This window comes from Plesiocystis pacifica SIR-1, assembly GCF_000170895.1.
GTDB classification, from domain to species: Bacteria; Myxococcota_A; Polyangia; order Nannocystales; family Nannocystaceae; genus Plesiocystis; species Plesiocystis pacifica.
This window is the reverse complement of record NZ_ABCS01000005.1, coordinates 114,929-172,599: the sequence shown is the minus strand read 5'-3', so window position 1 is coordinate 172,599 and position 57,671 is coordinate 114,929. Positions and strand designations below refer to the sequence as shown.

At 73.2% G+C, this 57,671-nt stretch carries 36 protein-coding genes and 1 tRNA gene (2 of these 37 running past the window's edge); 32 read left to right on the top strand and 5 right to left on the bottom strand.

What is annotated here, in order from left to right; genetic code table 11:
- The 5 genes in view from PPSIR1_RS50695 to fabD are tightly spaced (at most 14 nt apart) and all read left to right on the top strand, a layout consistent with a single transcriptional unit that may run on beyond the window.
- Nucleotides 1-3,861, top strand: the final stretch of a protein-coding gene (locus tag PPSIR1_RS50695) for an SDR family NAD(P)-dependent oxidoreductase (RefSeq protein ID WP_269744684.1). 8,334 nt of this gene lie to the left of the window's left edge; only the last 3,861 of its 12,195 coding nucleotides appear in the window; its start codon lies off the left edge, out of view; it ends in the stop codon at nucleotides 3,859-3,861.
- Complete coding sequence (locus PPSIR1_RS04295; protein ID WP_006969761.1) at nucleotides 3,858-11,102, top strand: SDR family NAD(P)-dependent oxidoreductase; 7,245 nt, start codon at nucleotides 3,858-3,860, stop codon at nucleotides 11,100-11,102. The genes PPSIR1_RS50695 and PPSIR1_RS04295 overlap by 4 nt, the downstream gene beginning before the upstream one ends.
- A 14-nt stretch (nucleotides 11,103-11,116) precedes the next feature.
- Complete coding sequence (locus PPSIR1_RS04290) at nucleotides 11,117-11,941, top strand: thioesterase II family protein (RefSeq protein ID WP_045115338.1); 825 nt, start codon at nucleotides 11,117-11,119, stop codon at nucleotides 11,939-11,941.
- A gap of 4 nt (nucleotides 11,942-11,945) precedes the next feature.
- The gene (locus PPSIR1_RS04285; protein ID WP_006969759.1) at nucleotides 11,946-13,169 is read left to right on the top strand and encodes an acyl-CoA dehydrogenase family protein; all 1,224 of its coding nucleotides are present in this window, start codon (nucleotides 11,946-11,948) and stop codon (nucleotides 13,167-13,169) included.
- Nucleotides 13,166-15,694 carry an ACP S-malonyltransferase gene (gene fabD / locus PPSIR1_RS49965; RefSeq protein WP_006969758.1) on the top strand — a complete coding sequence of 843 codons (2,529 nt, stop codon included), beginning with the start codon at nucleotides 13,166-13,168 and terminating at the stop codon, nucleotides 15,692-15,694. Before PPSIR1_RS04285 ends, fabD begins: the two co-directional genes overlap by 4 nt.
- Nucleotides 15,695-15,732: 38 nt before the next feature.
- Here the strand turns inward: fabD and PPSIR1_RS04275 are convergent.
- Both PPSIR1_RS04275 and PPSIR1_RS04270 read right to left on the bottom strand, forming a co-directional pair.
- A tRNA-Lys gene (locus PPSIR1_RS04275) sits at nucleotides 15,733-15,805 on the bottom strand.
- 86 nt (nucleotides 15,806-15,891) lie between these two features.
- Nucleotides 15,892-16,530, bottom strand: a complete 639-nt coding sequence (locus PPSIR1_RS04270) for a 3-oxoacid CoA-transferase subunit B (protein WP_006969757.1) — start codon at nucleotides 16,528-16,530, stop codon at nucleotides 15,892-15,894.
- Nucleotides 16,531-16,551: 21 nt separating this feature from the next.
- On the opposite strand from PPSIR1_RS04270, the gene PPSIR1_RS04265 reads away from it, so the two are divergent.
- Both PPSIR1_RS04265 and PPSIR1_RS04260 read left to right on the top strand, forming a co-directional pair.
- A complete protein-coding gene (locus PPSIR1_RS04265) occupies nucleotides 16,552-18,234 on the top strand; it encodes an alpha/beta hydrolase family protein (RefSeq protein WP_086000995.1) in 1,683 nt (560 codons plus the stop codon).
- Complete coding sequence (locus PPSIR1_RS04260) at nucleotides 18,234-18,794, top strand: GNAT family N-acetyltransferase (RefSeq protein WP_006969755.1); 561 nt, start codon at nucleotides 18,234-18,236, stop codon at nucleotides 18,792-18,794. The genes PPSIR1_RS04265 and PPSIR1_RS04260 overlap by 1 nt, the downstream gene beginning before the upstream one ends.
- A 13-nt stretch (nucleotides 18,795-18,807) precedes the next feature.
- Here PPSIR1_RS04260 and PPSIR1_RS04255 read toward each other — a convergent pair whose 3' ends face one another.
- Entirely contained in the window at nucleotides 18,808-19,482 is a 675-nt protein-coding gene (locus PPSIR1_RS04255; protein ID WP_006969754.1) for a 2-hydroxychromene-2-carboxylate isomerase, read from the bottom strand.
- A gap of 142 nt (nucleotides 19,483-19,624) precedes the next feature.
- Here PPSIR1_RS04255 and hpt point away from each other — a divergent pair, with 142 nt between their 5' ends.
- The 5 genes from hpt to PPSIR1_RS04230 all read left to right on the top strand — a co-directional run bounded on the left by hpt (nucleotide 19,625) and on the right by PPSIR1_RS04230 (nucleotide 26,617).
- A complete protein-coding gene (gene hpt, locus PPSIR1_RS04250; RefSeq protein WP_006969753.1) occupies nucleotides 19,625-20,212 on the top strand; it encodes a hypoxanthine phosphoribosyltransferase in 588 nt (195 codons plus the stop codon).
- 222 nt (nucleotides 20,213-20,434) lie between these two features.
- Entirely contained in the window at nucleotides 20,435-21,871 is a 1,437-nt protein-coding gene (locus PPSIR1_RS04245; protein WP_006969752.1) for a sodium/glutamate symporter family protein, read from the top strand.
- Between the two features lie 55 nt (nucleotides 21,872-21,926).
- Nucleotides 21,927-23,795: a DUF885 domain-containing protein gene (locus tag PPSIR1_RS41775; RefSeq protein WP_006969751.1), complete on the top strand. Its 1,869-nt coding sequence runs from the start codon at nucleotides 21,927-21,929 to the stop codon at nucleotides 23,793-23,795.
- Complete coding sequence (locus PPSIR1_RS04235; protein WP_006969750.1) at nucleotides 23,792-25,552, top strand: hypothetical protein; 1,761 nt, start codon at nucleotides 23,792-23,794, stop codon at nucleotides 25,550-25,552. Before PPSIR1_RS41775 ends, PPSIR1_RS04235 begins: the two co-directional genes overlap by 4 nt.
- Before the next feature lie 102 nt (nucleotides 25,553-25,654).
- Nucleotides 25,655-26,617 (top strand): isopenicillin N synthase family dioxygenase, encoded by a 963-nt coding sequence (locus PPSIR1_RS04230; protein ID WP_045115362.1) that lies wholly within the window; start codon nucleotides 25,655-25,657, stop codon nucleotides 26,615-26,617.
- 229 nt (nucleotides 26,618-26,846) lie between these two features.
- Here the strand turns inward: PPSIR1_RS04230 and PPSIR1_RS04225 are convergent, their stop codons facing one another.
- Nucleotides 26,847-28,067 carry a hypothetical protein gene (locus PPSIR1_RS04225; RefSeq protein WP_006969748.1) on the bottom strand — a complete coding sequence of 407 codons (1,221 nt, stop codon included), beginning with the start codon at nucleotides 28,065-28,067 and terminating at the stop codon, nucleotides 26,847-26,849.
- Between the two features lie 121 nt (nucleotides 28,068-28,188).
- On the opposite strand from PPSIR1_RS04225, the gene PPSIR1_RS04220 reads away from it, so the two are divergent.
- The gene (locus tag PPSIR1_RS04220) at nucleotides 28,189-29,091 is read left to right on the top strand and encodes an AraC family transcriptional regulator (RefSeq protein ID WP_006969747.1); all 903 of its coding nucleotides are present in this window, start codon (nucleotides 28,189-28,191) and stop codon (nucleotides 29,089-29,091) included.
- Nucleotides 29,092-29,095: 4 nt separating this feature from the next.
- Here PPSIR1_RS04220 and PPSIR1_RS04215 read toward each other — a convergent pair whose 3' ends face one another.
- On the bottom strand, nucleotides 29,096-29,713 hold the full coding sequence (locus PPSIR1_RS04215) for a DUF4328 domain-containing protein (protein ID WP_006969746.1): 618 nt from the start codon (nucleotides 29,711-29,713) through the stop codon (nucleotides 29,096-29,098).
- Nucleotides 29,714-30,150: 437 nt separating this feature from the next.
- On the opposite strand from PPSIR1_RS04215, the gene PPSIR1_RS49960 reads away from it, so the two are divergent.
- The 19 genes in view from PPSIR1_RS49960 to PPSIR1_RS04120 are tightly spaced (at most 31 nt apart) and all read left to right on the top strand, a layout consistent with a single transcriptional unit that may run on beyond the window.
- Nucleotides 30,151-32,403, top strand: coding sequence for a phage tail sheath C-terminal domain-containing protein (locus PPSIR1_RS49960; protein WP_006969745.1), 2,253 nt, complete (start codon nucleotides 30,151-30,153; stop codon nucleotides 32,401-32,403).
- 10 nt (nucleotides 32,404-32,413) lie between these two features.
- Entirely contained in the window at nucleotides 32,414-32,815 is a 402-nt protein-coding gene (locus tag PPSIR1_RS04205; protein WP_006969744.1) for a hypothetical protein, read from the top strand.
- Between the two features lie 31 nt (nucleotides 32,816-32,846).
- Nucleotides 32,847-33,371 (top strand): hypothetical protein, encoded by a 525-nt coding sequence (locus PPSIR1_RS41765; RefSeq protein WP_006969743.1) that lies wholly within the window; start codon nucleotides 32,847-32,849, stop codon nucleotides 33,369-33,371.
- On the top strand, nucleotides 33,364-34,350 hold the full coding sequence (locus PPSIR1_RS47350; protein ID WP_006969742.1) for a hypothetical protein: 987 nt from the start codon (nucleotides 33,364-33,366) through the stop codon (nucleotides 34,348-34,350). The genes PPSIR1_RS41765 and PPSIR1_RS47350 overlap by 8 nt, the downstream gene beginning before the upstream one ends.
- Complete coding sequence (locus tag PPSIR1_RS04190; RefSeq protein ID WP_006969741.1) at nucleotides 34,347-35,003, top strand: DUF6046 domain-containing protein; 657 nt, start codon at nucleotides 34,347-34,349, stop codon at nucleotides 35,001-35,003. The genes PPSIR1_RS47350 and PPSIR1_RS04190 overlap by 4 nt, the downstream gene beginning before the upstream one ends.
- Nucleotides 35,003-36,025, top strand: coding sequence for a hypothetical protein (locus PPSIR1_RS04185; protein ID WP_006969740.1), 1,023 nt, complete (start codon nucleotides 35,003-35,005; stop codon nucleotides 36,023-36,025). The genes PPSIR1_RS04190 and PPSIR1_RS04185 overlap by 1 nt, the downstream gene beginning before the upstream one ends.
- On the top strand, nucleotides 36,022-36,705 hold the full coding sequence (locus PPSIR1_RS04180) for a hypothetical protein (protein ID WP_006969739.1): 684 nt from the start codon (nucleotides 36,022-36,024) through the stop codon (nucleotides 36,703-36,705). Before PPSIR1_RS04185 ends, PPSIR1_RS04180 begins: the two co-directional genes overlap by 4 nt.
- Entirely contained in the window at nucleotides 36,705-37,106 is a 402-nt protein-coding gene (locus PPSIR1_RS04175) for a PAAR domain-containing protein (protein WP_006969738.1), read from the top strand. The genes PPSIR1_RS04180 and PPSIR1_RS04175 overlap by 1 nt, the downstream gene beginning before the upstream one ends.
- Before the next feature lie 8 nt (nucleotides 37,107-37,114).
- The gene (locus PPSIR1_RS04170; RefSeq protein ID WP_006969737.1) at nucleotides 37,115-37,579 is read left to right on the top strand and encodes a hypothetical protein; all 465 of its coding nucleotides are present in this window, start codon (nucleotides 37,115-37,117) and stop codon (nucleotides 37,577-37,579) included.
- Nucleotides 37,576-39,315 (top strand): baseplate J/gp47 family protein, encoded by a 1,740-nt coding sequence (locus tag PPSIR1_RS04165; protein WP_006969736.1) that lies wholly within the window; start codon nucleotides 37,576-37,578, stop codon nucleotides 39,313-39,315. The genes PPSIR1_RS04170 and PPSIR1_RS04165 overlap by 4 nt, the downstream gene beginning before the upstream one ends.
- A complete protein-coding gene (locus PPSIR1_RS04160; RefSeq protein WP_006969735.1) occupies nucleotides 39,312-40,631 on the top strand; it encodes a hypothetical protein in 1,320 nt (439 codons plus the stop codon). Before PPSIR1_RS04165 ends, PPSIR1_RS04160 begins: the two co-directional genes overlap by 4 nt.
- A 7-nt stretch (nucleotides 40,632-40,638) precedes the next feature.
- Complete coding sequence (locus PPSIR1_RS04155) at nucleotides 40,639-41,208, top strand: hypothetical protein (RefSeq protein WP_006969734.1); 570 nt, start codon at nucleotides 40,639-40,641, stop codon at nucleotides 41,206-41,208.
- 11 nt (nucleotides 41,209-41,219) lie between these two features.
- Complete coding sequence (locus PPSIR1_RS04150) at nucleotides 41,220-42,161, top strand: hypothetical protein (RefSeq protein ID WP_006969733.1); 942 nt, start codon at nucleotides 41,220-41,222, stop codon at nucleotides 42,159-42,161.
- 7 nt (nucleotides 42,162-42,168) lie between these two features.
- Nucleotides 42,169-44,523, top strand: a complete 2,355-nt coding sequence (locus PPSIR1_RS04145) for a hypothetical protein (protein WP_006969732.1) — start codon at nucleotides 42,169-42,171, stop codon at nucleotides 44,521-44,523.
- An 18-nt stretch (nucleotides 44,524-44,541) separates the two neighbouring features.
- On the top strand, nucleotides 44,542-45,462 hold the full coding sequence (locus PPSIR1_RS04140; protein ID WP_006969731.1) for a hypothetical protein: 921 nt from the start codon (nucleotides 44,542-44,544) through the stop codon (nucleotides 45,460-45,462).
- Nucleotides 45,459-47,501 carry a hypothetical protein gene (locus PPSIR1_RS04135; protein WP_006969730.1) on the top strand — a complete coding sequence of 681 codons (2,043 nt, stop codon included), beginning with the start codon at nucleotides 45,459-45,461 and terminating at the stop codon, nucleotides 47,499-47,501. Before PPSIR1_RS04140 ends, PPSIR1_RS04135 begins: the two co-directional genes overlap by 4 nt.
- Nucleotides 47,498-50,905 carry a hypothetical protein gene (locus tag PPSIR1_RS04130; RefSeq protein ID WP_006969729.1) on the top strand — a complete coding sequence of 1,136 codons (3,408 nt, stop codon included), beginning with the start codon at nucleotides 47,498-47,500 and terminating at the stop codon, nucleotides 50,903-50,905. The genes PPSIR1_RS04135 and PPSIR1_RS04130 overlap by 4 nt, the downstream gene beginning before the upstream one ends.
- 11 nt (nucleotides 50,906-50,916) lie before the next feature.
- Complete coding sequence (locus PPSIR1_RS04125) at nucleotides 50,917-54,816, top strand: LysM peptidoglycan-binding domain-containing protein (protein WP_006969728.1); 3,900 nt, start codon at nucleotides 50,917-50,919, stop codon at nucleotides 54,814-54,816.
- Nucleotides 54,735-57,671, top strand: the 5' portion of a protein-coding gene (locus tag PPSIR1_RS04120) for a hypothetical protein (protein WP_006969727.1). It continues 186 nt past the right edge of the window; only the first 2,937 of its 3,123 coding nucleotides appear in the window; it begins with the start codon at nucleotides 54,735-54,737; the stop codon falls past the right edge of the window. The genes PPSIR1_RS04125 and PPSIR1_RS04120 overlap by 82 nt, the downstream gene beginning before the upstream one ends.

The following is a 57,671-nucleotide window of genomic DNA, read 5'->3' as shown; positions in this document are numbered from 1 at the left end:
GAGGGTACGCCCCTGGACATCGTGGATCGGCCGCGTCCGTGGCCGCGCTCGCGCGACGCCCAGGGCCGCGCGCAGCCGCGTCGGGCCGGGGTCAGCTCCTTTGGCTTTGGTGGCGCGAACGCCCACGTGGTGCTCGAGGAGTATGTGCCCGCGGCGGACGGGCGCCCGGCCTGCGCGGGCCCGCAGCTCGTCGTGCTCTCGGCGCGCAGCGAGGCCGCGCTCCAGCGCCAGGCCCAGGCTTTGCTCGGGCACCTCGAGGGCGACGGGCAGCCGCGCCTCGACGACCTCGCCTTCACCCTGGCGGACGGGCGCGAGGCCTTCGCCGATCGCCTGGCGATCGTCGCGTCGAGCGTCGGCGAGCTCCTGGGCGAGCTCGACGCGTGGCTGCGCGGGGACTCGCGCTCCCGGGCGCTGCAAGGAAGCGTGGATGCCCTGCGCCGGCGCCTGGTCGGCGGTCGCGGGGGGCAGCCGGGCGTCGTCGACACGACGAGCGCCGCGGCCCTCGAAGGTGTGGGTCGGCGCTGGGTCGCCGGTGAGCTCCACGAGCTCGGCGAGCTCTTCGTCGGCGCGCGGCGGGTGTCGCTGCCGGGCTACGCCTTCGCGCGGGAGCGCCACTGGATCAGCGGGGGCCCCGCGCCCACGCCGAGCGTCGCGAAGCCTGTCGCGCCGAAGCCAGCCGAGCCCGCGCCGAGGCCGGTGAGCGCCGAGGAGGGCGAGCCCTTCTTCTTTTGCCCGCGCTGGCGTCGGGTCCCGGCGCCGAAGCCAGTCGAGCTCGAGGCCCGCGGCCCGCTGTGGGTGGTGTGCGTCGAGGATGACCCGCAGCTGGTCGACGCCGTCGCCGAGTCCCTGGGCGTGGACGAGGTCTCGGTGCTCAGCGCCGAGGTCCTCGCCCGACCAGACCTGCGCGAGTGCGTCGCCGGCTTGCCCCTGCCCGAACACCTGGTGTTCCTGGGCGGCGGACCGACGGCCCGCGCGGGCGAGGAGGGCCTCGAGCTCGCCGAGCTCGCGACCGGGCGCGCGCTGACCTTGCTGCGCTTGATCAAACTGCTGCTCGACCTGGACCTGCGTCGGAGGGCGCTGCGCGTGAGCGCGTTCAGCTTTGGGGTCCACGACGGCCACGCCGAGCTCGCGCCGCTGTCCGGACAGGGCGCGGCCGCTCCGGCGGACGCCTGCCTCCACGGCATGCTGGGCTCCCTGGCCCGGGAGTACCCGAGCTGGACCGTGGAGCTCGTCGACCTCGACGGAGACCTCGACGGGCCCGCGGCCGCCGAGGCCCTGAGCGCGTGCCTTTGTCGGGGCGGCGTCCCGGGGACCTGGGCCGTGCGCGGCGGGGCCTGGTACGCCCGCGGCCTCGAGACCCTGCGCCCCTCGGCCGACGCTCGCGCTACCGCAGGCCTGCGCCGCGGCGGGGCCTACCTCATCCTCGGCGGCTCCGGCGGCTTGGGCCTGACCTTGGGTCGACACCTCGCGGGCCTCGGCGCGCGCGTGGCCCTGGTCGGTCGTCGCCCCCTCGACGCCGAGCTGCGCCAGACCCTGGCGAGCTTCGAGGCCGAGGCGCCCGGCGCTCGGGCGATCTACCTGCGCGCCGACGCGAACGCGCCGGGCAGCATCGCCGCGGCGGTGCGCGAGGCCGCGGACGCCTTCGGCGGCCTCGACGGGGTGGTGCACTCGGCCATGGATCTGTGCGACGTGGCCTACGAGGCCATGGACGAGGGCCTGCTCCGGCGGGCGCTGACGCCCAAGGTCCACGGCTGCGTCGAGCTCATCGAGGCCTGCGCCGGTCTCGGGCTCGACTGGATCGCGCTGTTCTCCTCGGGCCAGTCCCTGTCCACGGACGCGGGCCAGGGCAACTACGCGGCGGCCTGCACCTTCGAGGACGCCTACGGTCGGGCCGTGGCCGCGGCCGGCTCGGTGCCGGTGCGGGTGATCAACTGGGGCTACTGGGGCAGCGTCGGCGCGGTCAAGGACGAGCGCTACCGCCGTCGCCTGGCCGCCCGGGGCATCCGCGCCATCGAGCCCGCGCGCGGGCTGGCGGCCTTCGAGGCCGTGCTCGCCGCTCCGTCGCCGCAGCTGCTGGCCTTCGCCGCGGAGCCCTGGCTGCGCGAGCGCATGGGCATCGACGACGACGCCGCGCTCTCGGTCTTGGGCGTCGCCCCGAGCCGCGAGGGCGCGCTGGTGGTCGAGCCGCCGCCCCTCGACCTCGCCGTGCTCGAGCGGGCCCGGGGCAGCGCCGCCGCGCTCACGCGTCAATCCGCGGCGCTCTTGGTCGGAGCGCTGAGCCGGGAGGGGGCGCTGCCCGAGCGCGGTCGCAGCTTCGAGCCCGAGGCCGCCGCGGCGCGCCTGGGCGTGGACGGAGCGCACCGCGGCGTGTGGGCAGCTTTTGTCCATTTGCTCCGTGACGCCGGCGCGCTCGAGCGCAGCAGCGAGGGGACGTGGACGGTCTCCGCCGAGGCCGAGGCCCTGCGCCGCGAGGCCGCGAACACCGAGGCCCTGGCGGCGCGCTACCCCGAGCTGGGTCCGCACCTGCGCCTGCTTCAGGCCTGCGTGCCGGCGAGCCCGGCGATCTTGCGCGGGACGACGACGGCCCCCGAGGTGCTCTTCCCCGGCGGCTCCATGGAGCTCGTCGAGGGCATCTACGCCGGCGACGCGATCACCGACTACCACAACCAGCTCGCGGCCGCGGCCGTCGAGGCGGCGCTGCGCGAGCGCTTGCGCGAGGATCCAAACGCTCGCCTGCGGGTGCTGGAGATCGGCGCGGGCACGGGGGGCACGAGCGCCTCGGTGCTCGCGCGCCTGGCCAAGCTCGGCTGGGCGGATAGGCTCGAGTACGCCTACACGGACCTCTCGGCCGGCTTCGTGCGCCACGGCGAGCGCAGCTTCGGCGCCCACGCCTTCGCCCGCTTCTTCGAGCTCGACCTCGAGCGGCCCTTCCCCGAGCAGGGCGTGGCGCTGGGCAGCGTGGACGTGGTCCTGGCCGCCAACGTGGTCCACGCGACCCGCGACGTCGCGGCCTCGGTCGCGCGCATCAAGACGGCGCTGCGCCCCGGCGGCGCGATCGTGCTGCTGGAGACCGTGGCCACCCAGGCCTTTGCGACCTTGACCTTCGGGATGACGCCGGGGTGGTGGCTGTTCGAAGATCCGCACTGGCGCCTGGACCACGCCCCGCTGCTGGGGCCGGCCCTGTGGCGGCGCTTGCTGGCGCAGGAGGGCTTTGGCGCCGTGGCGATCCACGGCCTGCCCGGGGTGGCCGAGGGCGAGCTCGTGCAGGGCGTCGTCGTCGGACACAGCGACGGCGTGGTCGGGACGCGGGCGCAGGCTGCCGTCGTCGAAGCGGCTGCGCCCGCGCCTGCGACTCGCTCCGTCGAGCCGAGCGGCCATGTCGAGGGGGTCGAGGGTGAGGCCGTGCTCGACTGGCTGCGCGAACGCTTCGCCAGGGTCCTCAAGCTCGACCCCGCCGACTTCGACCCGCGGGCGACCTTCGAGATCTACGGGGTCGACAGCCTCGTGGGCATGGAGCTGGTCCGCGAGCTCGAGACTGAGCTGGGGCCGCTGCCGGCGACCTTGCTGTTCGAGAACCCGACCCTGGAGGCGCTGGCCGACACCCTGAAGTCCAGCGCCGCCGAGGGCCTGGCCAAGGCCTTGCCGACCGTCGAGGCCCCGCGCCCACGGGCGCCGCAACCCGAGCCCGCGCGCGCTCAAGCGTCGCGGCCCGAGCCCGCCGCGGACACCCCCGCGTCCGACCTGTCCGACGCCGTCGTCGATGGCCTGTCCGACGACGCCCTCGACAGCCTGCTCGCGCGCCTCGACCGGGCCCTGGCCACGCCGCAGGCGCTGCGCACGAACTCGAGGGATCGACGATGACCACGACCGACAAGCGCGCGCGCAAGCGCCAGATCCTGCGCACCTTGCTGCGCTCGACCCTCGCCGACCTCCCGGCGGACGCCGTGGCGATCGTCGGCGTCGCCGGCCGCTACCCCGAGGCGCCGACCCTCGACGCGCTGTGGGCCAACCTCCTCGCCGGCCGCGAGTCCATCTCCGAGCTGCCCACGGATCGCTTTGACTGGCGGCGATGGTTGGGCGAGCGGGGCGAGCCCGGGGCCCTCTACACGGCGCGCTGCGGCGTGCTCGAGGACGCCGAGTGCTTCGACCCGATGTTCTTCGGCATCCCCCCGCGGGAGGCCTGGACCATGGACCCCCAAGAGCGGGTGTTCCTCGAGGTCGCGTGGGCGGCCTTCGAGGACGCGGGCCTGGTGCCCTCGCGCCTCGCCGCCAGCGAGGCTCGGGTGGGCGTGTTCGTGGGCGCGATGAACAACGGCTACACGGGCCTGGGCGCCAACGCCTGGGGGCGGGCGCAGGCCGGCCACGCCGACGCGGGCCGGGGCGTGGGCGCGCGCAGCTCGTTTTGGTCCATCGCCAACCGCCTGTCCTACCTGTGCAATTTCACGGGCCCCAGCCTCGCCGTGGACACGGCCTGCAGCGCCTCGTTGACGGCGATCCACCTGGCCTGCGAGAGCCTGCGCCGGGGCGAGTGCGAGCTCGCGGTCGCGGGCGGGGTCAACCTGATCACCCACCCGCTGCAGCTCATCGGCCTGTGCGGCATGGGCATGCTCTCGCCCTCGGGGCGCTGCAGCAGCTTCGGCGCGGCGGCGGACGGCTTCGTCGACGGCGAGGGTGCCGGCGCCGTCGTGCTCCGCCCCCTGGCCCAGGCGATCGCCGCCCGGGATCCGATCTGGGGCGTGATCCGGGGCAGCTCGATCAACGCTGGCGGCAAGACCTCGGGCTACACCGTGCCCAACCCCCGGGCCCAGGCCGCGTGCGTGCGCGGGGCCCTCGAGCGGGCCGAGGTCGACCCGCGCAGCATCTCCTACGTCGAGGCCCACGGCACCGGCACGACCCTGGGCGACCCCATCGAGCTCGCTGGGTTGAACGCGGCCTTTGGGCGCGACGCGGACGGCGAGCAGCCGCGCCGGGCCCTCGCGTCGATCAAGGCCAACCTCGGTCACCTCGAGTCGGCGGCGGGGGTCTGCGGGCTCACGCGCATCCTCTTGCAGCTGCGCCACGAGACCCTGGCGCCGGCCATCCACGGCGATCCGCCGAATCCGCGGGTCGCCTTCGAGGGCTCGAGCTTCGAGCTGGTGCGGACGGCCCAGGCGTGGACCCGGCCGGTGCTCGACGGCGTCGAGCAGCCCCTGCGCGCGGGGCTGAGCTCCTTTGGCGCGGGCGGAGCCAACGCGCACCTGATCGTCGAGGAGCTCGCCGATCCCCTGGCCGCCCTCGAGCCCGAGCTGCGTCCGCCTCATCTGCTCTTGCTCAGCGCCCGCGAGCCCGAGCGTCTGCGGGTCTACGCCGCGCGCATGGCCGACGCCCTCGCGCAGGGAGGCGAGGCCGCGCGCGAGCTGGGTCGGGCCTGCCACACCCTCGCCGTGGGTCGTGAGGCCATGGCCGAGCGCCTGGTCGTGGTCGGCGAGGACGCGGACGCGATGGTCGCGGGGCTGCGCGCCTACGCGGACGGGCGCGAGCACCCGGGGCTGTCCGTGGGGCGCAGCCTGCCGACCCGCGAGCGCGGTCCGGCTCCGAATCGGGCGCTGCACCCCGAGGCCGAGCTCGAGCTGCGCCTGGTCTGGGCGCGGTGGTGGCTGGTCGGGGGTGAGGTCGACTGGGCTCGGGGGGCGAGCACGCCGGGGCCACGGCGGATGTCCTTGCCGACCTATCCCTTCGCGCGCGAGCGCTACTGGATCGGCGAGGAGGCGCTGGGGAAAGCGGAGGCCTCGTCGTGGATGCTGGGCGCGGACGATTGGCGCACGCAGGAGCATCGGATCCAGGGGCGGGCGCTGTTGCCCGCGGCCGGGTTGATCGCGCTCTTGCTCGAAGGCGGCGGCCAGCTCGAAGAGCTCGAGCTGCTCGCGCCGATGGTGGCCGGGGCCGATGGCCTCGCCCTGGCGCTGAACCGAGGGGCGGACGGCCGCGTCGAGATCCGCAGCGACGACTCGAGCTGCGCGACGGTCCATGTGCGGCCCGAGCTCGAAGGCGAGGCGGGGCGCGTGGACCTGCAGGCGATCGCGGCACGTTGCGGCGCGCCCACCCACGACGACCCCTACGCGGCCTTCGCCGCCGCGGGCATCGAGTACGGGCCGCGCTTTCGCCTGCTCCAGAGCCTCGCCCTGGGCGAGGGCGAGTGCCTCGTCGACCTCGACGGCGCGGGCGAGGCGAGCTGGACGGCGCTGTTCGACGCCGCGTTCCAGTCCGTGTTCGCGCTGACCCAGGCGGAGCAGCTGTGCGTCCCTCGACGGGTCGAGGCCGCTCGCTGCTTCGCGCCTGCGAAATTCCCGGCGCGGGCCCACGTGCGCGCTCGGGCGGGGCGCGAGCTGTGCTTCGATCTCACGGTCTGCGACGGCGGCGGTCGGGTGCTCGGGGAGGTTCGCGGGCTCGAGCTCGCGGTGCTCGGAGCGACTCGATCGCGCGAAGGACGGCTCACCTTGGGCTCGACCCACGCCGCCGTCGAGCTGCCGCAGCCGGCGCTCGGAGAGGCTCCGCGACGGATCCTCGTCCTGTGTCCCCAGGCCGAGATGGACGACCTGGGCGAGGCGCTGCGGGCTACGGGTCCGGACCGCGAGTGGGTCGTCGAGGCGGCGGAGCCTTGCCTCGCCGATGCACCGGAGGCCCTCGACGCTCGGGTCGCAGCCTGGCTCGCCGACGGATGGTGGCCAGAGCTGATCCTCGACGGCACCGGGGCGCTCCCCAAGGTCGAGGCCGGTCGCGCCGGCGTGGCGCTCTTGCGCGTGCTCGGCTGCCTGCACGCTCGGGCCGCGGGCGCCTCGCTGCGTTGTCTGTCGTGGTCTCGGGCCGCGGGTGACGTCCGGGGTCTGCGGGCGCTGGCGCCGGCCTTCGTCTCGCTGCGCGGGGAGTGGAGCGGTTTTGTGGGCGGGGCCGTGGTGGTCCACGACGCCCTCGAGCCGAGGGCGCTCGCCGAGCGTCTGTGGGCCGAGGCCCGCGCGCTCGGAGGTCGCGACGCGGCGCCTTTGGTGGAGCTCGTCGAAGGGCACCGCATGGGCCCCGCGCTCGCCGAGATCGAGGACAAGACGCAGCCCGCAGAGCCGGTCCACAGCTGGCTGATCACCGGCGGCCTGGGCGGCCTGGGCCAGACCTTGGCCCGCCACCTCGCCGCGACGACCCCGGGCGTGCGCCTGCACCTGTGTGGTCGCTCCGACCTGGACGCAGCCGGGCAGGCCAAGCTCGACGCCCTGCGCGAGGCCGGGGCCGAGGTCGACTACCGCGCTTGCGACCTGCGCGACGCCGCGGCCGTGGCCGAGTGGGTCGCCCACGCCCAAGCTCGGGGCGGAGTCGAGGGCGTGCTGCACTGCGCGGGGGTGTTGGCCGACGGGCGCCTCGCGGACCAGCGCGCGTCCCTGGAGACCGTCGTCGACGTCAAGCGCCTGGGCGCGCTGAACCTCGACCGCGCCACGGCACAGCTGCCCGTGCGCCGCTTCGTGCTGTGCGCTTCGATCGCTGGCGTGTTCGGGAGCCCGGGGCAGGTGGCCTACGCCTACGCCAACGCTTTCCTCGACGCCTTCGCCCACCACCGGGAAGTCCTTCGAGTCCAGGGCGCGCGCTCGGGGAGCTGTTGCGCCATCGACTGGCCGGCCCTGCGCGAGGGCGGCATGCAGCCCAGCGCGGCGAGCCGCGATCGCATGCGCAAGGCCCTGGGCCTTGGCGAGCTCGACGCGGCCGGTGTGGCCGCGGCGTTCGATGCGGCGCTGGCAGGGTCGCACGCTCAGCGCGTCGCCCTGGTTGGGGATCGAGAGCGGCTGCGGGCGCGGCTCGCCAGCCCCAAGGTCGAGCCCTCGCCGACGCCGACGCCGACGCCTTCCAAGGCCGGAGCCCTCGACGCGGCGCGCGAACTGGTCCTCGGGGTCATGGAGGAGGTCCTCGAGGTCCCCGCGGCGCGCGTGCGGTTGAGCGATCGCTTCGACCAGTACGGCGTCGACTCGATCTCCGCCGTCGCCATGGCCCGCGCCCTCGGGCGCAGCCTGGGCGCCGTGCCCGAGACCCTGTTCCTCGAGTACCCCGTCATCGACGAGCTCGCCGGCGCCCTGGTCGAGGACTTCCCCGAGGCCTTCGAGGCTGGAGTTGAGGCTGAGGCGAAGGTCGAGCCCGAGCCCGAAGTCTTCGTGCCTGCGCCGACGCCCTCGGTGACGGTCGAGCGCCCGCGGGACGAGGACGACGACGCCGTCGCAATCATCGGCATGGCCGGCCGCTTCCCCGGCGCGCCGGACATCGCCGCCTACTGGTCGCTGCTGCGCGAGGGCAACGCGAGCATCACCGAGGTCCCCGCGGATCGCTGGGACTGGCGCGAGCACGGCGAGGGCAGCCGCTACGGGGCCTTCCTCGACGGCGTCGATCGCTTCGACCACGCCCTGTTCGGCATGGGCCGGGTCGAGGCCGCAGCCCTCGACCCCAGCGAGCGGCTCATGCTCGAGCTGGCCTGGGAGGCCTTCGAGGCCGCCGGCTACCCCCGGGCGCGGCGCGAGGCCCTGGGCCGTCGCGTGGGCGTCTACACCGGCTGCATGTACCGGCAGTACGCCGAGCTGGCCGGGGACGCGCGGACCCGCGGGCTGCTGTCGGCGGGCTCGAACTGGTCCATGGCCAACCGCGTGTCGTGGTCCTTCGACCTGCGCGGGCCGAGCCTGGCCCTCGACAACGCCTGCGCCTCCGGGCTGACGGCGCTGGACCTGGCCTGCCAGGCCCTCGCGCGCCGGGACTGCGCCCTGGCCCTGGTCGGCGCCGTGAACCTGAGCCTGAGCCCGCACAAGCACGCGGCGCTGCAGCTCATGGGGCTGAGCGCGTCCGGGCCGACGCCGCGGCTGTTCGGCGGCGGCGACGGCTTCGTCGCGGGCGAGGGCGCAGCGGCCCTGGTGCTCGCGCCGTTGAAGGACGCTCGGTCGCGAGGAGACGCGATCCTGGCGATCGTTCGAGGCAGCGCGAGCAGCCACGGCGGGCGCACGGCGGGCTTTAGCGTGCCCGATACGGCGGAGCTCGCCGAGGTCGCGCGCCGAGCCCTGGACCGAGCCGGGCTCGAGCCCGAAGGCCTCGACTACCTCGAGCTCGCCGCCAACGGCTCGGCGATCGCCGACGCCGTGGAGCAGCGCGCCCTCGGGCGGGTGTTCGGCGGGCGCGAGCGGGGATTGCCGGTCGGCTCGACCAAGGCCAGCATCGGCCACCTCGAGGCGGCCTCGGGCCTGGCGCAGGTCATCAAGGTCGTCGAGCAGCTGCGCCGTCGAACCCTGGCGCCCTCCTTGCCCGCGGGCGCGGCCGAAGCTGGTTCGCGCCTGACTCGGGGCTTCGAGCTCGTCGACGCGGCCCGGCCCTGGGCCCCGAGCACGGACGCGCCGCTGCGCGCTGGCGTGCAGTCTCTGGGCGCGGGGGGCTCGAACGCCTTCGTGATCCTCGAGGCCGGGGAGGCGCCCACCGACGCTGCCGCGGACGAGGCGGACCGGCCGCAGCTGTTGCTGTTCTCGGCCCACGACGACGAGCGCTTGCGGGCCCTCGTCGCGGCCACGTGCGCGCGCATCGATGCCGAGCCGCCGCGCCTGTCCGACCTGGCCCACACCCTGCGCAGCGCTCGTGAGCGCCTGCCCGAGCGCCTGGCCGTGGTCGCTCGCGGGGTCGACGAGCTGCTCGCGGGGTTGCGCGCGTGGCTGGCCGAACCCGACGCGCGCGGGGGCCTGCCCGCCCTCGCCCGTGGCCGAGCCGAGGCCGTCGATCCCGTGTTCGAGGGCCCCGAGGGCGAGGACTTCGTGCGCGCCCTGGTCCGCAACGGTCGCCTCGCCGAGCTCGCGCGCCTGTGGGTGCGGGGCGTCGAGGCGCCGGTGGCCGCGGACCCGAGCGCGCGCCTGGTCGCGCTCCCGGCTTACCCCTTCGCGCCCACGGTGTGCTGGCTCGAGCCGGCGACGCCGAGGGCGGAGAAGCTCGCGCCCGTGGAGCTCGGCGCGGTCGAGCGCGGCGTGTCCGAGCTGCTCGCCGAGCTGCTCGAGCTCGAGGTCGGCCGCGTGGGCCCCGAGCGACCCTTCGCCGAGCTGGGCCTGGACTCCATGCTGGGCTCTTTCCTGCTCGCGGGCATCGGCCAGCGCTTCGGCGTGCGCCTGCCCCTGGCGAGCCTGCGCGAGCTCGAGACCGTCGGCGCCCTCGTCGAGCGGGTCCGCGGGGGCCTGAGCTACGTCGAGCTCGAGGCGCCGCCCAAGGGCCTCGTCGAGCTGCGGGCCGCCGGTTCGCAGGGCTCGAGCTTGTGGATCCACGGGGCGCCGGGCTTCGCCTTCGTGTTCCGCGACATGCCCAGCCTCGTGCCCGAGGGATTGTCCGTGCACGCCGTCGAGGCCCGCGGTCTCGACGGGGCCGAGGCGCCCTTCGCCAACTTCGACGCCCAGGCCGATCACTACCTCGAGCTGCTGCGCAGCGCCCGGCCGCGGGGGCCCTACCTCGTCGGCGGCTACTCCCTGGGCGGCGTGCTTGCCATCGAGGTCGCCAGCCGGCTGCAGGCGCTGGGCGAGGTCGTCCGCGGCGTGGTGCTGTTCGACACCCTGCCCGTGGACGACGCGAGCCTGGGCACGGGCGAGCTCGAGGGGCGGCAGTGGAAGCGCATGGTCGCCGACATGTTCCTCGCCGAGGGCCGCCTGCCCGAGACCGTCCTCGACGGCGTCCCGCCCTCGCTGCACGCCTCGACCCTGGCGACCGCTCTGAGGGCGGCGGGGCGGACCATCGTGCCCAAGGCCCAGCTCTACGCCCACCTGCGCGGCGCGCTGTCGGTGTGCGAGCACCACGGCGAGGGCCTGCGCCGCTGGGCCGAGGGCGAGGCCCCGCGCCTGCGCGGCGTCGAGCTGCTCTACTTCCGCGCCGGCCTCACCACCCGCGGCGAGCCCGTGGACCCCGACGCCGCCGAGGCCCGCGTGGCCCCGTGGCGCGCCTGCGTCGACGGGCCCGCGCGCGTCGTCGATCTGCCCGCCGATCACTTCGAGCTCCTCGCGCCCGGAAACCACGACCGAATCCAGGCCGAGCTCGACGCGCTGCTGCGCCCGCAGGGCTCCGGCGCCCTCTCTCTTCTCTCCTGACCGCTGCTCCGACCATGTCCGACCCCTCTCAAAGCCCCTGGCTCGTCCGCCATCGCCCGCGCCCGCACGCTCGCGTGCGCCTGATCTGTATCCCCTTCGCCGGGGGCGCGGCCTCGGTGTTTCGGCCGTGGAGCGACGCGCTGCCCGAGTCCATCGAGGTCTGCGCCGTGCAGCTCCCCGGCCGGGAGCGACGGCTGCGCGAGCCGCTCTACGACGCCATGGATCCGCTGATGCGCGAGCTCGTGGCGGCGATCGGTCCGAGCCTCCAGTCCGGCCCCAACCCCGACCAGCCCTTTGCGATCTTTGGCCACAGCCTGGGCGCGTGCGTGGGCTTCGAGCTGGCCCGGCAGCTGCGGCGCCTCTACGGCCGCGAGCCCGTGCACCTGTTCGCCTCGGCCCGCCGCGCGCCTCACTTGCCCGACCCCGCGCCCTTGCACGCCTTGCCCGAGGACGAGCTGGCCGCGGCGCTGCGGCGCATGGGCGGCACGCCGGAGACGGTGCTCGCGGACCCCGAGCTCATGCGCATCTTCGTGCCGATCCTGCGCGCGGACCTCTCGGTGGCCGAGAACTACCTGTGCCCGCCGGGCCCGCGCCTGCGCTGCCCCATGACCATGCTGCGCGGCGACGCGGATCCCATGGTCACCAAGGCCGAGGCCCTCGGCTGGCGCGAGCACACCCGCGGCCCCTTCACCATGCGCACCTTCGCCGCCGGGCACCTGTTCCTGGGCACCCACCAGGGCCAGGTGCTCGAGCTGATCACCACCGCCCTGGCGCCGGTCCTGCGCGCCGGGGCCACCCCTGCTTCCCCCCTCGACCCCACCCCCACTCACCGAGGCTGAGTCCATGCACTTATCCCACGACCTCTCTTTGGAGCCGCGCGCCGAGACCTTGACCGATCCGGTCGAGGCCTTCGTCCGCGAGCGCGTGCTCGGCCGCGAGCTGCGGCTGGACGATCGACCCAAGGCGCCCTCGCGCCAGTACCAAGAGTTCGTCGAGCGCGGCCTCGACAACTGGTGGGTGCCCAAGGCCCAGGGCGGCCGGGGCCTGAGCTTGAGCGAGAGCGTGGACATCGTCGACGCCCTCGCCTACGGCGACGCCGGCCTGGCCCTGTCCCTGTTCATCGCCGTGATCGGCTCCACGGTCATCGACCTCTACGGCAGCGAGGCCCACAAGCGGCGCTGCCTCGGCGCCCTGGCCAGGGGCGGGGTGACCTCGGCGACCCTCGGCAGCGAGCGCCTGGCCGGCTCGGAGCTCCTGCGCATGGCCACGGCCGCCCGGCGCGAGGGCGACGAGTGGGTCCTCGACGGCGAGAAGTACTTCTCGACCAACGCCGGCATCGCCGACCACTGGCTGGTCATCGCCCGCGACGTCGCCCGCGACGAGCTGCGCGGCTTCGTGGTCGAGGACCCGCTGACGCGTCCCGGCGTCGAGGTGCTGCGGCGCTGGCCGATGATCGGCGTGCGCAGCTCGGCGACCTACGAGCTGCGCCTGCGCGGCTGCCGGGTCCCCGCCGACGCGGCCCTCGAGGGCAACGGCGTGCGCTTGCTGGAGATCGGCCTCAACCCCAGCCGCACGCTCATCGCCGCGTGCGCCCTGGGCATCGCCCGGCGGATCCGCGACCTGTGCCTCGACTACGCCCAGGACAAGCGGGTCAAGGGCGAGGCGCTCATCGACAACGCCGTGTTCGCGGCCAAGCTCGGCCAGGTGCAGATGGACATCGACACCATGCGCTGCGTGTGCAAGGCCGCGGCCCGAGACTTCGACGCGCTGCGCGGGCGCAGCGACGCCGCGGCGGTGTTCATGGCCGCCGGCTCGCTGGCGTCGACGGTCACGGCCAAGGTCGTGTGCGGGCAGATCGGCTGGCGCGTGGCCAGCGTGGGCTCGGAGATGTTCGGCGGCCTCGGCTACACCGAGGACTCGCTGATCGGCAAGCTCGTCCGGGACATGCGCTACGTGTCCGTGGTCGAGGGCGGCGAGGACGTGCTCCGCGACTACGTCTACAACCGCTCGGTGCTGCCGGCGGACATGCGCCGGCGCGCCCTCGAGGGCCGCGGAGGTGCGCGATGAGCCTCGCCGTCGTGTTCCCCGGTCAGGGCGCCCAGCGCCGCGGCATGGGCAAGGGCCTGTTCGAGCGCCACCGCGAGCTCGTGCGCACGGCCGACGCCGTGCTCGGCTACTCCATCGAGGAGCTGTGCCTGCGCGACCCCAGGCGCGAGCTCAGCCGGACCCTGTTCACCCAGCCGGCGCTGTTCGTGGTCAACGCCCTGCACTGGCTCGAGGTCCGGGGCGAGCACGGCAACGGCCGCGCGCCCGCTTTGTTCGCCGGGCACAGCCTGGGCGAGTACAACGCGCTGTGGGCCGCCGGGGCCTTCGACTTCGAGACGGGGGTGCGCCTGGTCCAGCGCCGGGCGCAGCTCATGGATCAGGCCGCCGATGGAGGCATGGCCGCGGTCCTGGGCATCGACGCCGACGCGGTCCGGGCCGTGCTCGCGCGCAGCGGGGCGCAGACCGTGGACGTCGCCAACCTCAACGGGCCGACGCAGACCGTGATCTCCGGACCCACGGCCGAGATCGCCCGGCTCAAGCCGATCTTCGAGGCCGAGCCGATCCGCGCCTACGCGGTCCTCAACGTCTCGGCGGCCTTCCACTCCCGCGCCATGCGCCCGGCCCAGGACGCCTTCGCGCGCTTCCTCGAGGGCTTCGAGCTGCGCGCCCCGGCCAGCCCGGTGATCGCCAACGTCAGCGCCCAGCCCTACACGGAGGCGACGGTCGCGGCCTGGCTCAGCGAGCAGATCGCCGGCGCGGTGCGCTGGGTGGAGTCGGTGCACCACATGCTCGACGTCGGGGTCACGGAGTTTCTCGAGTGCGGGCCCGGGGACGTGCTGACCAAGATGATCCGGCGCATCCAGGAGGCCCCGCGGCCGAAGGTCGTTGCGGCGCCGAAGGTCGAGCCGACGCCGAAGGTCGAGGTGGCTCCGGAGGTCGAGGCGACCCCGAAGGTCGAGCCTCGCCCCGTTCGCCGCCCCTCGACCAAGCTGCCGCGGGTGCGGGTGTTGCCCGTGGGCGGTCGCGCCAAGCCACGCACGCCCGAGCGGGAGACTCCGCGCGGACGCATGACCCCGAAGATCCGCAGCCTCGGCTCCGGACGCCCTGCGCCTGCGCCTGCTCCCGCGCCCGCGCCCGCGAAGCTCGACGCCGCCGCCCTGGGCGATCCCGCCTTCCAGGCCGCGCACCGCGTGCGCCTGGCCTACGCCAGCGGCTCGATGTACCGCGCCATCGCCTCGCCGGCCCTGGTCGCGCGCATGGGCAAGGCGCGGCTGCTGAGCTTCCTGGGCACGGGCGGCCTGTCCCTCGCCGAGATCGACGGAGCCGTGGACGCGGTCCAGGCCGAGCTCGGCACAGACGGGATCTACGGCTGCAACCTCCTCGCCCACCCCGACGACGCCGCCCGCGAGCTCGCCGAGGTCGAGCTCTTCCTGCGCAAGGGCGTCCACACCCTCGAGGCCTCGGCCTTCATGCAGGTCAGCCCGGCGCTGGTCTGCTTCCGCCTGCGGGGCGCTCGGCGGGGCGCCCAGGGCGAGGTCGTGGCCGCGCGCCGCGTCGTCGCCAAGGTCTCGCGCCCCGAGGTCGCCGCGCAGCTCATGGCCCCCGCGCCCGCCGAGCTCCTCGACGCCCTGGTCCGGGAGGGCAAGCTCAGCGCCACAGAGGCCGCCCTCGGCCGCGAGCTGCCCCTGTGCCACGACCTCACCGTCGAGGCCGACTCGGGCGGGCACACGGACATGGGCTCGCTGCCGACCTTGCTCCCGGCCATCGCCAGTTTGCGCGACGCGGCCATGGCCGCGCGCCCGCACCCCGAGCGCGTCCGCGTGGGCGCGGCGGGGGGCATCGGCACGCCCAGCGCCGCGTTCGCGGCCTTCATGCTCGGGGCCGACTACGTGCTCACCGGCTCGATCAACCAGTGCACCCCCGAGGCCGGGACCAGCGACGCCGTCAAGGACATCCTCGCGACCCTCGACGTCGCCGACACCGACTACGCCCCGGCCGGCGACATGTTCGAGCTCGGCTCTCGGGTCCAGGTCGCGCGCAAGGGCCTGCTCTTCCCCGTCCGCGCCAACAAGCTCTACGACCTCTACCGCCTCCACGAGCGCATCGAGGACATCGCCCCGGCGACCTTGCGCCGGATCGAGCGCAATTACTTCAAGCGCAGCGTCGACGAGGTCTGGGCCGAGTGCGAGCGCTGGTACGGCGAGCACCGCCCCGAGCTCCTGGCCCGGGCCGCGGCGAGCCCCAAGCAGCGCATGGCGATGATCTTCAAGTGGTACTTCGCCCACACCAGCCGCCTGGCGCTGACCGGCGCGGCGGAGCAGCGCTCCGACTATCAGGTCCACTGCGGGCCCTCGATGGGCGCCTTCAACCAGTGGGTGCGCGGCACGGCCCTCGAGCCGTGGCGTGCGCGGCACGTCGACCAGATCGCCGACGCGCTCATGGAAGGCGCCGCGGCGCTGTTGCGCGAGCGCCTGGGGCCGTGGTTGGGCCGGGCGTCGACCTCCGAGGGCGGGAGCCTGCCCGCGGTGCCGCGGCTCGGATCCTGAACCAAAAACGAGACCGCCGAAGTCGGCGGTCTCGGGAGTGAGCCTGGTAGGAATCGAACCTACAACCCGCGGATTAAGAGTCCGCTGCTCTGCCAATTGAGCTACAAGCCCGGTGGGACGCGAAACCTACACGAACCGTCGGCAGACGCCAGCCCCCCAGCGTTGTGCTTGCTCACAATTCTCGGCGAAGCTGGAGCTCAGGCGCGCACGACCGGGGCCTGGGTGGCTTCGCGGATCGCGGCCTCGTCGACGCCCTCGGCGAGCTCCACGAGCTCGAAGCCCAAGCCTGCGCCAATGGGGCGCAGGACGCCGAGGTCGGTGATCACCAGGTCGACGCAGCGCATGGCGGTGAGCGGGAGGGTGCAGGCCTCGAGGACCTTGCTGGCGCCGTCCCGGGAGCGGTGGCGCATGACGGCGATGACCTTGCGGGCGCCGGTGGCCAGATCCATGGCGCCGCCGATGCCGGCGACCTTCTTGCCGGGGACCATCCAGTTGGCGAGATCGCCGGCGGCGCTGACCTGCATGGCGCCGAGGATGGCGACGTCGACGTGGCCGCCGCGGATCATCGAGAAGCTCAGGGCGCTGTCGAAGGTGCTGCCGCCGGGGAGCACGGTGACGGTCTGCTTGCCGGCGTTGATGACCTGGGCGTCGACCTCGTCGTCGTGGGGGAAGGGGCCCATGCCGAGCAGGCCGTTCTCCGAGTGCAAGAAGATGTTCTGCTCGGGGCCGATGTGGTTGGCGACGAGGGTCGGGATGCCGATGCCGAGGTTGACGACGCTGTTGGGCTCCAGCTCTCGGGCTGCGCGGGTGGCGATCTGGTCTCGGTCCCAGGGCATGGCGCCTGTATAGTCCGACGGATGCATCGGCCTTGGCCAGGGATTGCCCTCACCGCTCTGCTCACGGCCACGGCTGGGAGCGCGACGGCCTGCCTGACGCCGCCGCCTCCGGGGGAGGGGAGCGCGAGCCCGGGGGAGGGCGCCGCGGCCGAGGTGGACACGGTGGTCGACCCGGCCCGGGCGATCGGGGAGCTCTACGAGGTCGGGGAGATCCGGGCGTTTGAATTCACCCAGCTGGGCACGACGATCGGGCGCTCTTGGGGGCGCTACGGCGGCACCGTGGTCCAGGCCGGCGAGACCCTGCACCGCATCGAGACCCGCGTCGAGCTGTTGCCGCCGGGGTCCAAGCCGGTGCGCTGGGCCTCGGAGCTGCTCGTCGACGGCGAGGGCAACCTCGTCGGCGGGTGGGAGCGCTCGATGGCCGCGCAGCTGAGCTTCGCCGTGGACCCGGGCGACGCCATGCTGCGCATCGAGGCCGACGCCGGGCTGCCGCAGATCGAGCGCGAAGAGCTGGCCTACGACCCCGGCACGGCCTTCATGGGCTACATGTCGACGATCCACGAGGAGCTGATGTTCGGCGCCCGCGAGCTGGTCCTCGGCGAGAACGAGTGGCGCTTGATCAGCCTGTCGGCGGGCAGGGCCGATCCGTGGTCGGCGACCGTCGAGAAGAAGGGCACGACGGTGGTCCTCGACACCAGCCTCGGCGAGGAGATCTGGTTCGAGGACGGCCGCATCAACCGCATCGAGGTGCGCGAGGACGAGCTCGTGGTCACGACCATGGCCCACCCGCGCTGGCCGGAGTGGGAGGTGATCGGGCCCAAGGGGCTGAAGTACCAAAAACCGGCGGACGCGAGCTTCTCGATCCGCCCCGTCGAGCTCCCGGGGCAGCCGGGCGAGGCGGGCCTGGCCGGCGAGGTCCTCGTGCCCGACCCGGACACCCACGGCCCCGGGCCGTACCCCGGCGTGGTGTTCTTGAACGGCAGCGTCTCGGCCGATCGCTACGGCTTCGCCGGGCCGCCCGCGGTGGACCTGGGCTACCACGAGATGACCGACGCCCTCGCCAACGCGGGCTTCGTGGTCATCCGCTACGACGAGCGCGGCATCGGGGAGAGCGAGCAGGCGCCGATGAGCTGGGCGGGGCAGCGCGGCGACGCCCAGCGGGCCTTCCGCACCCTCTTGGTCCAGGCCGAGGTCGACCCCGACCACATCCTGGCGATCGGCCACGCCGAGGGCGGCTGGCGGGCGCTCGCGCTCGCGGCCATGCGCCCCCGGGAGATCGTCGGCGTGGCCATGCTCGCGACCCCAGGCCGGGGCTACCGCGAGCTCTTCGCCGCCCAGCCCGACGTGCTCGCGGCCCTCGAGAGCGGCGAGGGCCTCCCGCCCAACCTCGAGCCCATGGCCCAGTGGTACGGCGAGATCCTCCAGGAGGACCCCGACGCGCTGATCTTCCGGGCCCGCGTGCCGATGTGGCTGGCCCAGGGCGGCCAGGACTTCGAGGTCGATCCGGTCAAGGACGTCTCCGCCCTCGAGGCCTCGGCGACCAAGCACAAGCGGAAATTGACCGTCGCCCGCTTCGAGCACCTCGACCACCACTTCAAGGCCACCGACGGGACCTCGAACCACGCCAGCTACCTCGAAGAGCGCCCCGTGGATCGGCGCTTTTTGAAGGCCCTGGTCGCCTGGGCCGAGAACGCGGCGAAGTGATGGCCGCCCTCGACGGCGAGCGCCTGCCGACCCTCGAGAGCGAGCGGGCGCGGCTGCGGTGGTTGACCCTCGCCGACGCCCCGAGCTTGTTTGCGATCTTCTCGGACCCCGAGGTGATGCGCTTTTGGAGCACGCTGCCGCTGGCGAAGCTCGACGAGGCCGAGGCCATGGTCGAGCAGATCCAGGCGGGCTTTCACGCCCACCGCTTTTACCAGTGGGGCATCGCCCGCAAGGTCGACGACGCCGTGATCGGGACCGTGAGCCTCTACCAGGTCAACCAGGCCAACCGCCGGGCGGAGCTCGGCTTCGCCCTGGCGCGGGCGCACTGGGGGCAGGGCTGGGCCCGGGAGGCCGTCGGGGCGGCGATCGCCTTCGCGTTCTCGGAGCCCCTCGATCTCGCGCGCCTCGAGGCCGACGTCGACCCCGACAACCACGCCTCGCTGCGCCTGCTCGAGCGCTGGGGCTTTCAGCGCGAGGGCTACATGCGCGAGCGCTGGCGCGTGGGCGGCGGGGTTCAAGACTCGGTCATGCTCGGCCTGCTGCGCCGCGAGTGGCCGTAGCCGAGCTGGGCCGCTAGCGCTGGCGCTGGGCGTCGGCGCGCAGGCCCTCCCAGGCCGAGAGCGCCGCGAGGTCGATGAGGTCCTCGCCGCGCAGGTAGGCGTCGAGGTCCTCGAAGCTGTCGTCGCCCCAAAACAGCTCGTCGCCGACGAGCATGGTCGGGACCCCGAACACCCCGCGCTCGATGGCCTCCTGGGCGTTGGCGAGCAGGCGCTGCTTGACCTCGGGCTCGCGGGCGCGCGCGCGCATGGCGGGGGCGTCGAAGCCCGCGGCGCTCAGGGTGGCCGCCAGGGCCTCGGCGTCGTGGACCCCCGGGCCGCCGCCCCAGGTCGCGTCGAACAGGGCGTCGATCAGTCGGCGCTGGTCCTCGAGCTGATCGTGCAGGGCGCAGACCAGGCGCAAGCTGGCGATGGGGTTGAAGGGGTGGCCGGGCGGGGGCTGCAGGGGCACGCCCAGGCGGGCCGCCCGGCGGCAGACCTGCTTGAAGGTCCACAGGCGCTTGGGCGCGATCTCGGCGGGGCCGAGCTGACCCCAGTGGTTGAGCAGGCCGGCGAACACCACGGGGCGATGGACGACCGCGCGGCCGCTGGCCTCGGCCACGGCGTGGACGCGCTGCCAGGCGAGGTAGGCGTAGGGGGAGATGAAGTCGAACCAGAACTCCACGGGCGTGTCGGGCGACGGCGCGGCCATGGCCCCACGCTGACACGTCGCGGGCGCGGGGGTCGAGATCTCCCGGGGAAAAATCGTGAGCTTCTCCAAAGGCCCGAGAACGGCCGCTCGCGGCCGCTCACCGGCGTTTCGCGCCCACCTCCAGGGGTGGTAGCGTCCGGCCATGAGCACCTCGGAGCGCTACGCGAAGATCTGGGAGGGTGGCCTGCGCGGGGACCTGCGCGAGATCCTCTACGACGTGGACACCCTGCAGTCGACGATCCTCGACATGGGGGAGCAGATCACCCGGGACTACGCGGGCAAGGAGCCGCTCCTCGTGGCCATCCTCAAGGGCTCCTACCCCTTCCTCGCCGACCTGGCCCGGGCCATCAACCTGCCCCTGACCGTCGACTTCATGGCCGTGTCCTCCTACAAGGGCACCAAGTCCACGGGCGTGGTCCGCATCCTCAAGGACCTCGACCGGAGCATCAGCGGCCGCGACGTGATCATCGTCGAGGACATCATCGACTCGGGGCTGACCTTGCAGTACCTGCGCGAGAACCTGCGCGGGCGGGGCCCGGCGAGCGTGGAGATCGCGGCGCTGCTCGACAAGAAGGTCGTGCGCGCGGGCAAGCCCAACGAGGACATGGGGGCCAAGTACGTGGGCTTCGAGTGCCCCAACGAGTTCGTGGTCGGCTACGGCCTCGACTACAACGGCCGCTACCGCAACCTGCCCTTCATCGGCGTGCTTCGAGAAGAAGTGTACAGCTAGGAGCCCGCACCAGGACTTCCTACCGGAAGCCCTTCCACGGCCCCCTAGCCCCTAATCTCGATGGAGGGGCTTCGCGGTCCCTCCCCCGCGCCGGCAAAGCCGTCACGGGGCCTCCTCCCCGGCGGTCGGGCTTCCGCCCTCCTGTGCCCCGGACCTGTGACAGGAGTCTCTGTTTGGGGGACTGGGGCCCACGCAGGCTAGTCCGGTGGCACACTAGCCGCCGTGCAGTACTGGGCCGGAGGCTACGTACAAGACCTGCTGATCATCGTGGCGTTGATCGCCGCGGCGGTCGGCCTGCGCCGCTTGCTCCCGCCCCTGCAGCGCCTGGGCATGCCCGACGCGCTCATCGCTGGGGTGCTGGGCATGGCCCTGGGCCCGGCGGGCGCGGACCTGCTGCCCTTCTCGAGCGAGCGCCTCGAGCTGATCATCTACCACGCGCTGGCGCTGGTGTTCATCTCGGTCAGCCTGCAGGCGCCGCAGAAGAACTCGCGCTCGGGGGCGACGCGCTCGATCACCTTTGCGATCCCGGCGCTGGCGGCCATGCAGGGGGTCATCGGCCTGCTCGCGGTGCTGATCTGGAACGCGGCCGCGGGCGAGAAGGCGCTGCACTCGGGCTTCTCGATGCTGCTGCCCCTGGGCTTCAACCAGGGCCCGGGGCCGGCGATGACCCTGGGCGGGAGCTGGGCGAAGGACTACGGCTTCGCCGACGGGGCGCAGCTGGGGCTGATCGTCGCGGCCATGGGCTACGCGTGGTGCTGCGTCGGGGGCGTGGCCCTGGTCGCCTATGGCCGGCGCCGCGGCTGGCACGAGCAGGCTGGGCTGTCGCTGCTCGGCGGCGGGGCCGAGGGCGAGGGCGCGGACGCGGACGCAGCCCCGTGCGAGCGCCCGCCCGCGCGCCGGGCCGAGCTCGGCGGCCTCGAGCCGCTCACGGGCCAGCTCGTGGCGATCGCCATCGTCTACCTGGGGACCTGGCTGTTCCTGTCCAAGGTCGCCCCGCTCGTGCCCGAGGATCGGCAGTCGACGATCTACGGCTTCCACTTTTTGATCGCCACGGGCTTCGCTTTGGCCCTGCGCCCCCTGGCCGCGAAGCTCCCCGGCGGCACGCCCCTGGACGACGACCTGCTCGCGCGCATCTCCAGCGCGATCGTCGACGTGGCGACCTGCGCCGCCCTGGCGGCGGTGCGCATCGAGGTCTTCCTCGAGTACCTCGCGCCGGTGCTGTTCATCACCACCATGGGCGGGCTGAGCACGCTCTTGGCCTGCGTGTGGCTGGCGCGGCGTGCCTTCCCCGACCAGCCCTTCCACCACGCGATCATCACCTACGGCGCGCTCACGGGCACGGCGACCACGGGCCTGGCGCTGCTGCGCATGCTCGACCCCCAGCTCCAGGGCCCGACGGCGCGCAACTACGTCCTCGCGGTCACGCCCTCGGCCCTGCTGGCCCTGCCCCTGTTTGCGATGATGCCGTGGCCGGTGCGGACCTTCGCCGACGGCTATCCGGGGCAGCAGCTCACGGTGCTCGGGGTGCTGCTGGTGTACTCGCTGGTCCTGCTCGCGTTCTGGCGCATGGTCGGTCCGCTCAAATTCGCGGGGCCGCTGGCGTCGCTGTGGCCCAAAGAGCGCAGCGCAGAGGTCCAGCCCGGGGGCGAGGACGGATAGCTCCAGGGGCCGGCTTGCGCGGATTGCCCGGGCCTGAAATCCTTCCGTCGCGTCCATGCCCCGCCCGTCCTCGCTCTCCCGTCTCGCGCTCTTCGCCTCTTTCGTCGCCCTCACGGCTTGCCGCCCGGGGCCCGACGCGGACCCGACGGACGCGGTGACGCCGACGGAGACCGAGGACACCGACGCGGGCCGGGCCGAGGCGATCGCGGACGCGGTCGTCGGCGTCGACGACCCGCAGCTCCGGGAGCTGCTCGCCGAGCACTGGGGCAGCACCCTCGACCACAGCCCCTACTACGGCGCGCCGGGCTGGGGCGAGTACGGCCCGGCTGGGCGCGAGGCGGGTCGGGAGCGGCGCGAGCGGTGGCTGGCGGCCCTCGACACCATCGAGGCCAACGCGAGCCTGAGCGAGCGCGACGCGATCACGGCGGCGACCTTCCGGGCCCAGCTCGAGAGCAGCCGCGCGGCGGAGGTGTGCGAGTACTGGTCGTGGTCGATCTCCCTCAACACCAACCCCGTCGAGGTGATCAACGGCGCCTTTGGCCGGGCCTACCTCGTCGACGCCGCCGCCGGTGAGGCGGAGCTCGAGCGCCTGCGCGCCTACGGGCCCGTGGTCGACGCGTGGATCGCCGACTTGCGCGACGGCCTGAGCCGCGGCCGGGTCGCCGACCGCGAGACCCTCGAGCGCGTCGCCGAGCTGCTCGACTCGCAGCTGGGCACCGAGGCCCAGGGCTGGGGCTTGTTCATCGAGGCCGGGGACAAGCTCGAGGCTCAACGAGCGGGCTGGACCGCCGAGCAGCGGGCGGCCTTCGAGGCCGATCTCGAAGCGGTGATCGACGGCGAGCTCCGCCCCGGGGTGGACCGCTTCGCCGCCCTGGTCCGCGACGAGCTGCTCGGGGCCGCGCGCGGCCCCGAGGCCGTGGGCATCGGCGCCCTGCCCGAGGGCGCGGCCTGCTACGAGGCGATGATCCTCCGGCACCTCAGCGAGCCGCGCACGGCCGAGGACATCCACGCTTTGGGCCTGCAGGAGATCGCGCGCATCGACGCGGAGTTCGAGCGCCTGGGCGCGTCCGTATTCGGCGAGGCGCTCGTCAAAGAGGGCGGGCGCGCGGCGGTGCTCGAGCGCCTGCGCACCGATCCGGCCCTGTACTTCGACAGCCCGGAGGCCGTCGAGGCCTTCGCCCAGGACAGCCTCGCGGCCGCCACCGCCGAGCTGCCCAAGTGGTTCAACGCGCTGCCCGAGGCCCCCTGCGAGGTCAAGCGCATCCCCGACTACCAGGCGCCCTTCACCTACGTCGGCTACTACGGCCCGCCGACCCCCGACGAGGCCATCGGCTACTACTACGTCAACACCTCCAAGCCGACGACGCGGCCGCGCTTTCAGGCCCGGGCGCTCGCGGTCCACGAGGCCGTGCCGGGGCACCACCTGCAGATCGCCCTGAGCCTCGAGCTCGACGAGCTGCCCATGGTCCGGCGGACCGCCGGGGTGACCGTGTTCGTCGAGGGCTGGGCGCTGTACACCGAGCGCCTCGCCGACGAGATGGGCCTGTACCGCGACGACCTCGACCGCCTCGGGGCGCTGAGCTACGAGGCCTGGCGGGCGTCTCGGCTGGTCGTCGACGCGGGCATGCACAGCAAGGGCTGGACCCGCGAGCAGGCCCGGGCCTTCATGCGCGAGCACACCGCCCTGGCCGAGACCAACATCGTCAACGAGGTCGACCGCTACGTCGGTTGGCCGGGGCAGGCGCTCGGCTACAAGTACGGCCAGCTCGAGATCTTGAAGCTGCGCGCCGAGGCCGAGGCCGCGCTCGGAGACCGCTTTGACATCGCCGCCTTCCACGACCAGGTGCTCGGGGCCGGGGCCGTGAGCTTGCCGGTGCTCCGCCGTCGGGTGCGGGCCTGGGTCGCGGCGCAGGGGCGCGGATGATCGGGCTGGCGCTGCGCGCTTGCCTGGCGTCGGCGCTGGCGCTGGCGCTGACCGAGGCTCCGGACGAGGCCGAGGCGCCAGCGCCGGGGACCAGCGTGGTCGACTCGGGCGATCCGGGCCGGGCGATCGAGCTCCCCCAGGACGCGCAGGGCGGAGACGAGCGGGTCCGCTCGCTCTACTTCGACGGCGAAGAGCGCGTGGTCGCGGGCGGCAAGGGCAGCCTGTTCGTCGTCGACCGCGACGGCCAGGCGCTGCGCGAGGCCCTCGAGGGGGCCCAGGGCGAGTCGGTGTTCATCGACGCCGACGGCAGCCGGGGCCTGGGCGGGGATCTGGCCGTGTTTGTGGCCGCCGACGGCGGGGTCGTGCGCTGGAGCCCGGGCAGCGTCGCCGAGGATCGGGTCCCGCTGCTCGAGGGCGACGAGCTCGTGGCCGTGGCCGTGGACTCCGGCGGCTTCATCTACGCCATCGGCAAGACCCGGGCGCTCTACGAGCGCGGCAACCTGCGCTGGCGGGTCTACCCCTACCCCGAGACCCTGCGCCCCCTCGACGCCGCCGCGACCCCGGGCGGGACCATCCACCTCGTCGGCCGCGACGGCATGCTGGTCCGCTTCCGCGACGGCGAGTGGGATCGGCCGCTGCTCCCGGGGCTCTCGCCCGAGTCCATCGAGGCGCCGTGGACCGACGCCTGGTACAGCGACGTGACGCAGACCCTGTGGGTCCGGGCCGGGCGCGACCGCCTGCTCGAGCTGCGCGTGGGCGAGCTGCGCGTGAGCCTGAGCGAGGCGGCCGAGCCGACTGAGCCAAAGGCGGAGGCGGAGGCCGAAGCCGAAGCTGAAGCGGAGGCTGCCGCCGAAGGCCCGCGCCCCAACCCGCTGCGCGTGCTCGGCACGGTCCCCGTCCGCGAGCACCCCATCCCCCTCGGCCCGCCCCGCGCCGACGAGCCACCGCCGAGCTTCGCGGGCCTCGCCGGGATCTCGGCGGCCACCGGCGATCGGGTGGTCGCGACCGCCGGCGGGCAGCTGTGGCTGTTCGAGCGCGACCGCTTCGTGCTCATCGACGGCGAGGTCGGCCTGGTCCACGCGCTGACCGTCGACGAGGCCGAAGACCGGGCCTGGATCGCCAGCCAGGCCGGGCTCAGCGTGCACCAGCTGCGCGCCGTGGGCGAGGCGCCGGCGGACGATCCCCTGCCCATCGAAGATCAGCGCCTGCTCGATCGCCTCGCCCGGCGCGAGGCTCGCGAGGCCCAGAGCGACGCCCTGCCCGAGATCTTCTGGATGCCGACGCTGCGCATCGACAACGGGGTGACCTTCCCCCTCGGCGCGCGCCCGCCCTCGGCCTACTCCCTCGAGGTCGGCGCCGGGGCCATGCTCGCGCCCCTGGACCGCGACCGCGGCCCGACGCTGTGGGTGTGGCCCGAGCTCGCCTACCGGCTCGAGCGCCACGAGAGCCGCGGCGGCCACCTGTTCGACGTCGGCGTGGGCCTGGGCTTCGGCACCCACGTGATCGCGGCCTACTACCGCCCGCGCCTGGTGCTGGGCGGCATCGACGTGGGCAACGACGGCGAGCCCGGGGTCTACGGCCTGCGCCACGGCCTCGCCCTCGAGGCGCTGTGGGGCGTGCTCGGCCTCGAGTTCAGCCACCAGTACCTGGGCAGCAACGAAGGCTCGCTCACCGACCTGCGCCTGGGCGTGAGCGTGAACCTCGTGCCCCTGGTCTGGGGGGCGATCTTGTGGGCCACGCTGCCCACCAACCGCTGAATCCGCAGAGCCCGCGAGGGGCGCAAGTTCGTCGCGCGGGCGGTCTTTTGCGGCCGCAGCCGCCGTGATATCGAGGCCCCGATGACCGAGGCCTCCCCCGACATCGTCGCGAAGATTCCCCAGCTGGACATCCGCCGCTTCGACCGTGGTGACGACGCGGACCGCAGCGCCTTCGTCGCGGATCTGGGCGACTCCCTGCGGACCTGGGGCTTCGTCGGCATCCGCGGCCACGAGCTCGACGAGGCCCTGATCGCCCGGGCCTACGCGGTCCTCGAGGGCTTCTTCTCCCTGCCCACGGACGACAAGATGGCCCTGCACGTCGAGGGCGGCGCGGGCCAGCGGGGCTACACGGCCTTCGGCGTCGAGCAGGCCAAGGACGCGAGCGTGCCGGACCTCAAGGAGTTCTGGCACGTCGGCCGCGACGTGCCCGAGGGCAGCGACTGGGGCGACTCCATGGCGCCCAACGTGTGGCCCGATGACGACCTGGTGCCCGGCTTCCGCGACACCCTCAGCGAGCTCTACGCGGCCCTGGACGATCTCAGCCGCCGGGTGCTCCGGGCCATCGCGCTGCACCTGGGCCTGCCCGGCGACTACTTCGAGACCGTCGTCGACCACGGCAACTCGATCCTGCGGCCGATCCACTACCCGGCCCTGGGCGGCGAGCAGGGGGCCGACGGGGCCGTGCGCGCGGCGGCCCACGGCGACATCAACTTGATCACCTTGCTGGTCGGCTCGGGCGAGCCGGGCCTGCAGCTGCTCGCCCGCAGCGGCGAGTGGATCCCCGTGTCGACCATCGAGGGCGTGGTCGTGTGCAACGTCGGGGACATGCTCGAGCGCCTGACCAACGACGTGCTGCCCTCGACCATCCACCGCGTGGTCAACCCGCCCGAGCCGTGGCGCAGCAAGCCGCGCTACTCGGTCCCCTTCTTCGTCCACCCCAACTCGGAGTTCTCCATCGAGACCCTCAGCGGGTGCGTCAGCGACGAGCGGCCCAACGCCTACCCCGAGCCGATCAACGCCGACGCGTTCCTGCGGCAGCGCCTGCGCGAGATCGGGCTGGGCTAGGCGGCGGCGAGGCCACGCACGAAGCGGCCTCGGCGGGGGTTGCTAGACTGGAGAGCGAGGGTGTTGTCGCGGGTCGTGTTCTCTCTCCTGTGCGGGTTGAAGGCCTCGTGTTCGAGGCCCACCAAAGGGATAGAGAGCCCTCGACGTCGACGCCGCGCCCTATCCACGAGGCCAATCACCTCCCCGTCCAAGACCGGGCCGGGCCGGGCCCGAGCCGGCCGCGCTCGAGTCAGTAATCCCAGCAGTTGCCCACGGAGCACGACCCGATACACCACTCGTGGCCGTTGCCCGTGGGTCCCTCCTCCATGTCCAGTCGCTTTTGGGCGTCGGTGCAGAAGATCCCGTGATCCCCAGGGGCGGCGTTGCTCGTGATCGAGAAGTTCGAGGACTTATAGCTCGCCCCAGACTGCCCGATTCCGTCCGCCCACGAGCCCAAGCTGACGATGTTGATCGCCTTCGCGCGCCCCGGGAGCATGGGGCTACCCAGGATGGTCACGCCCACGTAGTAGCCGCTGGCGAGGTTCCAGTCCCAGTCGTCGGAGCCGTAGTCCATGTGGACCTGCACGGGGTTGTCTCCGTGGCACTCGTAGGCGAAGCCCCGGATGCGGTGGCTGGGGGTCGAAAAGGAGTGATTGTTCCAGGCGTTGACGCGCATGGTCACCGCGGTCAGGTCGCCGACGATCGCGGCGCCACCGGTCACTGTCGGCATGCAGGCGCCCGTGGCGATGTCCGTGAGCGCGAGATCGTAGTCGCAGTCCCCGGCGTTGCAGTACCAGTAGTCGCGATGGGTCGTGTGGAGGCCCGTGTTGTTGCCACAGGTCGCCGCGCTGGTGTAGCCCTTACCGTAGACCGATCGGGCCGTGGCGACCTGGCTCGCGGTGCAGGTCCCCCAGGCGTGGGGCTCGTGCTCGGCCGCAGCGCCGTCGTAGCCAAGCTCGAGGGCCTGCGCGACCTTTTCGTGGACCTCGGCGCGGAGGCTGTCGATGCGCGCGGGGCTGTCGAGGAGCTCGAGATCCGCCTCGGTGGCCCGGGCCAGGAGGCGCTCGGGGACCGCCCGCGGGGCGTCCGCGATGGCGACCCATGCCTCGACGGGGCTCAGGGTCTCGGCGGTGTCCATGTCGATGATCGGGGTGTCCGCCTCGGTCCCCGAGATCATCAGCATGACTTCGCCGCGGCTATCGTCCGGGGCTCGCCACTCGACCGCGGAGGTCCCCCGCTGCACCCGGGCGAGGAGCGGCGGGAGCCGTTCGGGCTCCCTCGCCCCGAGCTCGTCGTCGGGTGTCGCGTCGACCTCGTAGATCCCGTCCTCGGTGACCGTCGTGATGATCGTTCGGTCTTCGTCGTCGTCCTGCTCAGGCTCGAGGTCACAGGCGACAATGGCCGTTAGTGACAACATGGCGAGGTACAAGGGTGCCTTGGATCGGCCGTTGGTGGTGTGCTGGTTAGCCATCACTGGCGTAATACCGACGGCGAGTGAGTGGATTAACTGCGCCTCGAAAAACCTCCTCAGCGATGCCGAGCAAGATCGGTCAGGCTTTTTCGACCCAGATGGGCCATGGTCGGTGGGCCCGATGCGCCCGACCGAGACCGCCAGCAGCTTCTACGCCCGCCGCGTCGAGCGGACCCTGGCGTTCATCGAGGCCCACCTCGACGAAGCCCTGCCGGTGGCGCGCCTGGCCGAGGTCGCGGGGCTGTCGAAGTTTCACTTTCACCGCCAGTTCCGCGCCCACGTCGGCGTGCCGGTGGCCCGCTTCGTCGCGCGCTTGCGCCTGCGCCGGGCCGCCCAGCAGCTCGCCTTCAGCCCCGAGCTGAGGGTGCTCGACGTCGCCCTGAGCGCGGGCTTCGACAGCCCCGAGGCCTTCGCCCGGGCCTTCCGCGCGGTCCAGGGTCAGTCGCCCACGGCCTTTCGCCGCGCGCCAGACTGGCCGCGCTGGCACGCGCAGTTCGAGCTGCCCCGAGCCCTCCACCACAGCCACGCCGCCATGTCCGACGCCGCCACCCCGATCCTCCGCACCCTCGACCCCATCCCCGTCGCCGCCCTCGAGCACCGCGGCCCCCCGGCGACCTTGATGGCCTCGGTCCAGCGCTTCATCGCCTGGCGCCGGGGCAGCCAGGCCGCGCCCGAGCCGAGCACGCGCACCCTCGGGGTGCTCTACGACGACCCCGAGAGCGTCGCGCCCGAGGACTTTCGCTTCGACGTGTGCGCCGAGCTGGCGCGATCGCTGGACGGCGACGCGCGGGCGCGCGAGGCCGGCGTGGTCGCCAAGACCATCGCCGGGGGTCGCTACGCCGTCGCCCGCCACCGCGGGTCCACGGACGCCATCGGCGAGACCGTGATGGGCCTGTACCGCGACTGGCTCCCAGGCAGCGGCGAGCGGGTCCGCGACGCGCCGCTGGTGTTCCACTACATCGAGCGCGTGCCCCGGGTGGCCGAGCACGAGCAGGTCACGGACGTCTACCTGCCGCTCGTTTGATGGACTACTTGGTCACGGCCTCGCGGACCTTGTAGACGATCAGCACGAGCATCGCCCAGGCCGCGGTGTCGATCAGGAAGTAGGGCCAAAAGGTCGCCTCCATGGCCATGAGCTGGTCCGCGGAGAGCATGTCGTAGATCTCGTCGGGCATGCGCGACATCTGCCGTCCGAGGTTCTGGGCGCCGTTGAGGGGCATGTTGATCAGCCACAGGATCCACCAGATCCCCGCGAGCATCTTCTTTTCGCCGAGCTTGTCGAGGATGTCGCGGACGCCCAGCCACGGCAGCACGACGTTGGCGAAGGGGATGAACCAGCCCAGCGAGGCCAGGCCCGGGCCGAGCTTGGTGTCCTTGCCGCTGGCGCGGATCGCCTTGGTCGCGCGGAAGGTCCAGATGATGAACAGGATCATGCCGACGAAGGCGGCGAGGTTCTCGACGCCGAGCAAGGCGGCGTCGATGCTCTGCATGCGATCGAACTGCTCGGCGGTGATCTCTCCGGGCGGCGGGTCCGTCAGGCGGAAGACCAGGAAGCTGATCACGCGCATGCTGGCGCGCGCGCCCAAGAAGATCAGCAGCGCGCCGCTGATGCCTCGGACCTTGGCGTAGGGATCGTTGGTGGTCATCGGCGGGACCATACACGGAAGTGGCGTGAAGGGCGCGAAGGGAATTGTGGGTCGTTTTGGTCCGCCGGGGTGACAACAGTAGAGGGCCGAGAGTCGAGTGAATTAAATGCAGTCATCATGGATTTTTGGAGAGTCATTTTTGAATACACTTTAAACAGTCACTGTGTGTTGCACCCGACGTGGAGGTTGGGAGGGGAGGATGGGAAAGCCACGATATCGTGACCTGAGAGCGTTAGCGGAGCGTTATTAACCCGTTGTCCGCGACTTGCGCAGCATGCTAGGGTGCGCAGCACCTCGCTGTTGGGGAATCGAGATATCGATATTCGTCGAGTCTAGGAGCTCGGATGCCGCAAGCACTAGTCGTTCCAGGAGTCAGCGTCGCTACGCGCTTCGAAGTCAGGCCACCTCTGCCGTCGCGCACGGGGATCCTCGGCGCCGTGGGGATCGTCGATCTCGACCCCGGCGAGGGGCCCGTCGCCGTCACCACGAGCCAGGAGTTGCTGGCGCTGTTCGGCCCGGCGACCCGCTATAGCTTCCCAGAGGCGCTCTCAGCCCTCGCAAACGGGGTCTCTCAGCTGATCGTATCCCCGGTCGACGAGAGCGCCGGGGTCCCGGCCGCGCTCGAGCTGTTCGACGACGAGCTGCCCAGCCCCGACAAGGTCGCGCTGCTGCGGGCCCGGGCCGTGGGCCCGTGGGGCAACCGGCTCTCGGTCCGGGTGACCCGGGCCTTCGCCGCCGACGGGGTGACCGTCAGCCGGGTGCACCTCGATCTTCTATACGACGGCGCGGTGATCGAGCGTCACCGCAACCTGGTCTTCCGGGCCGGCGACGACAACGACTTCTTCCGGCGCATCAACGCCGAGAGCCAGACCATCGTCGCCCTCGATCCGGTGTTCATGACCGACCTGCCGGCGCTGCTGGCCACGGCCACGCCCATCGCCCACGCGCCGGCTCAGGCCGCGATCGGGACGATCGTCGGCTCGGGCGGTCCGCTCATCGATCTCGAGGCCACGGACTCGGGCGAGGCCGGCAACGGCGTGGCCTTCTCCGTCGCGCCGGGTCGGGCCAGCCGCAGCTTCCCCGACGCCGAGGGCAACGCCGCGCTGACCGTCCGCGCGGCCGATGCCGGGTCCGCGGGCACGAGCATCTCCGTCGAGATCGTGGCGGCACCGGGCGGCGGCATCTCGCTGACCGTCGGGGGCATGGCCGGCGGGCCGGCGGTGCACGTGGCCGAGACCCTGACCGCGCTCGTCGACGCCCTCGCGGCCCACGGGCAGATCGTCGCGGAGGCCACCGGCGCGGTGCTGCCCGTGGCGACCGGCGGCGCCCTGAACCTCGAGGCCACGGTCAGCGTGACCGTCGAGCGCGTGGGCGTCAGCACCTCGGTACTGAGCGATCTGGCCAGCGCCCAGGCCATCGTCGACGCCCTCAACGACGACGGCCACGTCCAGGCCGCGCTGCGGGACGCCGGCGACGCCGACTTGCTGCCCCTGGCCACTTCGGACAACGCCGGCCGGCTCCACGGGGGCCGGGACGCCGGGCGGGCCCTGGGCCTGCGCGGGCGGACCAACACCGACGACGACGTCGCCGTGCTCGTGCCGGCGCCGAGCGCTGGGGCCGACGCGACCCGACTGCGGGTCCGCGTGCTCACGGGGTCTCGCGCCGGGACCGTGCGCCTGGTCGTCGGGGTCCAGACCGACGACGGCTTCGCGCCCCGCGAGGACTTCGACGGCCTGACCATGGACCCGGACCCCAAGGCCGGCCGCTACCTGGTCACCGCCCTGGCCGAGGACAGCACCCTCGTCCGGGCCATCGACCGCTTCCGCCCCGCCGGGGCCAAGAGCTGGCCGCGGGCCCTGAGCGACGCCAAGTCCTTCGCCGGGGGGGCCTCGCCGGGTACGGGGGCGTGGACCGACGCCGTCGACGCGCTCGCGGCCGAGGAGGCCGTCGACATGCTGCTCGCCGGGCTCCAGGGCTGGGCCGACGCCGACCTCGACCACCTCGCCGTCCAGCGCCACATGCTCGGGCACGCCCGGGCCCAGGCCGACAAGGCCCGGCCGCGCATCGTGATCGGCTCGATCGCGCCGAGCGAGGAGGGCGACGTCAAGGCCATCGTCGCCCACGCCGGCGAGGTCGGGGACCGCCGCTTCGTGCTGTGCACCCCCGCAGGCAGCGAGGGGGCCGTCGCCGGCTTGCTCGGCCACCTCGAGTACTTCCAGTCGCCCACCTTCAAGGGCATCGCCGCCCTCGGGGTGCCGCTGCACCGCTACCGCGACGGCGAGCTCGACAAGCTCGTCGGCGAGCAGGGCAACCTGTGCGTGGTCCAAAAGCGCCGCGGCCGGGGCACGATCTGCCTCAAGGGCATCTCGACCACCGGCGACCAGATCTCGGTCACGCGCACCGCCGACGTGTGCGTGCGCCGGGTCCAGGCCATCGCCGACCGCTTCATCGGCGAGCTCAACAACGCCGACGCCCGCAACGCGCTCAAGCAGATGATCGTTGCGACCTTCACCCAGATGGAGCGCGACGGGGCGCTGGTGCCCTCCGTCGACGGCGAGAGCCCGGCCTTCCAGGTCGACGTCTACTCGTCGCAGACCGACTTCGCCGCGGGCATCGTCCGCATCGACGTCGCGGTCCGCCCGGTCCGCGCCATCGATTACGTCTACGCCACGATCACCGTCAAGAACTGAGGAAGCCGCCATGTCGACCGTCTTCACCGCCAACAGCTCCGGCGTCCTGGTGGACAACACCAGCATCGCCGGGGTGCAGTCGATCGATTACCGGCAAGAGCGCGAGCAGGCCGAGGTCCATGGCCTCGGCAGCGACGAGCGCCTCGCCGTGTACTACGGAGCCCGACGGGTCGTCGGCCGCGTGCGCGTGGCCTCGACCAGCCCCGAGCTCGACGCGCTCTCGGCCAGCGGGGCCGCGTTCCAGATCGTCGCCAACCTCCGCCACGGCGAGGGCGGCCGCTCCGTCGCCTTCGACGAGTGCCACATGCGCAACAAGGAGTTCCGCATGGCAAGCGGCGGCCACGGCGAGACGATCTACGAGTTCACCGCGGTCCGCGTGCGCGAAGAGGACGCGGGCGGAGCGGAGGCCTGAGCCGAGCTGAAGCGCTCGGGCCGAGGTGAGCATGGGCGAGGCGAGCCACAGCCGCGAGGTGGAGATCGAGCTGCCCTGCCGGCACGAGGGTCTGCGCCTGCGCCGAGAGCTGGTCTCGGGGCGGTGGGTCCTCGACGGCTGGGGGCGGCGCGTGGTCGCTCGCGAGTGGCGCTGGGGCGAGCGTCGGCGCTTGCTCGAAGCCTGCGTCGAAGACGGGCGCCTCGACGCCGAGCGCTTCGTCAGCGGGCTCGTCGCGCTGCTGTGCGAGCCGGTCCCGCCCGTCGAGCTCCACCCGCTCTATGCCCACCTGCTCCTGGAGCTGCTCGGGGTCGACGGCCAGCGGGGCCTCCCGCGCCTCGACGCCGTCGAGCTGGCTCTGGCCCGTGACTTCGGCTGGACGGCGGGGCAGCTCGCCCGAGAGGGCGCGGTCGGCCTCGATCGTCTGGCGCGCTCGCTCGAGCCTGGGACCGCGAGGCCGCCCGCGCCCGCGGTCGCGCCACCGGAGCTCGAGGGTCCGCCCCCGGGCTGGAAGCGGATCGTGATCCAGGATGACTGAGCTCGAGTCCGCCCTGGCGGCGCAGGTCGCCGTCCTCGACTCGCTCGAGCGCCAGCTCGCCGCGCTGGCGGGGAGCGTCGGGGCGGCGCCGCCGGTCGGTGTCGCGCCGGTGGTCGAGGGTCAGGCTGGAGACGCGCGCGCGCTCGCTGCTCCGCCCGAGCGCAGCGGCGACGCTCCAGAGCGTGCGGGCGCCGACGAAGGTACGCGGGACTGGCCTAGCCAGCGCGCGGTCGAGCGCTCGTCGGATGTGGGCTCGTCCAGGGACGCCGCAACGGGCCCTGGCGATCGCAACGCCAATGAAGCGAAGCGCGGACGGGGGGAGAGCCCCTGGGCCGCGCCTTTGCGCGTGGGTCCAGCGCAGCGTGCTCCCGCTGGGGACGAAGGCTCGGCGAGCGCGGCCGAGGCTCGCTCGCCCTGGGCCGGCGGCCGCTTGGTCCTTGGAGGTCGTCGGCGAGCGGTGCGGCCGGAGCCCACCCCCGAGCAGCGGACCCCGACCTCGACCCGCGAGGCGCCCGTGGAGCTTCACCAGTCTGCGCCCGCGCCGACGGAGCCGCTGGCTTCCAACTCACCTCGTCACACAGTCGAGGCGTCCACCCTCGACGCGCCTCGCCGCGTCGCTCGAGAGCTCGCCGAGCCCCTCCCCGTGTCGAGCCGAGCCGCGCGAAGTGAAGCCGCCCTCGACACGGCAGCGCGCCCTTCGAGGCCCGCGCGCGAGCCCCTGCGCGCGAACGAGAACGCGGCCGCCTTCGACCTGCCGCCGCCCCTGCGCGCCCACGCCGTGGCCGAGACCCCCTTCGGACCCCGCGCGGGCGCGCTCGGATCGAGCGAAGACCTCCGCTTTCATCCTGCCGCTTCCGGGCACCCCGAGCCCAGCCCCGAGCCCGACCTCGACGATGAGCTCGACGCCCTCGACCAGCTCGAGGAGCGCCTCGCCGACGTGCTCGAGCGCGCGCTCTTCGAGCAGGGGGTGGAGCCGTGAGCGGGGCGGTGCCGATGATCGACGACCTGCTCTTGGAGCTGGTGTCCTCGGCCCGCCAGCGCACCCGGGCGCGCCTGGCCTCGACCCCCGTCGCCGGCCTCGCGGGCGACGTCCAGCAGCGCCTGGGCCGGGCCTCCCACGAGGTCGAGCTGCGCGGCCTGCTGGTCGGCGAGGACGCCCTCGACGAGCTCGACGCCCTCCAGGACAAGGTCGTCGAGGGCGGAGAGGTCGACTTCACGGCCGACATCACCACGGCCCTCGAGATCGAGAAGATGGTGATCGTCGAGGCGCAGTTCGAGGAGCAGGGCGGGCGGCCCAACCGCTTCGCCTACCGCATCGTGCTGCGCGAGTCGCCGCCGCTCCCCGAGCCGGCCTCGCTCTCGCCCTTCGGCGGCCTCGACGGCTTCGGCGATCTGGGCTTCGACACCGACCTGCTCGGCGACATCATGGACCAAGCCGGCGCCCTCCAGGACGTGATGGAGATGGCCGGGGACGTGCTCGCGGGCCTCGAGGCCCTCGGCGGCCTCGCCAGCCTCGACGCCGGCAACCCCCTCGAGCCGATGCAGCGCGAGGCGGGGTCCATGGAGGGCGTGGGCGGCGGAGCCAGCGACGCGGGGGCGGCCCTGCGCGAGCTCTCGGGAGGGGGCGAGTGATGCTGACGCCCGCGCTGACCCTGGACATCGGCGAGCTCCGCTACGCGCACGTCGGCCGCCTCGAGCTGCGCCGGGGCCTGCTGCCCATCGTCGATCGCCTGGTCTGCACCTTGCCCGCCGGGACGACCTTCGAGGCCGAGCCCGGGGACCCCGTCAGCCTCGAGCTCGACGGCGGGGAGGGCTCGAGCGCGGTGTTCAGCGGGACCCTCAGCGCGGTGCGTCGGGGCCTGCGGAGCCTGACCGTCACCGCCCACGGCCCAGCCCTGCAGCTCGCCCGGACCCGGCCCGCGGCCAGCCTGGAGAAGGTGACCCTGTCCGAGATCCTCGAGCGCCTGTGCGAGGAGGCCGAGGTCGAGGTCGAGATCGAGGGCGGCGACGCCCAGACGGCGCTGTTCGTGTGCGAGGGGCGCTCGACGGCCCTGGACCTGATCGGCCGGGTCTGCGCCGCGGGCGGGCTGCAGGCGGGCTTCGACGGCGAGGGCACGTTGGTCGTCGGCGAGCACGGCCCGGCGGGGGAGCACGCCCTGCGCTACGGTCGCGAGCTCGTCGACCTCGCCCACACCAGCCGCCACGCAGACCCCAACGAGGCCTACGTCGCGGGCGAGGGCGGGGGCGCGCCGGACAGCGGCGAGAGCTTGTGGGTCGCGGCCGACTTCGCGGCAGGCGGCGGGAGCCCGGCGGGCGCGGGGGTCCGCTGGCGGGCCGAGCCGCTGGCGCGCACCGTCGACGACGCCCGCTCGGCCGCCGCGAGCTGGACCGGGCGCATGCGTCGACGGGCGGCCCCGGTGCGCATGCGCTGTTGGCTGCTCCCGCAGATCGATCCCGGCGCCCGCGTCGAGCTCCACGACGCCCCCGAGCACGCTTCTTTGGCCGAGTGCCGCGTGCGTCAGGTCGTCCACCGCCTGCGTCCCGGCGCCGGGGCAGGGCGCGCGACCCAGAGCGAGCTGTGGGCCAGCGCCGAGACCGGCGGGCTGTCGGACTTCGCCGGGGCCCTCGGGGCCGCGATCGGAGGCTTGCCGTGAGCCGCGTGGGCGAGGCGATCCGCGCCCTGGCGCGCCACGAGCTCGAGCAGCGCAGCTTTTGCGAGCTCGCCGTGGTCACCTCGAGCTTCCCCGGCAGCGAGGAGCCCGACGGCCAGACCGTCAGCATCCAGCTCAAGGACTCGGGCCTGGCGATCCCGCGGGTGGCCGTGGCCGTGGGCGCGACGGGCTTCGGCGGCCTGCCCCGGGAGGGCGACGTGGTCGTGGTGCTGTTCGCCCGCGGCGACCTGGGCTCGCCCATCGTCGTCGGCCAGGTCTACTCGGACCAGCGCCGGCCCCCGAGCTTCGAGCGCGACGAGCTCAAGCTGGTCTGGCCGGGGGAGGTCGAAGACCCCGAGGCCGACGCCCTGCAGCTGTCGATCGCGCTGACGGACGAGGGCCGGGCCTTCCGCCTCGCCCTGGGCGGGGACAAGGACGCGGCCGTGCACGTGCGCGAAGGCGAGATCGAGCTGGTCGCCGGAGGCGTCAGCGTCAAGCTCAGCCACGCCAGCGACTCCGACGGCCGGGTCGAGGTGGTCGGCGGGGCCGCGAAGATCACCCTGGACCAGGACGGCGACCTGGCCCTCGAGACCGGCGGCACGCTCTCGCTGCGCGGCAAGGAGATCACCATCGAGGGCGACACCACGGTCAAGGTCAACGGCCAGAAAGTCGAGCTCAACTGATGGGCGCGCCGCTGGCCAAGCAAGACGACCAGGTGATCGCCGTGGACACCCACATCGTGATGGTGCCGAGCGCCGCGGGGCCCGTGCCCACGCCGCTGCCGCACCCCTTCACGGGCAAGCTGGCGAGCGCGCTGGCGACCACGGTCGAGGTCGGCGGCAAGCCGGCGGCCACCGTCGACTCGATCGCCGACAATTCGCCGGCCCACGTCGCGACCCCGCCGGGGACCTCGTTCCAGAGCCCGCCCGCGGACCAGGGCACGGTCACCGTCGGGAGCGGGACGGTGATGATCGCCGGCAAGGCGGCCGCCCGCGCGGGCGACACCGTCGAGACCTGCAACGACCCCGCGGACGCCCCGGTGGGCACGATCGTCGCGGGGGGAAGCGTGCTGGTGGGAGGCTGAGCAGGACCATGGCGGAGCTCGAACACCTCGGACGCGACCTCTTGGTGGCCCCCTTCTTCGCTGGCGACAGCTGGTCGACCTTCGACCTCGAGCTGCGCCCGCGCGAGGACGATCGCGGCCGTGAGCTCGGCTTGGATCTCGGCGCGGCCGGGGGCATCGACGCCCTGCGCCAGGCCCTGGTCCTGCGCCTGCTGACTCCGCGCGGCAGCCTCGAGGCCCTGGGTCACGCGGGCTACGGCAGCCGCATCCACGAGCTCATCGGTCGGGAGAACAACCGCCGCAACCGCCTGCTGTTGCGCGCGCGGGTGCTCGAGACCCTGCTCCAAGAGCCCCGGGTCGCCGAGGTCCTGGCCGTGGAGGTCAGCCCCGACGCCCTCGACGCTGGCATCGTCCACGTCCACGCCGAGGTCCGGCCCGTCGGGGCTGAAGATGAGCCGGCGGTCGCCCTCGATCTGGAGGTCGCACTACAATGAAGTTCGACGATCGCAGCTACGAGGACATCGTCCGTGACCTGTTGACCCAGCTGACCGGCGGGGTCGCCAACGAGGTCCACGTCGCCGGCGCGGACATGGACCGGCTCACCTTCCACGCCGGGCCGGTGCGTCGGGTCAGCTACCTCGCGGGCAAGGTCGAGGGCAAGCACGGCCCCGCGGACTACCGCTGGACCGAGCGGGAGTTCGCCCTGGTCGCCGCGGACGACGACCCCGACGCCTACGTCGGCGTGCAGCTGCGGCCCCGGGCGCCGCGCCCCATCGCGGGCAGCTCGGTCACGGTCAACTACTACCCGCGGCGCATGGGGCCGACGCCGATCACCGACGTCCAGGTCGGCAGCGTCGCCCGGACCATGCTCGAGACCATCGCCCGGGAGATGGCCACGCAGTACGTCCAGCTCCAGCGCGTCTACGAGTCGGCCTTCGTCGAGACCTCGACGGGGCGCAGCCTGGACCGGGTGTCCGCGCTCGTCGACACCCGGCGGATCGAAAAGGGGCACCCCGTGGGCAAGGTCCGCTTTACCCGGCGCCAGGGCGCGGCGGGGGCGATCTTCATCCCCGCCGGGACCGCCGTCACCGACGGCGGGGGGGCCCGCTACCTGACCACCGACGACGCGCGCATGCAGCCGACCCAGTCGACCGTCGAGGTCTGGGTCCACGGCGAGTCCAAGGGCACGGCGCTGGCCGAGCCGGGCGCCCTAGTGGTCATCGAGCGGGCCATCGCCGGGGTCGACCGGGTCAGCAACGAGGCCGGGACCAGCCGCGCGAGCGAGGCCGAGGGCGACGACCAGCTCGCGTCGCGGGCTCGGCGGGCGATCCACGCCGCCGGCAAGGGCACCCTCGACGCGCTGCGCTCGGGCCTCGAGGGCCTGCCCTTCGTCTCGGGCGTGTCCTTTGGCGAGTACCGCGAGGGCCCCGACTCGCCGGTCCCGATGCCCGGGATGCTGCGCGTGGACGTGGCCCTGAGCGAGGACACGCCGCGCAACCGGGCCGTGGTCGCGCGGACCATCGACGGCCTGCGCCCGGCGGGCATCCACGTCAGCCACGGCTACGCCCAGCCCCTGAACCTCGACCTGGGCGCGCGCCTGACCCTCGCGGGCAGCAAGCTCGAGTACGGCAGCCTCGACGAGCTCGAGGCCGAGGTCCGCCGGCGCCTCGAGAGCCTGGTCGGCCGCCTCGGGCCGGGCTCGACGCTCCGGCGCAGCGCGCTGATCACCGCGACGCTCGAGGACCCGCGCATCGTCGACGCCGAGCTCGACATCGTCGCCGACGGCCAGGCCGTGGCGGGCGCGAGCTTCTCCGTGCCCGGGGATCGCAGCCCCAAGGCGGCGGTCCAGTTCGCCCAGCACGCCTTCGAAGCACTCGCCGACGCGTCCGCGGCCTCCGTGATCTCGGTCCACGCCCACGTGTCCGTCGCGCCCCTGCCCCCGGGCGGGCAGTCCTCGACCGTCGAGGCCGAGCTGCGCGCGCGCCTCGAGGCCATGCTCGCGGGCCTCGGCCCCGGCGAGACCCTGGCCTTCCTCGACGTCCTCGACGCCCTGCGCGACACCGAGGGCGAGAGCCACCCGCGCTGGGTCCTGGTCAGCGAGGCCACGGTCTTGCAGCTCGACAGCGAGAGCGGCGTCTCGACCCGGCTGGTCGCGGGCGGCAGCACCGTGGTGCCCGGCGACGCCAGCTTCTCCCTCGACGCGCTCACGCTGGAGGTGCTGACCCAGTGAGCCGCCTCGACGCCATGCTCGAGCGCCTGCCGCCGCCGTGGCGCATCGAGTCCGGGAGCCGGCTGCACGAGCTGCTCTCGCTGACCTCGCTGTGGCTCGAGACCTTTGACGAGGACATGGACCGGGTCCAGCGCTCGCACTGGATCGACACGGCCTTCGACCGCCGCGACCTCGAGAAGCTCGGCGCGCTGTTCGAGATCGCCGCGCTGCCCTGGGAGCCCGACGACCTCTACCGCGAGCGCCTCAAGGCGACCATCGCCGCGCGCTTGCGGGGCGCGGTGACGCCGGAGGTGCTCGGCGAGGTGCTCGATCGGATCTTGCGGGCGGCGGACGACGCCCTGCTGCGCCGGCCGATCCGCGAGCGCGGCCAGGCGCGGCTGCGGCTCGTGGAGTTCCCCCGCCAGCGCTGCGTCTCGGCCGAGCTGCGGGCGCGCTCGGGCCTGCTCGCGCCCCTCGACCAGGTCGTGCTCGAGCACCGGGGCCTCGAGCCCAGCTCCCTCGAGGGCGCGATCTGTGGGCTGACCCGCCGGCGCAGCGTGATGCCCACCTTGATCAACCTCGCCAACGGCGACGTGGTCAGCTGGACCGGGCGCGTGCCCGCGGGCGCCGTGCTCCGGCTCATCGTCGACCCCGCCGCGGACGGCGAGGGCCCCGACCGGCTGCGCGCCGAGCTCGACGGTGTCGACGTCAGCGAGCGCCTGATGACCGGGCGAGGCTTCGACCCCGAGGGCGCGCTCCGGGGCGCGTCTGGCCTGCCCCTCGAGGTCCTCGACACCCCGGCGCCGATCCGCCTCGAGCGCGGCGCCAACCCGCTGTGGTTCGTGCCCATCGGTCGCTTCGACGAGCCGGGCTTTGACCAGGCCGTCTACTCCCTCGCGCGCCCGGAGGTCCGCCAGGCCCGGTTCGCGGCCTCGCCGACGCAGGCCGGCCCCGGGGAGGCGAGCTTCGGCCAGGCGCTGTTCTTTCAAGACCCCGCCGTGGCTCTGGACCTGTGGTGGTACGAGCGTCGGCCGGCGCGCTTCGACGTCGAGCTCGGGGACGCGGGGGAGCGCCACGAGGCCGGGGCGCGGGCCCACCCCAAGCGCGACCGCGAGCGCCTCCACGAGCTGCTCGCCGGGACCGTCGCGCTGCTGCGCGCCGCCGGGGTCGACGGTCGGCTGCGCGCCCAGACGCTGCGCGAGACCAGCCCGTGCCACGACCGCGTCACGATCTTGCGCCCGGATCAGGGCATCGAAGTCAGCGAGCAGGAGTCGCGCCTCGACGCACTCGGTGCGCTGTTCGACACCACCGCCAAGGACGGCGCGCGCTTCGAGTAGGAGGACCATGCACTCGGCCAAGCTCAACCCTTCGCACCACCTGCCCCCTCCCAGCGGCCGCCTTCGGCTCGAGCTGCGCGAGCCCGGGGGGCCGACCTTGCTGCGCCGCGCGGCCAGCAACACCGTGCTCCGCTCGGGGGCGCAGCTGCTCGCCGATCTGTTCACGGGGGCGGCGAGCGCCGCCCTCGACGGCGTCGCCCTCGGCGTGGGCGAGGAGCCCAACACCCCGCCCTACGAGCGCGCGGGCCTGCGGACCACGACCCCCGGCGGCGTCGCGCTGATCGAGGCCGCGGTCACGAGCCTCGACCCCGAGGAGTTCGAGGTCGAGGCCCTGCCCGAGGAGTATCGAATTCGGGTCTCGCTGCGCACGCTGATCCCCCCGGGCGTGGGCGTGAGCCCCGACCCCGAGGTCGAGAGCGTGCGCGTGTCCGAGGCCGCCCTCGGCGTGCTCGCCGAGGACAAGCTCAGCTTGGCCCGCGTCTACAACCGCGTGATCTTCGAACCCTTCGACAAGGGCCGGAAGCACGAGATCGCGCTCTACTGGGAGATCAGCTTCCCCTACGGACCCAGCGCCTGAGGAGCCCGACCATGAAGTACGTCAACTTCCAGTTCAACACCAAAGCGGCCATCAACCGCGACCTCAACGTCGAGCTCATCAACGAGGGGACCGGCAAGGTCGTCAAGCAGGTCAAGCCCTTCCTCGACGGCAGCCTGCGCGTCCGCGACCTCGACCCGGGGCGCTGGCGGATCAAGGTCCGCCACCCCAACCTGATCCACACGATCATCGATCGCCCCTTCCGCGTGCTCCCGGATCGCCCGACCTACGTGCCGATCCACGTGCCCACGGACATCTTCACGGACACCCAGATCCGCGACACCCCCGAGGCCGACCTCGGGCCCGAGCGCGGCCGCCTCGACGAGCTCGAGGGCGAGGCGCGCAGCCAGGCCAACAAGATCCCGGGCCAGCCGGTGTTCGCCGGCGACTGGAACAGCCTGGCCGGGACCGTCGCCGACGTCGCCAAGTCGACGGCCGACCTGTCCCAAAAGGTCAGCCCGATCGGCCACGACCACCCCGAGCTGGTCGAGAAGCTCGACGAGCTCCAGGCCAACCTCGAGCGCTTCTTCGACGTGTTCGGCAAGACCGTGGTCCAGCTCCAGCGCCAGATGCAGCAGCTCGCCCTGGACGCCCAGACCCAGCGCGCCCTCGACCAGATCCCCGAGGTCGAGCCCGCGGTCCGCGAGAAGGTCCGCAAGACCCTGGAGAACCTCGGGGGCGTGGCCAACTCGCGCCCCGACCTCTACACCCGCGAGCTCAAGCGCGCTGGCGAGAAGCTGCACGCCGACCTCGTGGCCAGCGCGGACGACGAGGTCATGGCCAAGGCCGAGTTCGCCGAGGCCCTCCAGGTCGTCCACGAGATGCGCACCCTGGTCCCCGCCACGGACTACAAGCGCGAGCTCGAGACCCACAAGCGCATCGACCAGGTCAAGTCGATGTCGAACCTGGCGATGATGTTCGCCAACCGAAAGTGAGCCCGCGATGTCCCAAGCGACCAGCCTCGAACGCATCGACGAGATCACCAGCGCGCTCGCGGACCTCGACGCCAAGCAGCGCGGGGAGCCCCTGCGCGCCGAGGACTGGAACGTCCTCGTCGGGGCCGTGCGCGAGCTCGCCAAGCTCGGCATCCACCAGGTGCAGGGCCGCGACGACGCCCTGGCCCTCGGCTACGCCCGGGCCGAGCACGCGCACAAAGGTACGGTCAGCCTCGACTGGCTCGACCCCAAGACGCGCGCTCTGGTCGAAGGCGGGAGCAAGGACTACGAGCTCGCGGGCAAGGTCGAGGCCCTCGAGCGCTCGGTCAACCAGATCGGCAGGCAGGTCGACGACCTGCGCGAGGGCTTCGACTCCCTGCGCGACCTGACCCACCGGCTGCGCGACGAGGTCCGCGGGGGCAGCAAGGACATCGACAAGTGGCGCTTCGACGTCGAGAAGTTCGCCCACCTCGAGCACGAGTTCGGCAAGCTCGACGGCAAGTTCAGCGGGCTGGGCAAGGACCTCGAGTCGGTGATCAACCTGCGCAACCAGCTCGAGGAGGCGAACATCGGCGAGATCGACGACCGCCTCGGGGCCCTCGAGGCCATGCGCACCAAGCTGATCGGCGCCGGGACCCAGATCCCCGACCTGCGCGCCCTCGAGTTCGACATCGCCAAGCTCAGCGACAAGATCGCCGGCGTCGGGACGCTGTCCATCGGCGAGGGCGAGTCCATCGACGAGGCCGCGCTCGGCAAGATGATCGACGAGCAGCTGGCCAACAAGCTCGCAGGCAGCGCGTTCGAGTCGCTCCTCGACGAGCAGCTCGCGGGCAAGCTCGGCGCCATGGATGCGAGCGCGGCGAAGATCGACGAGGCCGCCCTCGGGCCGCTCATCGACGAGCACCTCGCCTCCGAGCTCGAGGGCAAGCTCGGGGCCATGGATGCCTTCGGCGGGCGCATCGACACCCTCGAGACCACCGTCGGCGGCCACGGCAAGACCTTGAAGGGCTACGGCGAGCGGCTGAGCTCGAGCGAGGGGCAGCTCGAGGCCCAGGCGACCACCCTCGGCAACCTGGGCAAGCTCGACGGGCGCCTCGCGGGCGTCGAGGGCAAGCTCGGCGGCGTCGAGAACCAGCTGGCGACCTTGAAGCTGACCCAGCCCGGGGGCGCGAGCCTCGACGCCGAGGCCCTCGCCGGACTGGGCGCGCGGCTGTCGGGCGTCGAGGAGCAGCTCGGCAGGCTCGACGAGATCGACGGCCTCAAGACCTCCCTCGCGGACTTGAAGGTGCCCTCCCTCGAGGACTTCAGCGCGCTCAGCGGGCGCGTCGGCGAGGTCGAGGGCTCCCTCGGCACCCACGGCGCCAGCTTGGACGACCTCTCGGGCCGCGTCGGGGAGGTCGAGGCCCAGGGCGAGACCCTGGTGACCTGGCGAGGGACCATGGAGGGGGTGATGGCGAGCATGGCCGAGGGCGGGGACGCGCCCGCGGTCGACCCCGACTTCGCCGGCCGGGTCGTCGCCCTCGAGGGCCAGGTCGGCAGCCTCGAGACCTGGAAGGGCAAGACGGCCACGACCCTGGCCGACCTGGCCAAGGCCGACGCCGGGGCGAGCGAGGCCCGCGACGCCCTCGCGGGTGAGATCAGCGGCGCGGTCAGCTCGATCGCCGCGCTCGGGGACAGCCTCGCCAGCGCGACCACGGGGCTCGCCGGGCTGACCACTCGCCTGGGCAACGTCGAGACCTCGCTCAAGTCCTTCGACGGCCTGTCGACCACCATCGAGGCCCTCGACGGCAAGGTCACCAAGCTCGACACCTCGCTAAAGGGGGCGACCACGACCCTGAGCAAGCTCGGCAAGTCGACGACGACCTCGCTGAACCAGCTCGGGGCCTGGCGCAAGTCCGTGGACGGCCAGCTGGGCAACCTCGCCAAGGACCAGGCGGCCTTCGCCGACTGGCAAGACGGCGCCCAGGGGCAGCTGGCCAAGCTCGCCGAGTCCAACAAGCTGGTCGAGGGCTACGACGAGCGCCTGAGCGGGCTCGAGAGCTCGACCAAGTCCCTCGAGGCGTGGAAGACCACGACCAACACCCAGCTGGGCAAGATCGGGGCCGACGTCGCCGCGACCAAGGAGCTCTCGGGCCGGGTCGCCGGGCTCGAGGGCAACGTGGCCAAGCTCGGGACCTGGCGCGGGGGCGTCGACAACAAGCTCACGAGCCTGACCAACAAGACGACCGCGATCGACAAGAAGGCCTCGGGGCTGGCGAGCAACGTCAACACCCTCTCGGGGCTCGAGAACCGGATCAACAAGCTCGAGGCCGGGCCGGCGCTGATTCGTCGGCCGCGGGTCCCCATGCCGATCAACCGCTGACCCCCCGAGGACGCTGCCATGCTGGACGCCTTCGAGGCTCGCCTCGCCGAGCTGCTCACCGATCGCCTGGACGAGGTCGCCGGCCTCGCGGGGGTGGTGCGTCCGGGCGGGGATGGGACGGCGCTCGGGGGGGACGCCCTCGAGCTGCGGGTGCGCATCGTCGACGCGCGGCCGATGACCGTCGTGGGCGACGACGCGCGGGCGCGCCTGGGCGAGCGCGGGGCGTGGCGGGAGCGGGTCACCCTCGCCCTCGAAGGTCGCGTCGAGCTCGAGCTGCGCATCGGCGAGGCCGGGGACGGGGCGGAGTCGGCGGCCCAGCGCGGCCAGCTGGTCGGCGTCCTCGATCGCCTGCTCGTGTGCCTGGCTGACGAGGGCGTGCGCTCGGGCCTGGCCTTCGCCAAGGCCAGCGATCAGGGCTTCGAGCTCGACGGCTTTCGCCTCGCGCAGGTCCAGGCCCCCGACGCGGGCGAGGGCGCGCTCCAGTCGTGGCGCGTCGAGGTCGACTACCAGGGACGCTTTTGGCCCGTCGGCGAGGAGCAGGCCGGGGTCGCGATCGCGGCCTTGCCGATCCGCACGGCCGTGCTGCCGGCGGGGCTGCCCTCGGGGGCCTCGGTGCGCGCGGGCGAGACCCTCGAGCTGCCGGTCCGCGTCGCCCTCGAGAGCCTGCACCTCGGCGCCGAGGCGGACGGCGGCGAGGGCCCGCCCCGGCGGATCATGGCCCGGCTGCGCGGCGCCTCTCCGGGCGAGTTGCTCGGCGACGCCGCGCCCGGGGAGGGCTTCGTGGGCTACGCGGTCGACCCCGCGGGCGAGATCAGCGTGCGCTACGCGGCCCCGGACGCCGTCGTCGGCAAGGCCGAGGCGCGCATCGAGCTGGCCCTCGAGCGCCCCGCCGGCGGCCGCGTGGGCCTGGGTGAGCTTCGGGTGGAGGTGCGCGAGTGAGCGGCAAGACCTTCGAGATCCTCGAGCTCGGTCCGGGGATTCCCCTGGCGCTCGCGGGCCTGTCGGCGCTGAAGCAGCCGCTGCCCGTGGTCAAGGTCGCCGAGGACTCGTCCAAGCTGCTCACCTTTGGTCCGGAGCAGGGCTTCGAGCAGGCGCTGACCTTCGAGGTCCCCTGGCTCCCCGACATGGACGCGCTGCACGTCGTCCGAGCCGGGGTCCGCATCACGCCGGTGACGGCCTACCTCGATCCGGGGCTGCGCGCCGGCAGCTCGGGCGCGGCGGTGCTCGAGCTCCCCGCGGGCAACGCTCGCAGCGACGAGGTGCTCGTCGACGCGCAGCTCGACGAGGTCCGGATCCGCGGCCTGGAGATCCCGGTGGCCTCGGGGGACTACTTCCTGGCCGGGAACGCCACGCACGTGCTGCGCTGGCGCGCTGGCGAGGCGCCGGCCTGGGTCACGACTGGGGGCGCGCCCTTCCTGCACTTCGCCATCTGCCTCGGGCAGGGTGATGGCTTTGGTCCGCCAGCGGCGGCCTTCCCCCATTTTTCGATGCCGGGCAACAGCGGGCTCTACGGGGCGGCGCTGGCCGGCGGTCAGATGGTGATGACGACCCGCCCGGACGGGCGCGTGGACGTCACGCTGCGGGTCACGCCCCGGCTGCGCACGCGCAAGTGCAAGCTCGTGCTGCTGCGCCTCGACGGCGATCACGTGGCCCGCTACGACGACGGCCTGCCCCACGAGGGGGTGCCGATCGGGTGGTCGGCCGAGGAGATCGAGACCCTGTGGCGGGGCGGCCTGCAGGACGTGGAGATCGAGGCCTTCGTGTCGAGCGAGGGCGTCGCCGAGCCCGACGTCGCGCCGGTGTCGAGCTTTCCCGGGTCCGCGCTGCGCGAGGGGAGCGCGACCTTCGTCGACTTCTCCGCGGCGGCCCGCAGCTTGCTGCGGGGGGCCCACGGCGCGCGGGAGAGCGGCGACCAGGACCTGGCGCTGGCGGTTCGCTTCGACGCCCAGACCCGCGGCCGCGTGCGCTACCAGGACTTCGAGGTCGTCGCCGAGTACCGGCGCTTCCCCGGGGATGAATTCGAGGACGGCGCGCCGGCCCTGAAGCTGCGCGGCGCCCCCGAGCCGATCCGCCTGCAGCTCCCCGCGGGCCTGCGCCCGAGCCGGGCGACGCTGACCCTCGACGGGAGCTTTGGCCGCCACGCGCTGATCCCCGCGTCGGATCGCGGCAGCCTCCAGCCGGAGCTGCGCGCCGACAGCTACCGCGTCCGCGGGACCGCGCGGGTGGCTCGCTGGGTGCCCCTGCCGGGCACGCCCAACGCCCTGCCGCCGCGCCCCTTGCTGACCCGGGTGGGCGTCGAGGGTCGGGCCGCGGGACCCTGCGAGCTGCTCTTGGCCCTGCACCGCGGCCGCCCAGGCTTCGTCGGGGAGCGCATCGGCGACCCCGTCGCGCTGAGCGTCGAGACCGAGGTCCACCCGCGCTGGCATCGTGCCGAGCTCGGCCGCGCGGCGCGGGCCGCCTCGCGCTTGTCGGACCTCGAGGGGGTCTGGCTCGTCGCCGAGGTGTCGCGGGGGACCTTTTGGTGGTCCGCGGCGCTCGACGACGCGCAGGTCGGCGAGAGCGTCGGCGTGTCCTGCCTGCTCAGCGAGGGCGGCGGGACCTGGGACGCGCGACCCGGGCGGCCGCGGATCCAGGTCCACCACGAGCTCGTCGCTGGCGAGCCCGGGGCGCCCATCCCCGAGGCCATCGAATTTCACGTCAACTGGGGCGGCCCCTCGGCGCCCGCGTGGGAGCGACTCGACGTCGACCTGCGGCCCTCGGCGATCGCCGGCGCGGTCGACTTCCGGGCCGAGGGCGTGATGCCCTTCGGCGAGGGGGGCGTGACCCAGGGCATCTCGCGGGCCCGGGTCCGCCTCGATCAACTCGCGGAGCTCGACGGCGGCGTGCTCGAGCTCGGCTTCGACTGCGTCCGCGACGTCGACTTCCGCCTCCTCGACCTCGCGTTCACCTACAACCCCTGGACGGCCAAGTCATCATGAGTGGACTGCTCTCGGCCCTCGACACCACGCTGGACAACCTCGACCTCGGCGGGGTGGTCACGGATCTGCTCGGCGACATCAGCGGCCTGGGGGACACGGTCAACGGCCTCGACTCCGGCTCCGCGAGCGGGATCGTCGACGCCCTCGGCAGCCCGCCGACGCCCGAGGGCCTCGACGGGGTGACCGAGATCTCGGCCTCGCTGACCGGCGCGGTCGCGCTGATCCCCGGGGATACCAGCGGACCCCTCGGCCCCCTGCTCACGCCCTTCGCGTCCCTGAGCGCGGGGGTCGACGTCAGCATCTCGATCACCGGCGTGCGCGCGGCCTTCGACGCGATCCGGGAGCTCGTGCGACTGGCCGGCTCTCGGGTGGCCTCGGGCGCCTCGCCGATGCCCGAGGACGACGAGCGCGGGAGCCTGGACCTCGCGGCGGTGCGCAGCACCCTGGGCCAGGCCGAGGGCGCCCTCGACGAGCTCGTCGCCTTCGTCGACCCCTCGCGCCTGCTCGAGCTGCTCGCCCAGCTCGGCCCGGCGGGCGCCGACCTCCAGACCCGGTGGCCCGCGCTGCCCGTGGTCGGCGACATGCTCCAGGCCTTCGCCGCCGTCGGGAGCTGGCAGACCCTCGCGCCCGCCGAGCTCCAGGCCCGGCTGGTCACTGGCGTGGGCAACACGGCTACGCTCTTGACCCTGCCGCGGGCGCGGGTCGTCGACCCGGCCCTGAACGCGGCGCGCACGGCCGCTCGGGCGGGCGAGATCATCGGCGCGGCCTCGACCGCGGTGACGCCGACCCTGCGCGCATTGGGCGATCGCCTCGCGGGCGGCGGGCGGCTCAGCCTCGAGGAGCTCGACAGCCTCGACGCGCAGCTCGACTCCCTCGAGGCGCTGTGCGACGCCCTCGACGACGACGCGACCGGGCTGACGACCGTCGAGGACCTGCCCAACGAGCTCGAGCGCGAGTTCATGCGCGTGCTCCGGCTGATCGAGCCGGCCCTCGACAAGGCCGCCCTCGAGCGCCGGGTCTCGGGTGTCGTCGATGCGATCCCCGCGGCGCCGGCGGAGCTCCTCGGCGACTTGGTCACCGAGCTCGAGGCCCTCGATCTCTCGATGATCACCGATCCGCTGTCGGCGGTGCGCGAGGCCATCGAGACCGCCGTGGCGGCGGCCGAGGGCGCCCTCGAGACGGTGCGCGACGGCCTCGACGACCTGCTGCGCCCGGTCAGCGAGGGCATCGAGGCAGCCGTCGGCGCCATCCACCTCGACCAGCTCCAGGACGCCCTCGGCGAGCTCCCGGGGATGATCGAAGGCTTCGTCGACGACGAGATCCGCACGCGCTTGACGAGCCTCAAGGCCGACATCGAGTCGGTCGTGGACACGGTCGCCGGGGCGGTCGACGACTTCGACCCGGGGCGGCTCAAGGCGCGCCTCGAGGGGCTGGTCCGCGAGGCCGCCTCGGTGCTCCAAAACGATCAGGTCCGCGAGGTCTTCGGCACGGTCCAGGTCGTGCTCGAGGACATCCTCTCGGCTCTGGAGGGCTTCCCCGAGGACCTGCGGGGCGCGTCGGAGGAGAGCGTGGCGCTGCTCGACCAGATCCGCGAGGTCGCGTCGGCCATCGACCCGGGCTTGATCCCCGGTCCCGTCAAGCCGCCGCTGCGCCAGGCCGTGGACGCGATCACCGACCTCGACATCACGGGGACCGTCGGCGAGCCCCTCGCGGAGATCGTCGAGACCGCCCTCAAGGAGGGCGCGCTGCCGGTGCTCGAGGAGTTCGAGGCCCTGGTCGACGACCTCGCCGCGCGCCTCGAGGCCTTCCGGCCCTCCTCGCTGATCAGCGACGACATCGAGCAGCCCTTCCTCGACCTGATCGAGACCCTGCGGGGCTTCGCGCCCTCGCAGCTCCTCGACGCCATCGCCGACGCGCTCGCGGACTTGCGCGCGCAGATCCACGTAGTCGAGCCGGAGGAGCTGCTCGGGCCGCTGATCGAGCTTCACGCCCAGCTGCGCGGGGCCGTCGAGCAGCTCGACCCGGAGGTCCTGCTGGCCCCGGTGGAAGAGGCCATCCAAGCGGCGATCCGCTCGCTGATGGAGTCGAGCGGCTTTGAGGACGCCTTCGAGGGGGTGCAGGGCTTCCTCCAGGAGGTCGACGACTGGGTCGACGTGCTCGAGGACTGCCAGGGGGTGCTGGTGCACATCGCCGATCGCCTCGATCGCCCCGCCGACGTCGAGGCCGAGGTCGACCAGCTGATCGCGGGCGTCGTGGCCAGCGTCGGTGCGGTCGACATCGCCGCCCTCGCCGAGCCCCTCGACCGGGGCAAGGAGGCGGCGGAGGCCCTCGACCACCGCCGGATCGGCGCGCAGCTGGCCCCGGCGCTGCTCGACGCCGCCAGCCGAGCCCCCGACGCGCTGACGAGTTCGGTCTGCCGCGAGCTGATCGCCACGATCCGCGCGCTCCCCCACGCCGCGATCGCGGCCATGGACACCCACGCCGCCCGGACCGCGCGTCGGCGGACCGAGGCCCTGGTGCGCGTGGCCGATCGCCTCGAGGCCGCCGTCGATCCCTGGCACGGCCTGGGCCCGCGCCTCGAGCGAGCCGGGCGGAGCCTCGAGGCCGACCTGCGCAACTACGCCCTGCTCATGGAGATCGAGGGCCGCAGCGTGCTCGCCGACTTCCTCGCCCCGCCCGCGGACATCGCCGGCTTGCAGGATCAGCTGCGCGACGCCCTGGCCGAGAGCGTGCGCTTGCCGGTGCTCTTCCTCCAGCGCCTGTTCGCCAAGCTCGGGCCCTACGCCGGCGGCTTCGCCCGGGGCCTGGGCGACTTGTTGGGCGCGCTGCACGGCAAGGTCGACGCGATCACCGGGGACGAGGGCCTGCTCGGCTCGGTCAACGCCCTCGACCAGGGCCTGGACCTGCTGCGCAACTTCGACCTCTCGCCGGTCGTCGACCCCCTGCGCTCGAACCTCTACGAGCCGGTGCTGGGGGTCGTCGACGCCGTCAACCCCGAGCCCCTCCGGGCCGTGCTCCAGGCGGTCAAGGACGCCCTCGAGGACCTCCTCGACCTCGCCAACTTGTTCGACCGGTCGACGGTCGAGACCCTCGACCAGACCTACGCCGCGGCCCTCGACAAGCTCACCGAGCTCTCGCCGCGCCGGGTCCTCGTCGACGCCGTGGACCCCGTGTACGAGGAGCTGCTCGCCGAGTTCCTGCCGGTCCTCGACCTGCCAGGGCGGATCCGCGAGGCCGTCGAGCGCAGCAGCGAGGAGCTGCCGCCCGAGATCGTCGCCTCGCTGAGCCGGGTGGAGGTGGCCTTCGACGCCCTGCTCCGCGCCCTGCCCCTGCAACCCAGCGGCGGCTCGGGCCCGAGCGTCAGCGTCAGCGCGAGCGCGAGCGCGAGCGTCAGCACCACCTGAGGAGAGCGACCATGAGCCTGGGCTACGCACTACTACACGCCGACCGCATCGAAGCGGCGATCACCGGGGTCAGCGAGGGTCAGGTCGCCGCCGACGAGGGCGTGGACATCGGCGTGGCGGCGCTGGCCCTCGAGCGCCCCGAGTCGCTGATCCAGGACTACGTGCGCGGCGTGATCACGCAGTTCGAGGCCTTCGTCGCGCGCATCCAGGGCGCCTTCGAGTCGGGGGCGGGGGTGCTCGGCGAGATCCGCCGGGCCCTCGACTCGCTGCTCGAGCTCGACCTCGACACCCTCCGGCTCACGCCCCTCGTCGACGGCCTCGTCGAGCTGGTCAGCGCCCTCGACCCGGCCGTGCTCGGCCCGCGGATCCGCGAATTTTGCGAGCGCCTGCTGGTCGTGTTCCCCGAGCTGTCCGGCGGCGAGCTGCTCGAGACCATCCTCGACATCGCCCTCGGCGGGCTCGAGGTCCTCGAGGGCCCGCGGCTCTCGGGGCGGGACGACATCGCCGCGCACCGTGCCTTCCGCGCGGCCCGGATCGCGCGGGCGTGGATCGCCAAGACCCTGGCCCCGGTGCGCGAGTTCCTGGCGGACCTCGACCTCCACGCGGTGATCTGCGGCGGCGTGCAGACGCTGATCGCCCAGCTCGAGTTCGACGGCGGCGCGCTCCGGCAGATCGCCGAGGGCGTCCGCGACTTCCTGCGCCCCGTCGCCGTCGCCGTCGACGCGCTGCTCGAGCTGCGCGTGTCGGTCTCGATCTCGGTCAACGCCTCGGCCTCCGCGGGGGCCCAGGGCATGCCCGGCGAGGACGGGGAGGTGCTGTGGCTCGACGACACCCGCGTCACCCCCCACGGCCCCGACCACGGGCTGTGGTGGACGGACCTGCTGACCAACGTCGCGAGCCTCGGCTGGGGCGTGTTCGACGTCGTCAACTACGGCCCCTACGCCTCGGGCCGGGCCTGGGACGGGATCCTGTGCACCCTCGGCCTGGTCTGGAAGGGCGTGCGCGGCCTCGTCCGCGCCTTGCGTCCGGACTTTTTGTGCGACGAGCAGTGGAACACCGGCGGCGCGTTTTGGTTCAGCGAGCTCGGTGACTTTTGCATCCACGCCTTCCTGGCCACGGTCGAGGCGCTGATCTACGAGGGCGGGCGCCTGGCCAACCTGGTGATGTCGATCGCCGTGCGCCTGGGTCGCTACTACACCTTCACCGTCGGCCCGCGCCTGCCCTACATCATCGCCCGGGCGATCTGGTACGCGCGCTCGTGGAAGGAAGACGGCTGGGTCATCGAGCACGAGGTCGCCGCGGGCGAGACCCTCGAGCAGATCGCCGCGGCCCACGGCGTCGAGGTCGACGAGCTGCGCCGCTGGAACCGGCTCGGCGCCGACGAGAGCCCCGAGGTCGGGCGCACGCTGCTGATCGTGCCCGACGATCGCGGCGAGGCCCCCGGGCGCGTGCGTCCGCCGATCTCCTTCACCCGCTACTCGTGGCTGGGCTGGGGCTTCATGTACCTGTTCGGGATGATCGGCGGGCTGATCCAGCCCTGGGATCGCTTCGAGGTCGAGAAGTTCGCGGACGCCGGCGAGGGCGGCGGGTGGTGGGCCTTCTCGCGGTGGTTGGTGTTCGGCCTGGGGCTGATCGCGGCCATCGTCGGGCCGTGGTTGATCTTCGGCGCCTGGCCGTGGGACCGCCACTACGAGGTCGACGGCCTGACCTTCGCCGTCTACGTGGGGACGATGCTGTTCGTCGCGCTCGTGGCGATGGGCTCGATGTACTCGACCAACGTGACCCGCGACAGCTGGTGGGTGATGTTGATCGTCATCGGCGTGGTCCTGGCCGTGCTGATCACCGTCGCCGTGCTGTGGGCCAACGAGGGCGACGACGAGCTGCTCGGGGCGACCCACGTGCTCTACTGGTTCTCGCTGATCATCGGCGCGGTGATCTTTGGCCTGCTGCCGATCATCTTGTGGATGTATTACCTGCAAGACGGCCGCGACAAGGAGGGGCTGTTCGCCGGCATGGCGACCAAGCGCGGGGTCACGCCCACGCAGCTGCGCGAGGCGGCGCCCTACAAGCTGCCCTATCCCCAGGGCGAGACCTGGAACTGCGGCCAGGGCGTCCACGGGATGTGGAGCCACGTCAACTCGAGCATCGGCAACCTCTACTCCTACGACTTCCTGGAGCTCCAGGACAAGCCCTCGCTGGCCGCTCGCGGCGGCATGGTGGTCGAGATCGTCCAGTCGAACCCCTACAACAACCCGACCCAAAACGACGTGATCATCCAGCACCTCGACTGGTCGCGCGGGCACGATCCGGGGACCGAGGACGAGCGCGTCCAGACCTTCAGCGACTACATCCACATCGGGCCCGACTGCGCGCACATCGACGTGGGCCAGCGCGTGGTCCAGGGCCAGCACATCATCAACATCGACTCGACGGGGATCAGCGCCCAGCACCACCTGCACTTCGGCGCGTCGGCGAGCGCCGACTACTCGCACACGATCCCGGTGGTGTTCGCGGACGCCTCGCTGCAGACGGCGCGGGGCTTCGCCCACGACCCCGGCCGCCCGCGCAGCGGCTGCCTGTACACCTCGGACAACCACAAGGTCGCCGCGCCGGCGCGGCCGATTCAGCTGAAGACCGTGGCCGCCAGCCCGCGCGGAGAAGCCAGCGCGCACCACCACACCCTCGACATCGACCTCGATCAGCTCGAGCTCGACGGTCGCCCGCGGGGCGGGACCTTGCGCTTGCAGACCAGCCAGGACCACGGGCACCGCCACGAGGTCGAGCTCGACGCGGCCACCCTCGCGCGCTTGCTCGACCACGAAGCGCCCGGCGAGCTGACGGCGGCGTCGGCGATGAGCGGGGAGCTCGCGCACACGCACCGCTTCGAGCCCGAGGCCCGGGCTGGGGGGGCGCCCGGCGGAAAGGTCCGCATGCCCGTCGCCTGGGTGTCGGTGACGCGGCCGCCCACGGCCCAGGCCATGGCCCGGAGCGCCGGCCCCTACGACCTGCGCGCCCACCAGATCGTCGCGCGCGTGGACGATCGCGCCAACGCCTTCCTGTTCTTCGCGGCGCAGCGGGCCAGCATCGTCGGCGCGCTGTGTTTGGGGCGTGGCCCGGCCCAGCCCAACGGGATTCGCTACGGCGAGGACGGGAACGTCACCAAGTGGTTGTTCACGGTCAACGGCCGTCACTCGGTCTGCGAGGCGGCCCACAAACTGAGCGAGCGGCTCGGCGAGGACCCCTGGGTGATCCGACCGATCCCCGCGCTGGTGATCGAGACGCGCGGACGGGGCAACGCCGCCCACCTCGAGGTCGACTGCGATCCGAGCAACGCTGCCTTCGGCGTCTCGGGCATCGTCGACGCCCGCGGTCAGGGCTTCGACCCCCACGCGGTCTCCCGGGCCGCGCTGATTGCCCGCTGCGAGGAGGCCCTCAACCAGGCCCCCGCGGCCGCGCCTCCGAGCGCAGTCACGGCCAGCTTGGCGGGCAGCGGGACCACCCTCGAGTTCGGGGGCGCGGCGGTCAGCGTGAGCGCGGGGCCCCGGGCGCAGACGATCTTCGCGGGGCTCTACGACGCGGGCACCAAGCGCTTGAAGGGGGACGGCACCCTGCCCTTTGGAGCCGGGCGGATTCAGCTCAGCGGCGGGGGGAAGACCCTGGAAGTGCCGATCGCGGGGGCGCCGGCCTGGGTCGAGCTCGACCAGGGCCCGGCTTGGTTGAGCCCCGCGCACATCAACGCGACGCCGCTGCACGTGAAGGTCACGACAGCGAGGTTCGGGTCAGCACGGACGCGAGCGATCCGAGCGTCGGCGGGCTGGCGGCGCGGATCATGGCCGAGGTCGAGGGCGTGCGGGCGTGGGACCAGGGCGGCAAGCTGCGGATCGAGACCGTCGACGTCGGCAAGCGCCTGAGCCTGGCCGTGACCAAGGCCAAGCCCGAGGGCCAGGCAGGCAGCGACTTCTCGACCTCGGCCACCGGCGAGTCGCCGCGCCTGGGCGCCTCGTCGGGCATCGATGACAGCGCGGTGCTGCGCCGCAGCGAGCTGATCGCGCTGCTCAACGACGCCGCGACCCGCGAGGGCCAGCGGCACGGGCGGCCCGCGGCGATCGCTGCCGGCACCCAGGTCGCCGTGGGCGTGCGCTTCGAGGCCGACAAGCTCGAGCTCTCGGTCCCGCGAGGGCACACCATCGAGCTGGATCACGCGAACTGCTGCCAGGCGCTGCTGCGCCGCGTCGGGCCCGAGCCGGCCGACGGCGCCGATCCAAACTTCGAGGCGGCGACCCTCGCCAACGGGCGCGAGGTGATCCGTTCGAAAGAGCTCGGGGCGACCCCCGATCTGGGCGGCGGCGGCTGGCTCGACGTGAAGGTCGACGGCGCGGTCCGTCGGGTGTGGCTCGACGGCGCCCCGGCGCGGATCGAGCTGGGCGCGGACGAGGCCTGGACGAGCTCGGGCGGCAGCTTGAAGCTGCGCCTGGGGGGCGCCGGCGCGTGGACCACGATCGAGCTCGCGGCCATGCCCTCGCTGACCCGGCTCGCCGGGGCGATCGTCGGCGGGAGCAACGATCTCTCGGTCCGCCTGGCCTACCACCTCGCCTTCGAGTCGGCCTTCCCCGGGGGCAAGGGCGTCGAGCTGGAGGCGCAGCGCGAGGCCTACGGAGTGTTCTCGCGGGCGCGGGCTCGGGACGGTCGCGGCGGGCCGGCGCTGGACTGCGCGCGGGCCGAGGGCCAGGGCGAAGCGGAGCTCTCGCCGGAGATCATGCGGGTCGTCGGTGAGCCCAAGCCGGGCTACGCGAGCGCGGTCACGGGGCCTGCCAACGCGCAGGTGCTGGAGCTGAGCGGCGCCGGCTTCAACCTGCGGGTGCACCCGGCGACCGTGGACCCCTTCGCGTTCACCATCGACGGCGCCAAGGCCAAGACCGCGGCCTTCCCCCCAAAGGGGCGCGCCATGGGCCGCCGGGTGCTCCGCTACCGCGTCGACATGCGGGCGACCGGCGGGGGGGCGGATCGTCAGACCTGGCTGCAGCTCGTGGCCTGCCCGGCCAGCGTCCGCGCGGCGGGTCCGGTGGTGCCCTGGCTGCTGGACGGCGAGGCCAAGCTCGACGTCGAGGTGTTCCGCGGCCCGTCGCGGACCCAGGTCGAGGTCCACCTCGGCTGGGTCGCCGACCTCGCGCGGACCCTCGCGGCCCGACCCAACGCGAAGGCCAGCGAGGTCGCGGAGGCCGTGCGCGAGCGGATCGCTGCGACGATCCAGCGCGAGGCCCCGCTGCTGCGGGCGTGGTTCGTGCCCAGCTCCGCGGGCGCGCGGACGCTCTTGCAGCTCGAGACAGTCGGCGCGGGGACGGGCTGGAGGCTTCGCTTGACCGGGGCGGCGGTGCTCCGAGCCCTCGGCTTCGACGACGCGGCGATCTCTGGCGCGGGCGTGCTCGAGGTCCTCGGCGTGGGCAACGTCGCCGACGAAAAGGGCGTGAGCGCGGACGAGCTGCGCGCGGCCTTTGACGCCGCCGCGGCCTTCACCTGCGAGAGCGGCCACGCCTCGCCCCCCGCCATCGAGGCGCACGTGCTTGGGGCCTTCACTCGGCGCTATGGGGCCCAGCGGGATGGCAAGCGCGCCCACCTCCGCCTGCGCTCGACCAGCACGGGCTGCGGTTCGTCCCTGGCCGTGCTCGACGGCGGGGCGCCCTTCGACTTCGAGCCCAGCTTGCTGCGCGCGCCCGCTTGCAACGCGGCCGTCGTCTTGCCGCCGCCAGCGGCCACGGTGACCTTCGCGGCGGCCCAGACCCTGAAGATCCGCTTCGACGCGGGCTCTGGCTCGCCAAAGACCGCGTCGCTCAACCTCGCGGCCGGGACCTACGATCGGACCCAGCTGATCACGGCCCTGCGCGGAGCGGTCTCGAGCGCCTGGGCGGGCCAGGTCGCGCGCTTCCCCGATGACAAGGTGGTGATCGAGACCCGCACGCAGGGGCTGCGCGGCGCCGTCGAGCTGCCCCACGCGGGGAGCTCTGCAGACATCGCCGCGGCCTTTGGGGTGAGCCTCGCCGCGCCCACGAAGGCGCGAGGCTGGCCTGGCCAGGACGCCTTCGTGGCCAATGAGGCCTTCCGCAAAGGCTTTGGCGCGTTCTTCCCGAAGGTCGGGCCGACGGATCAGCACGTCCCGGCTCGTGGCTACCGCAGCCGACCGATCGGCGGCGCGGTCAAGCCCAAGAAAGACGTCCGGTGGCGCTTCCACGGCCACGACGGCACGACCGCGCGCACGAGCCCGGAGCTGACGCTCGACGAGGGGTGGAGCGCGCAGACCCTGGCCACGCGCGTCGATCAGATCCTCGGGCAGGGCGCGCCGGGCAACGTCCGCATCGGGCACGCCCACGCCTGCCCCGACGGCAGCGTCCAGATCGAGGCGGCGTCGGGCGCTTTCCTCTACTTCGAGTTCGCCGACGTCGGCGGCACCCTCGGCCCGCCCGGGGTGAACACCCCAAATCCGCACACGGGAGAGCGCGTCGACATCAAGGCCGACCCGGGCCTCGACCTGCGCATGAGCGACGTGCTGCGGACCTACCGCTGCGTCCATGACCTGCGCGGGGAGGCGCGGGTGGGCGAGGCCGGGGACTTCATCGACATGGGCTGGCATCGCCCGCCGACCTCGACGACCTGGGGAATCACGCACACGCACACCAAGTCGGGGACCAACCTCGACAACTACCCGATCGAGCTCTCCGCTTGGCCGTGGGGTCGGGTGCTGCTCTCGGCCCGCGCCGAAGCGGCGAAGCCC

What these genes read in the sequence shown, in the direction of transcription:
- PPSIR1_RS04295 (WP_006969761.1), top strand. Translation starts at nt 3,858, where the DNA reads ATGACCACGACCGACAAGCGCGCGCGCAAGCGCCAGATCCTGCGCACC.
- PPSIR1_RS04290 (WP_045115338.1), top strand. Translation starts at nt 11,117, where the DNA reads ATGTCCGACCCCTCTCAAAGCCCCTGGCTCGTCCGCCATCGCCCGCGC.
- PPSIR1_RS04285 (WP_006969759.1), top strand. Translation starts at nt 11,946, where the DNA reads ATGCACTTATCCCACGACCTCTCTTTGGAGCCGCGCGCCGAGACCTTG.
- fabD (WP_006969758.1), top strand. Translation starts at nt 13,166, where the DNA reads ATGAGCCTCGCCGTCGTGTTCCCCGGTCAGGGCGCCCAGCGCCGCGGC.
- PPSIR1_RS04270 (WP_006969757.1), bottom strand. Translation starts at nt 16,530, where the DNA reads ATGCCCTGGGACCGAGACCAGATCGCCACCCGCGCAGCCCGAGAGCTG.
- PPSIR1_RS04265 (WP_086000995.1), top strand. Translation starts at nt 16,552, where the DNA reads ATGCATCGGCCTTGGCCAGGGATTGCCCTCACCGCTCTGCTCACGGCC.
- PPSIR1_RS04260 (WP_006969755.1), top strand. Translation starts at nt 18,234, where the DNA reads ATGGCCGCCCTCGACGGCGAGCGCCTGCCGACCCTCGAGAGCGAGCGG.
- PPSIR1_RS04255 (WP_006969754.1), bottom strand. Translation starts at nt 19,482, where the DNA reads ATGGCCGCGCCGTCGCCCGACACGCCCGTGGAGTTCTGGTTCGACTTC.
- hpt (WP_006969753.1), top strand. Translation starts at nt 19,625, where the DNA reads ATGAGCACCTCGGAGCGCTACGCGAAGATCTGGGAGGGTGGCCTGCGC.
- PPSIR1_RS41775 (WP_006969751.1), top strand. Translation starts at nt 21,927, where the DNA reads ATGCCCCGCCCGTCCTCGCTCTCCCGTCTCGCGCTCTTCGCCTCTTTC.
- PPSIR1_RS04235 (WP_006969750.1), top strand. Translation starts at nt 23,792, where the DNA reads ATGATCGGGCTGGCGCTGCGCGCTTGCCTGGCGTCGGCGCTGGCGCTG.
- PPSIR1_RS04225 (WP_006969748.1), bottom strand. Translation starts at nt 28,067, where the DNA reads ATGGCTAACCAGCACACCACCAACGGCCGATCCAAGGCACCCTTGTAC.
- PPSIR1_RS04220 (WP_006969747.1), top strand. Translation starts at nt 28,189, where the DNA reads ATGCGCCCGACCGAGACCGCCAGCAGCTTCTACGCCCGCCGCGTCGAG.
- PPSIR1_RS04215 (WP_006969746.1), bottom strand. Translation starts at nt 29,713, where the DNA reads ATGACCACCAACGATCCCTACGCCAAGGTCCGAGGCATCAGCGGCGCG.
- PPSIR1_RS04205 (WP_006969744.1), top strand. Translation starts at nt 32,414, where the DNA reads ATGTCGACCGTCTTCACCGCCAACAGCTCCGGCGTCCTGGTGGACAAC.
- PPSIR1_RS41765 (WP_006969743.1), top strand. Translation starts at nt 32,847, where the DNA reads ATGGGCGAGGCGAGCCACAGCCGCGAGGTGGAGATCGAGCTGCCCTGC.
- PPSIR1_RS47350 (WP_006969742.1), top strand. Translation starts at nt 33,364, where the DNA reads ATGACTGAGCTCGAGTCCGCCCTGGCGGCGCAGGTCGCCGTCCTCGAC.
- PPSIR1_RS04185 (WP_006969740.1), top strand. Translation starts at nt 35,003, where the DNA reads ATGCTGACGCCCGCGCTGACCCTGGACATCGGCGAGCTCCGCTACGCG.
- PPSIR1_RS04175 (WP_006969738.1), top strand. Translation starts at nt 36,705, where the DNA reads ATGGGCGCGCCGCTGGCCAAGCAAGACGACCAGGTGATCGCCGTGGAC.
- PPSIR1_RS04170 (WP_006969737.1), top strand. Translation starts at nt 37,115, where the DNA reads ATGGCGGAGCTCGAACACCTCGGACGCGACCTCTTGGTGGCCCCCTTC.
- PPSIR1_RS04165 (WP_006969736.1), top strand. Translation starts at nt 37,576, where the DNA reads ATGAAGTTCGACGATCGCAGCTACGAGGACATCGTCCGTGACCTGTTG.
- PPSIR1_RS04155 (WP_006969734.1), top strand. Translation starts at nt 40,639, where the DNA reads ATGCACTCGGCCAAGCTCAACCCTTCGCACCACCTGCCCCCTCCCAGC.
- PPSIR1_RS04150 (WP_006969733.1), top strand. Translation starts at nt 41,220, where the DNA reads ATGAAGTACGTCAACTTCCAGTTCAACACCAAAGCGGCCATCAACCGC.
- PPSIR1_RS04145 (WP_006969732.1), top strand. Translation starts at nt 42,169, where the DNA reads ATGTCCCAAGCGACCAGCCTCGAACGCATCGACGAGATCACCAGCGCG.
- PPSIR1_RS04140 (WP_006969731.1), top strand. Translation starts at nt 44,542, where the DNA reads ATGCTGGACGCCTTCGAGGCTCGCCTCGCCGAGCTGCTCACCGATCGC.
- PPSIR1_RS04130 (WP_006969729.1), top strand. Translation starts at nt 47,498, where the DNA reads ATGAGTGGACTGCTCTCGGCCCTCGACACCACGCTGGACAACCTCGAC.
- PPSIR1_RS04125 (WP_006969728.1), top strand. Translation starts at nt 50,917, where the DNA reads ATGAGCCTGGGCTACGCACTACTACACGCCGACCGCATCGAAGCGGCG.